The sequence below is a fragment of the Citrobacter sp. Cpo109 genome (assembly GCF_030332565.1).
In the GTDB taxonomy this organism is placed as follows: Bacteria; Pseudomonadota; Gammaproteobacteria; order Enterobacterales; family Enterobacteriaceae; genus Citrobacter; species Citrobacter portucalensis.
Genome location: NZ_JAOWHQ010000051.1, coordinates 57672 through 115342, shown reverse-complemented (window position 1 = coordinate 115342; position 57671 = coordinate 57672). Strand labels below are relative to the sequence as shown.

Annotated in this window: 47 protein-coding genes (2 of these 47 cut by a window edge); 16 read left to right on the top strand and 31 right to left on the bottom strand. The window is 53.4% G+C overall.

The genetic code is table 11. The features are described from left to right. On the bottom strand, nt 1-472 hold the 5' portion of the coding sequence (upp, locus tag OGY71_RS07095) for a uracil phosphoribosyltransferase (protein WP_003835110.1). It extends 155 nt beyond the left edge of the window; only the first 472 of its 627 coding nucleotides appear in the window; it begins with the start codon at nt 470-472; the stop codon falls past the left edge of the window. A 183-nt stretch (nt 473-655) separates the two neighbouring features. Next, nucleotides 656-2086 (bottom strand): 6-phospho-beta-glucosidase, encoded by a 1431-nt coding sequence (locus OGY71_RS07090; RefSeq protein ID WP_286613035.1) that lies wholly within the window; start codon nt 2084-2086, stop codon nt 656-658. Nucleotides 2087-2381: 295 nt separating this feature from the next. Between OGY71_RS07090 and purM the strand changes: the two genes are divergently transcribed. The 4 genes from purM to ppx all read left to right on the top strand — a co-directional run bounded on the left by purM (nt 2382) and on the right by ppx (nt 7884). Next, the gene (gene purM, locus OGY71_RS07085) at nt 2382-3419 is read left to right on the top strand and encodes a phosphoribosylformylglycinamidine cyclo-ligase (RefSeq protein WP_020996702.1); all 1038 of its coding nucleotides are present in this window, start codon (nt 2382-2384) and stop codon (nt 3417-3419) included. Further along, complete coding sequence (gene purN / locus OGY71_RS07080; protein ID WP_003835118.1) at nt 3416-4057, top strand: phosphoribosylglycinamide formyltransferase; 642 nt, start codon at nt 3416-3418, stop codon at nt 4055-4057. Before purM ends, purN begins: the two co-directional genes overlap by 4 nt. Before the next feature lie 214 nt (nt 4058-4271). Next, nucleotides 4272-6338 (top strand): polyphosphate kinase 1, encoded by a 2067-nt coding sequence (ppk1, locus tag OGY71_RS07075; RefSeq protein WP_032944192.1) that lies wholly within the window; start codon nt 4272-4274, stop codon nt 6336-6338. Between the two features lie 4 nt (nt 6339-6342). Beyond that, a complete protein-coding gene (gene ppx, locus OGY71_RS07070; protein WP_218667249.1) occupies nt 6343-7884 on the top strand; it encodes an exopolyphosphatase in 1542 nt (513 codons plus the stop codon). Here ppx and OGY71_RS07065 read toward each other — a convergent pair. Further along, the gene (locus tag OGY71_RS07065) at nt 7864-10134 is read right to left on the bottom strand and encodes a bifunctional diguanylate cyclase/phosphodiesterase (RefSeq protein WP_003835123.1); all 2271 of its coding nucleotides are present in this window, start codon (nt 10132-10134) and stop codon (nt 7864-7866) included. The two genes, ppx and OGY71_RS07065, sit on opposite strands and share 21 nt — an antisense overlap. A 350-nt stretch (nt 10135-10484) precedes the next feature. On the opposite strand from OGY71_RS07065, the gene OGY71_RS07060 reads away from it, so the two are divergent. Beyond that, nucleotides 10485-10688, top strand: coding sequence for a YfgG family protein (locus tag OGY71_RS07060; RefSeq protein WP_071692595.1), 204 nt, complete (start codon nt 10485-10487; stop codon nt 10686-10688). 358 nt (nt 10689-11046) lie between these two features. Beyond that, on the top strand, nt 11047-11925 hold the full coding sequence (gene mscS / locus OGY71_RS07055) for a small-conductance mechanosensitive channel MscS (RefSeq protein ID WP_257661761.1): 879 nt from the start codon (nt 11047-11049) through the stop codon (nt 11923-11925). A gap of 134 nt (nt 11926-12059) precedes the next feature. Here the strand turns inward: mscS and guaA are convergent, their stop codons facing one another. Continuing rightward, entirely contained in the window at nt 12060-13637 is a 1578-nt protein-coding gene (guaA, locus tag OGY71_RS07050; RefSeq protein WP_003835152.1) for a glutamine-hydrolyzing GMP synthase, read from the bottom strand. 63 nt (nt 13638-13700) lie between these two features. After that, entirely contained in the window at nt 13701-15167 is a 1467-nt protein-coding gene (gene guaB, locus OGY71_RS07045) for an IMP dehydrogenase (protein ID WP_003037756.1), read from the bottom strand. 160 nt (nt 15168-15327) lie between these two features. Between guaB and xseA the strand changes: the two genes are divergently transcribed. Beyond that, complete coding sequence (gene xseA, locus OGY71_RS07040) at nt 15328-16701, top strand: exodeoxyribonuclease VII large subunit (protein ID WP_286613033.1); 1374 nt, start codon at nt 15328-15330, stop codon at nt 16699-16701. On the opposite strand, the gene OGY71_RS07035 is transcribed toward xseA, so the two are convergent. The 13 genes from OGY71_RS07035 to OGY71_RS06975 form a co-directional block, all read right to left on the bottom strand. After that, on the bottom strand, nt 16698-16913 hold the full coding sequence (locus OGY71_RS07035; protein ID WP_003835160.1) for a zinc ribbon domain-containing protein: 216 nt from the start codon (nt 16911-16913) through the stop codon (nt 16698-16700). The genes xseA and OGY71_RS07035 overlap by 4 nt on opposite strands. Nucleotides 16914-16965: 52 nt before the next feature. Beyond that, on the bottom strand, nt 16966-18048 hold the full coding sequence (locus OGY71_RS07030; RefSeq protein ID WP_286613059.1) for a Gfo/Idh/MocA family oxidoreductase: 1083 nt from the start codon (nt 18046-18048) through the stop codon (nt 16966-16968). 63 nt (nt 18049-18111) lie between these two features. Further along, on the bottom strand, nt 18112-19653 hold the full coding sequence (locus tag OGY71_RS07025) for a peptide MFS transporter (RefSeq protein ID WP_003835166.1): 1542 nt from the start codon (nt 19651-19653) through the stop codon (nt 18112-18114). A 300-nt stretch (nt 19654-19953) separates the two neighbouring features. Further along, a complete protein-coding gene (gene der, locus OGY71_RS07020) occupies nt 19954-21426 on the bottom strand; it encodes a ribosome biogenesis GTPase Der (protein ID WP_063941707.1) in 1473 nt (490 codons plus the stop codon). Between the two features lie 117 nt (nt 21427-21543). Further along, nucleotides 21544-22722, bottom strand: coding sequence for an outer membrane protein assembly factor BamB (bamB, locus tag OGY71_RS07015; RefSeq protein WP_008785453.1), 1179 nt, complete (start codon nt 22720-22722; stop codon nt 21544-21546). Nucleotides 22723-22732: 10 nt separating this feature from the next. Further along, nucleotides 22733-23353, bottom strand: coding sequence for a YfgM family protein (locus OGY71_RS07010; protein WP_003835172.1), 621 nt, complete (start codon nt 23351-23353; stop codon nt 22733-22735). Nucleotides 23354-23366: 13 nt separating this feature from the next. Further along, nucleotides 23367-24641, bottom strand: coding sequence for a histidine--tRNA ligase (gene hisS / locus OGY71_RS07005; RefSeq protein ID WP_003835173.1), 1275 nt, complete (start codon nt 24639-24641; stop codon nt 23367-23369). A 110-nt stretch (nt 24642-24751) separates the two neighbouring features. After that, nucleotides 24752-25870, bottom strand: coding sequence for a flavodoxin-dependent (E)-4-hydroxy-3-methylbut-2-enyl-diphosphate synthase (gene ispG / locus OGY71_RS07000; RefSeq protein WP_003037720.1), 1119 nt, complete (start codon nt 25868-25870; stop codon nt 24752-24754). 26 nt (nt 25871-25896) lie between these two features. Further along, nucleotides 25897-26895, bottom strand: coding sequence for a cytoskeleton protein RodZ (gene rodZ, locus OGY71_RS06995; protein ID WP_032944208.1), 999 nt, complete (start codon nt 26893-26895; stop codon nt 25897-25899). Nucleotides 26896-27178: 283 nt separating this feature from the next. Continuing rightward, nucleotides 27179-28345 carry a dual-specificity RNA methyltransferase RlmN gene (gene rlmN, locus OGY71_RS06990; RefSeq protein ID WP_003037713.1) on the bottom strand — a complete coding sequence of 389 codons (1167 nt, stop codon included), beginning with the start codon at nt 28343-28345 and terminating at the stop codon, nt 27179-27181. A 251-nt stretch (nt 28346-28596) separates the two neighbouring features. After that, nucleotides 28597-29028: a nucleoside-diphosphate kinase gene (ndk, locus tag OGY71_RS06985; RefSeq protein ID WP_003037710.1), complete on the bottom strand. Its 432-nt coding sequence runs from the start codon at nt 29026-29028 to the stop codon at nt 28597-28599. 148 nt (nt 29029-29176) lie between these two features. Then, a complete protein-coding gene (pbpC, locus tag OGY71_RS06980; RefSeq protein WP_063941710.1) occupies nt 29177-31489 on the bottom strand; it encodes a peptidoglycan glycosyltransferase PbpC in 2313 nt (770 codons plus the stop codon). Beyond that, the gene (locus tag OGY71_RS06975; RefSeq protein ID WP_286613031.1) at nt 31490-36424 is read right to left on the bottom strand and encodes an alpha-2-macroglobulin family protein; all 4935 of its coding nucleotides are present in this window, start codon (nt 36422-36424) and stop codon (nt 31490-31492) included. Between the two features lie 206 nt (nt 36425-36630). On the opposite strand from OGY71_RS06975, the gene sseA reads away from it, so the two are divergent. Next, a complete protein-coding gene (sseA, locus tag OGY71_RS06970) occupies nt 36631-37476 on the top strand; it encodes a 3-mercaptopyruvate sulfurtransferase (RefSeq protein WP_063941712.1) in 846 nt (281 codons plus the stop codon). 43 nt (nt 37477-37519) lie between these two features. Here sseA and sseB read toward each other — a convergent pair whose 3' ends face one another. From sseB to trmJ, 11 genes are all read right to left on the bottom strand, one after another. Further along, a complete protein-coding gene (sseB, locus tag OGY71_RS06965; RefSeq protein WP_016157136.1) occupies nt 37520-38296 on the bottom strand; it encodes an enhanced serine sensitivity protein SseB in 777 nt (258 codons plus the stop codon). 70 nt (nt 38297-38366) lie between these two features. Next, a complete protein-coding gene (pepB, locus tag OGY71_RS06960; protein WP_008785461.1) occupies nt 38367-39650 on the bottom strand; it encodes an aminopeptidase PepB in 1284 nt (427 codons plus the stop codon). A 61-nt stretch (nt 39651-39711) separates the two neighbouring features. Beyond that, a complete protein-coding gene (iscX, locus tag OGY71_RS06955; RefSeq protein WP_200921306.1) occupies nt 39712-39912 on the bottom strand; it encodes a Fe-S cluster assembly protein IscX in 201 nt (66 codons plus the stop codon). 11 nt (nt 39913-39923) lie between these two features. Beyond that, complete coding sequence (gene fdx / locus OGY71_RS06950; RefSeq protein WP_003037690.1) at nt 39924-40259, bottom strand: ISC system 2Fe-2S type ferredoxin; 336 nt, start codon at nt 40257-40259, stop codon at nt 39924-39926. Between the two features lies 1 nt (nt 40260). Then, nucleotides 40261-42111, bottom strand: coding sequence for a Fe-S protein assembly chaperone HscA (gene hscA, locus OGY71_RS06945; RefSeq protein ID WP_003838439.1), 1851 nt, complete (start codon nt 42109-42111; stop codon nt 40261-40263). Nucleotides 42112-42126: 15 nt separating this feature from the next. Beyond that, the gene (gene hscB / locus OGY71_RS06940; RefSeq protein ID WP_003835201.1) at nt 42127-42642 is read right to left on the bottom strand and encodes a co-chaperone HscB; all 516 of its coding nucleotides are present in this window, start codon (nt 42640-42642) and stop codon (nt 42127-42129) included. Between the two features lie 108 nt (nt 42643-42750). Next, a complete protein-coding gene (iscA, locus tag OGY71_RS06935) occupies nt 42751-43074 on the bottom strand; it encodes an iron-sulfur cluster assembly protein IscA (protein WP_003835203.1) in 324 nt (107 codons plus the stop codon). 20 nt (nt 43075-43094) lie between these two features. Further along, nucleotides 43095-43481 (bottom strand): Fe-S cluster assembly scaffold IscU, encoded by a 387-nt coding sequence (iscU, locus tag OGY71_RS06930; protein ID WP_002913991.1) that lies wholly within the window; start codon nt 43479-43481, stop codon nt 43095-43097. 25 nt (nt 43482-43506) lie between these two features. Beyond that, nucleotides 43507-44721, bottom strand: a complete 1215-nt coding sequence (iscS, locus tag OGY71_RS06925) for a cysteine desulfurase (protein ID WP_003835233.1) — start codon at nt 44719-44721, stop codon at nt 43507-43509. 112 nt (nt 44722-44833) lie between these two features. Then, entirely contained in the window at nt 44834-45325 is a 492-nt protein-coding gene (gene iscR, locus OGY71_RS06920) for a Fe-S cluster assembly transcriptional regulator IscR (RefSeq protein WP_003037674.1), read from the bottom strand. Nucleotides 45326-45564: 239 nt separating this feature from the next. Beyond that, nucleotides 45565-46296 carry a tRNA (cytosine(32)/uridine(32)-2'-O)-methyltransferase TrmJ gene (gene trmJ, locus OGY71_RS06915; protein ID WP_063941714.1) on the bottom strand — a complete coding sequence of 244 codons (732 nt, stop codon included), beginning with the start codon at nt 46294-46296 and terminating at the stop codon, nt 45565-45567. Nucleotides 46297-46414: 118 nt separating this feature from the next. On the opposite strand from trmJ, the gene suhB reads away from it, so the two are divergent. Beyond that, nucleotides 46415-47218, top strand: coding sequence for an inositol-1-monophosphatase (gene suhB / locus OGY71_RS06910; protein ID WP_003835237.1), 804 nt, complete (start codon nt 46415-46417; stop codon nt 47216-47218). Nucleotides 47219-47321: 103 nt separating this feature from the next. Here the strand turns inward: suhB and OGY71_RS06905 are convergent, their stop codons facing one another. Next, on the bottom strand, nt 47322-48302 hold the full coding sequence (locus OGY71_RS06905) for a nickel/cobalt transporter (RefSeq protein ID WP_286613028.1): 981 nt from the start codon (nt 48300-48302) through the stop codon (nt 47322-47324). Beyond that, nucleotides 48293-48931, bottom strand: a complete 639-nt coding sequence (locus OGY71_RS06900; RefSeq protein WP_003835241.1) for a DUF1007 family protein — start codon at nt 48929-48931, stop codon at nt 48293-48295. The genes OGY71_RS06905 and OGY71_RS06900 overlap by 10 nt, the downstream gene beginning before the upstream one ends. Nucleotides 48932-49351: 420 nt before the next feature. Between OGY71_RS06900 and OGY71_RS06895 the strand changes: the two genes are divergently transcribed. The 7 genes from OGY71_RS06895 to csiE all read left to right on the top strand — a co-directional run. Further along, nucleotides 49352-50335 (top strand): autoinducer 2 ABC transporter substrate-binding protein, encoded by a 984-nt coding sequence (locus OGY71_RS06895; RefSeq protein WP_003037665.1) that lies wholly within the window; start codon nt 49352-49354, stop codon nt 50333-50335. Between the two features lie 103 nt (nt 50336-50438). Then, nucleotides 50439-51947: a sugar ABC transporter ATP-binding protein gene (locus OGY71_RS06890; RefSeq protein WP_286613026.1), complete on the top strand. Its 1509-nt coding sequence runs from the start codon at nt 50439-50441 to the stop codon at nt 51945-51947. After that, nucleotides 51940-52929, top strand: coding sequence for an ABC transporter permease (locus tag OGY71_RS06885; RefSeq protein WP_191222282.1), 990 nt, complete (start codon nt 51940-51942; stop codon nt 52927-52929). The genes OGY71_RS06890 and OGY71_RS06885 overlap by 8 nt, the downstream gene beginning before the upstream one ends. Nucleotide 52930: 1 nt before the next feature. Next, nucleotides 52931-53884 carry an ABC transporter permease gene (locus OGY71_RS06880; protein WP_286613024.1) on the top strand — a complete coding sequence of 318 codons (954 nt, stop codon included), beginning with the start codon at nt 52931-52933 and terminating at the stop codon, nt 53882-53884. A gap of 17 nt (nt 53885-53901) precedes the next feature. Then, nucleotides 53902-55539, top strand: a complete 1638-nt coding sequence (locus tag OGY71_RS06875; RefSeq protein ID WP_003835250.1) for an FGGY-family carbohydrate kinase — start codon at nt 53902-53904, stop codon at nt 55537-55539. After that, a complete protein-coding gene (locus tag OGY71_RS06870; protein ID WP_003835252.1) occupies nt 55536-56135 on the top strand; it encodes a KpsF/GutQ family sugar-phosphate isomerase in 600 nt (199 codons plus the stop codon). The genes OGY71_RS06875 and OGY71_RS06870 overlap by 4 nt, the downstream gene beginning before the upstream one ends. Nucleotides 56136-57018: 883 nt before the next feature. Beyond that, a protein-coding gene (gene csiE / locus OGY71_RS06865; RefSeq protein WP_003835255.1) for a stationary phase inducible protein CsiE crosses the window boundary here: on the top strand, nt 57019-57671 show its 5' portion. It continues 625 nt past the right edge of the window; the window shows 653 of its 1278 coding nt (coding positions 1-653); it begins with the start codon at nt 57019-57021; its stop codon lies off the right edge, out of view.

Genomic DNA, 57671 nt, shown 5'->3' with positions numbered 1-57671 from the left:
CCAGCACTTTAATGCTGGTGCAGCCTGCATTTTTCAGCAGATCGATAGTGGCGATAACAGAGCCGCCGGTTGCCAGCATTGGGTCAACGATCAGCGCCATACGCTCATCGATGTTAGAAACCAGCTTCTGGAAATACGGAACCGGCTCCAGCGTCTCTTCGTTACGGTACATACCAACAACGCTGATACGCGCGCTCGGAACGTTTTCCAGAACGCCTTCCATCATGCCCAGGCCCGCACGCAGGATAGGCACAACGGTGATTTTTTTGCCTTTAATTTGGTCAACTTCAACTGGACCGTTCCAGCCTTCAATGGTCACCTTTTCGGTTTCCAGACCAGCGGTTGCTTCATAAGTCAGCAGGCTGCCAACTTCCGAGGCGAGTTCACGAAAGCGTTTAGTGCTGATGTCGTTTTCACGCATCAGTCCCAGCTTGTGTTTGACGAGTGGGTGTTTGACTTCCACGATCTTCATACTCTTCTCCTTTCCTCAGACGAATGGCAACCACAAAAAAAATCGCCGGATTATACCGCTTTTCCTCTCTGGCGCAACACTGCATACGCTTGATATGGATCAACCAAAGTCATTTGCGTCTGAATGATGAGTATAAAACAAGCCCCGCACTGATGGCGGGGCTTGCTGTCAATACCATGAATTTTAAAGATATTCAGCATTGGTCTGGATGACTTTCTGATACCACGAAAAAGATTTTTTAGGCGAGCGCGTTAATGTCCCGCTACCATCATTATTTTTATCGACATAGATAAACCCGTAGCGTTTTTTCATCTCTCCCGTCCCGGCCGAGACTAAATCAATGCAGCCCCACGGGGTATATCCCATCAGATCCACGCCATCTTCCACCACCGCTTTTTTCATCTCACGTATGTGGGCGGCAAGGTAGTCGATACGATACTGGTCGTTAACTGTACCATCGTCCTCGCGCACGTCGATGGCGCCAAATCCATTCTCCACAATAAATAGTGGCAGCTGATAATGATCCCAGAACCAGTTCAGTGAATAACGCAGGCCAACCGGATCAATCTGCCAGCCCCAGTCCGATTTCTGCACGTACGGATTGGAAACCAGGCTTTTCGACTCATCGTAATCCAGTTGCGGGTTGTCCGCCGTAGCCTGGGTCGCGAAAGACATATAATAGCTAAAGCCGATGTAATCAACGCAGCCCTCGGTCAGCGCCTGACGGTCTTCCTCGGTGATATCCAGTTCAAAGCCACGACGGGCAAAGTAGTTGAGAAGATGCTGCGGGTATTTGCCGCGCACATGGACGTCGGTAAACCAGTAACGCCGGTGCATGGCATTCATCGCCATCATCATATCGTCTGGCGCGCAGGTCAGCGGATAGATAGGACACATGGCAATCATGCACCCTATCTGTAATTCCGGGTTAATCTCACGCGCGACCTTTACCGCCAGCGCGCTTGCCACCAGCTCATAGTGCGCCGCCTGGTACATGACCGGCTCGCGGTCTTCGCCGGGCTGGTATTTCAGACCTGAGTTAGTAAAGGGCGCGAAATCTTCGTGATAATTTGCCTGGTTGTTAATCTCATTAAACGTCATCCAGTACTTCACTTTGTGCTGGTAACGAGTGAATACCACCCTGGCAAAACGGACAAAGAAATCGATAAGCTTGCGGTTGCGCCAGCCGCCGTACTCCATCACCAGATGGTAGGGCATCTCAAAATGCGACAGCGTAATCACCGGCTCAATGCCATATTTCAGGCATTCGTTAAACAGGTCATCATAGAACTGTAGGCCAGCCTCATTGGGTTGTTCTTCATCGCCTAAGGGGAAAATACGTGTCCAGGCAATAGAGGTGCGAAAGCATTTAAACCCCATTTCGGCAAACAGCTTTATGTCGTCTTTATAGCGATGATAAAAATCGATGGCCTCGTGGTTAGGGTAATTTTTACCGGCAATCACACCGTCGGTAATTTCACGCGTCACACCATGCGCTCCCGCGGTCATGACATCAGCAACGCTGACGCCTTTTCCGCCCTCCTGCCAGCCACCTTCCAGTTGATGAGCCGCGACAGCACCACCCCACATGAATTCTGCTTTAAATCCTGACATACCCTTCCCCTATCGTGATGACTCTGCGCAAAACGCTGTTGATGAGGTCCGCAACAGAAAACAGAAACCGGTTTCAGTAAGATACTGTGCATTCGGCTAACAGGATTCAAGCACAAGACTGTACCCGGTTTCATTTTCGTGGCGCAGCTCAAACAAATAGATAAATGATTGTAAAATGCTGAAAAAACCAGCAGATAAAACTTGATGCAGAGCAGGCTCGCAAACGTTTGCTTTCCCTGTTAGAATTGCGCCGAATTTAACTTTTACTGCAAGTAAACATGTGGGGAAGCAGGCAGTGACCGATAAAACCTCTCTTAGCTACAAAGATGCCGGTGTTGATATTGATGCAGGTAATGCTCTGGTTGATCGAATCAAAGGCGTAGTAAAGAAAACGCGTCGTCCGGAAGTTATGGGTGGTCTGGGTGGCTTCGGTGCGCTGTGCGCATTGCCGCAAAAATATCGTGAACCGGTACTGGTTTCCGGCACTGATGGCGTTGGTACAAAACTGCGTCTGGCGATGGATCTGAAACGCCACGACACTATCGGCATTGACCTCGTCGCAATGTGCGTCAACGACCTCGTGGTTCAGGGCGCTGAGCCGCTGTTCTTCCTCGACTACTATGCGACCGGCAAACTGGATGTGGACACCGCAGCCAGCGTCATTAACGGGATTGCCGAAGGCTGCCTGCAGTCTGGCTGTGCGCTGGTCGGTGGGGAAACAGCTGAAATGCCGGGGATGTACCACGGCGAAGATTACGACGTGGCAGGTTTCTGCGTTGGCGTCGTCGAAAAATCAGAGATTATCGACGGTTCAAAAGTGGCTGACGGTGACGTACTGATTGCGCTCGGCTCCAGCGGCCCGCACTCCAACGGTTACTCTCTGGTGCGTAAAATTGTAGAAGTCAGCGGTTGTGACCCAGAAACCACCGAGCTTGAAGGCAAGCCGCTGGCCGATCACTTACTGGCCCCTACCCGCATTTACGTGAAATCCATTCTGGAACTGATCGAGAAGGTTGATGTGCACGCCATTGCCCACCTGACCGGCGGCGGCTTCTGGGAAAATATTCCGCGCGTTCTGCCGGACAACACGCAGGCAGTGATCGACGAATCTTCATGGCAGTGGCCAGCCGTCTTCAACTGGCTGCAAACGGCGGGTAACGTCAGCCAGCATGAGATGTATCGCACCTTTAACTGCGGTGTAGGTATGGTTATCGCCCTGCCAGCTCCGGAAGTGGACAAAGCCCTTGCTTTGCTCAATGAGAAAGGTGAAAACGCCTGGAAAATCGGTATCATCAAAGCATCTGATTCCGAACAGCGTGTGGTCATTGAATGAAAAACATTGTGGTGCTCATTTCCGGCAACGGAAGCAATTTGCAGGCGATAATCGACGCCTGCGAACAGAAAAAAATCAATGGCACCATACGTGCAGTATTCAGTAACAAGGCCGATGCGTTCGGCCTTGAACGCGCACGCGAAGCGAATATTCCGGCGCACTCGCTGGAAGCCGCCCAGTTTGCCAGTCGCGAAGCATTCGACCGCCAACTGATTCAAGAGATTGACGCCTATGCACCCGATGTCGTGGTGCTGGCCGGTTATATGCGCATCCTCAGCCCGGCGTTTGTCGCTCACTATGCTGAACGATTGCTGAATATCCACCCGTCTTTATTGCCAAAATATCCCGGCCTGCACACGCACCGTCAGGTTCTGGAAAACGGCGATGAAGAACATGGCACCTCCGTCCACTTCGTCACCGATGAACTGGACGGCGGACCGGTTATTCTCCAGGCCAAGGTTCCGGTATTTGAAGGCGACAGCGAAGATGATGTCACGGCACGAGTCCAGGCTCAGGAGCATACCATTTACCCACTGGTGGTAAGCTGGTTTACCGATGGTCGCCTGAAGATGCGTGATAACGCTGCATGGCTGGACGGCGTTCGTCTGCCGCCACAAGGCTACGCCGCCGACGAATAATAAAATTCAACCTGTAAGCCGGATCTCACCATCCGGTCTACAGGCATAACTACCTTTTCCGGTTAATACTACCGGTATTCATCTACGCTCCCCCTTTCTCTTTGCTATCAGACGGTTTATTGTCATATTTTTCTGGCACAGTTGGACATCTGAGAGCAATGCTCGCCATAATAAATCGGTAGTGTCCCGTGAATGAAACGGAGTAAAAGTGGTAATGGGTCAGGAAAAGCTATACATCGAGAAAGAACTCAGCTGGTTAGCGTTCAACGAACGTGTACTCCAGGAAGCTGCTGATAAGTCAAACCCGTTGATCGAACGGATGCGTTTCTTAGGCATCTATTCCAATAATCTCGACGAGTTTTATAAGGTTCGTTTTGCCGAACTGAAGCGCCGAATCATTATTAGCGAAGAACAGGGTTCAAACTCTCACTCCCGCCATTTGTTAGGCAAAATCCAGGCCCGCGTATTAAAAGCCGATCAGGAATTTGACGGCCTGTACAACGAGTTGCTGTTGGAAATGGCGCGCAATCAGATTTTCTTAATCAACGAACGCCAGTTGTCGGTCAATCAGCAAAGCTGGTTGCGTCATTACTTCAAGCAATATCTTCGCCAGCACATCACGCCGATCCTGATTAACCGCGAGACGGATTTAGTCCAGTTTTTAAAAGATGACTACACCTATCTGGCGGTAGAAATTATCCGTGGTGATACGATACGCTACGCGCTGCTGGAAATCCCTTCCGACAAGGTTCCCCGTTTTGTGAATCTGCCGCCGGAAACCCCGCGCCGTCGCAAACCGATGATCCTGCTGGACAACATCTTACGTTACTGCCTTGACGACATTTTCAAAGGGTTCTTTGACTACGACGCACTGAACGCCTATTCGATGAAAATGACCCGTGACGCCGAATACGATTTGGTGCATGAGATGGAATCGAGCCTGATGGAGCTGATGTCATCCAGCCTGAAACAGCGTCTGACCGCAGAACCTGTACGTTTTGTCTATCAGCGTGACATGCCCAATGCGCTGGTCGAAGTACTGCGTGAAAAACTGACGATTTCTCGCTACGACTCGATTGTTCCCGGCGGGCGTTACCATAACTTCAAAGACTTTATTAACTTCCCTAACGTTGGCAAAGCTAACCTGGTGAACAAACCGCTGCCGCGTCTGCGCCATATCTGGTTCGACAACGAGAAGTTTCGTAACGGCTTTGACGCCGTTCGTGAACGCGACGTGCTGCTGTATTACCCCTATCACACCTTTGAGCACGTTCTTGAACTGCTGCGCCAGGCCTCTTTCGACCCGAGCGTGCTGGCTATAAAGATCAACATCTACCGTGTGGCAAAAGATTCACGCATTATTGATTCAATGATCCATGCCGCGCACAACGGTAAGAAAGTCACCGTGGTGGTGGAATTGCAGGCCCGCTTCGATGAAGAAGCCAACATCCATTGGGCCAAGCGTCTAACCGAAGCAGGCGTTCACGTCATCTTCTCCGCGCCAGGCCTGAAAATTCACGCCAAACTGTTCCTTATCTCGCGTAAAGAAGGTGATGAAGTCGTGCGCTATGCGCATATCGGGACGGGGAACTTCAACGAAAAAACGGCACGCCTGTATACCGACTACTCATTGCTGACCGCAGATTCGCGCATTACCAACGAAGTGCGTCGGGTGTTTAACTTCATCGAGAATCCGTATCGCCCGGTGACGTTCGATTATCTGCTGGTTTCCCCGCAGAACTCACGCCGTCTGCTGTACGCAATGATCGACAAAGAAATCGCCAACGCGCAGCAAGGACTGCCTTCCGGCATTACGCTAAAACTGAATAACCTGGTCGATAAAGGTCTGGTTGACCGCCTCTATGCGGCCTCAAGTTCAGGCGTGCCGGTCAATTTGTTGATTCGCGGAATGTGCTCGCTCATCCCGAATCTGGAAGGTATCAGCGACAATATTCGCGTTATCAGCATCGTTGATCGCTATCTTGAACATGACCGGGTCTATATCTTCGAGAACGGGGGTGACAAGCAGGTGTATCTCTCCTCCGCTGACTGGATGACAAGAAACATCGACTATCGTATCGAAGTTGCCACACCGCTTCTTGACCCGCGCCTTAAGCAACGCGTGCTGGATATTATCGATATCCTGTTCAGCGACACGGTGAAAGCCCGCTTTATTGATAAAGAACTGAGTAATCGCTACGTACCGCGCGGAAACCGCCGTAAGGTTCAGTCACAATTGGCGATTTACGATTACATCAAATCACTCGAGCAACCTGACTAAAGATATGCCAATACACGACAAGACTCCACGACCGCAGGAATTTGCTGCGGTCGACCTTGGTTCAAACAGTTTCCATATGGTCATTGCCCGCGTGGTTGATGGCGCAATGCAAATTATTGGGCGACTGAAACAACGCGTACATCTGGCGGATGGTCTCGGCGAAGATAACAAGCTGAGCGAAGAGGCCATGGAGCGCGGGCTAAGCTGTTTATCACTGTTCGCCGAACGTTTGCAGGGGTTTCCTCCATCAAGCGTATGTATCGTGGGAACCCATACTTTGCGTCAGGCACTGAATGCGACTGATTTTCTCAAGCGAGCGGAAAAAGTCATCCCCTACCCAATTGAGATTATTTCCGGCAACGAAGAAGCCCGATTGATCTTTATGGGCGTTGAACATACGCAGCCGGAAAAAGGTCGCAAGCTGGTTATCGATATCGGCGGCGGCTCAACCGAATTAGTGATCGGCGAGGATTTCGAGCCTAAACTGGTCGAAAGCCGCCGCATGGGCTGCGTCAGTTTTGCTCAGATGTATTTCCCAGGCGGTGTAATTAACCGTGAAAATTTCCAGCGTGCCCGCATGGCGGCTGCGCAAAAGCTCGAAACCTTAACCTGGCAGTTTCGCATTCAGGGCTGGAACGTTGCGCTGGGCGCATCGGGCACCATTAAAGCAGCCCATGAAGTGCTGCTGGAGATGGGTGAAAAAGACGGTTTTATCACCCCCGAACGTCTGGACAAGCTGACATCTGAAGTGCTGAAGCACGCGTCATTTGATGCGCTCAGCTTGCCGGGGTTGTCAGAAGAAAGAAAAGCAGTGTTTGTACCCGGACTCGCGATTCTGTGCGGCGTTTTTGACGCGTTAGCTATTCGCGAACTTCGCCTTTCTGATGGTGCGTTACGTGAAGGCGTGCTGTACGAGATGGAAGGCCGTTTTCGCCACCAGGACGTTCGTAGCCGTACCGCCAGCAGCCTGGCAAACCAGTACAACATTGACAGCGAACAGGCCCGGCGCGTACTGGAAACGACGATGCAAATGTACGACCAGTGGTATACGCAGCAGCCAAAGCTGGCCAATCCCCAACTGGAAGCGTTACTGCGTTGGGCAGCAATGCTGCATGAGGTTGGGCTGAACATCAACCACAGCGGTCTGCATCGCCACTCTGCGTATATCTTACAAAACAGCGATCTACCTGGTTTCAATCAGGAACAACAGCTGATGATGGCAACATTAGTTCGTTATCATCGCAAAGCGATTAAGCTCGACGACTTGCCCCGCTTTACGCTGTTTAAGAAGAAACAGTTTCTGCCGTTAATTCAGCTGCTGCGCCTGGGCGTGCTATTGAATAATCAGCGTCAGGCGACCACCACGCCGCCGACTTTGACCCTGATAACCGACGACAGCCACTGGACCTTACGCTTCCCGCATGACTGGTTTAGCCAAAATGCGCTGGTGCTGCTCGATCTGGAGAAAGAGCAGCAATACTGGGAAGCCGTAACAGGCTGGCGACTCAAAATTGAAGAAGAGAGCTCACCCGATATCGCCGCATAAGATCTCAGCAGGTGTCAGTTCATCTGGCACCTGCTTTTCCAGAGTTTCATTCAACGGCAGTGGCTTACCAATCAGATACCCCTGCATGTAATCAATCCCCAGCGAAATCACCGCACTGCGTATTTCCTCGCTTTCGACGTACTCCGCAACCACCAGCATTCTTTTCATCCGCGCCAGATGGCAAATAGAGGCCACGATTTGGTAGTCGAGGCTGTTCGAAACAATATTGCGAATAAAGCTACCGTCAATTTTCAGGATATCGGCATTCACATTTTTCAGCCGCGCATAGCTGGCATATCCAGTACCAAAATCATCAATCGCAATCTGACAGCCCAGTGATTGCAGTTGCAGCAACGTTGCCTGTGCCTGTTCCGCATTGGTCAAGGCATTGCTTTCCGTCACTTCAAAGATAAGTTGCCATGCTTCAACCTTGTACTTATTCAGTAACTGATTGATGTCATTAGGAAGTCGCGCGCGACATACTGAGGTGGGTGATAAGTTGATAGCAAACCGGTGGGCGGGCATTTTTTCCCGATTCTGCGCCATAAATTTCAGCGTATTTTCAATCACCCACAGATCGATACGGGAGGACAAACCAAACTCATGGGCTACCGGCAAGAAGCTATCAGGGGCAATAGTTTCACCGTCATCCCCCTCAAGCCGCAGCAGGATTTCGTGATAAACGTCTCCACGCACACCAAAAATCGGCTGCGCCTTCAGGAAAAAGCGATTGTTCTCCAGCGCCTGCTGAATACGGTTCATCATCGCAACTTTATCTTTCAGGTCACGTTGCAGGTGCATCACACCACGCCGCTGCAAATTCTCTGGTGAATTGGTTGCCAGCGATAATTCGGCAATGGTACTTAACTCTCCCAGCAACAAATAGATATGGTTAACAGGAGAACGGACATAGCAAAAGCTGATCCCAACCTGCGGTTGCAAAGGCATACCGTCCCAGACAAAACGAAACTGCTTGATATGCCTGTCCAGTGCTTCAATGCGTTCCTGGTGTAGCTCAGTGTTAAAACGCAGGATTAGATCATTACCCGATAATTGATAGACATGCTCATCCTGTTCAAGCAACGGTGTTATCCACTGAGCCAGTTTTTGCTTGTACTGGATACGCAGCATAATGCCGTAATTTTTCACCAGCAGCTCCATGCCCGGAACCCCCAAAAAGCAAAGCACTGACCATGGCGAGTTTTTCAAATCCCGGTTCAAAGCGCGCAAATTCGGAATATGCACCATAGGGTCAAAGAAGGCCAGGCGATGGTTGCGCCGGGTAACAAAACGTTGACGCGTTGCCAGGACAGCAATGAAATTCACGATGAAGGAAAAAACCAGATAACTTGATGAGGTAATGGCAAGCTGCGTATCGTAACCCGAATACCATGGCATATAGCGCTGATAATAATGAATTGCGGTAATAAGTACGACCGCCCATATCAACGAAATAAATTTATAACCGTAACGCATTGCCCCCCACAGCATGACGGGAAGTAACAGTGACAATGTATAATTCGTGCTGAATATTGAGCTTTGTTCATTGAGCGGCATACACAACATTGCCATTAACACAGTCAATATAATCAACCAGACCGCAAACTCTGTTTTAGTCACTTTGGTATCAAACTGCTGTTTTAACTGAGAAAAATAGCCTCTCAGATGCAAGGGGTTGCGAATTGTTCGAATGATGAAATAACACAGCGGCACACCTACAAGATTCCCTGCGAGTATGGACTGATAGTTGATCAATGTGCCTGTATTGAAGGGCATAACGCCCACCATGCCAGATTTGCTTTCATAAACACCCACAAATGCGGCAAACTGAAAGAGTATCAGAAACAGCGTAGCCGGGCAGAAGACTTGCCAGAACATACGCTGAAACAACAGATGAGAGTCGCCGTGGGAAACGTTGTTTCGTCGGGGAGAAAATACTTTATATCCTCCCCAGCTAAGCACGATTGTAACTATAAAGTGCGAAATTATTGAAAGTGTTTCAAATAACCCGACCTGCGGATATTTGTACCAGATAATGGAAATGATAATACCTGGCAATGCCGCCCAGCCAAAAAAAAGCATCAGGCTAATCATCAGCGCTAACGGCAGGTAGAAAAGAATTACTGTCCCCGTACTAATATGGGCATAGGTAGTGGCAGTGCTCAATATAGGCAACAACAAAGAAGGTAAGATGAGAGGTAATGCCCACCATCTATCTCTAATACCAATATAATTTTTATTGAGTTTCATAGATGCTCAGTAGAATCCCGCACATCCTGTAGGGGGTATTCAGACAGGCATCCCACCTGACTTTAAAACGATAAAGTAAAATACATCACAATGATTCATCGATTTTAGTTGTCAGCAAAGTGTGATGCTTGATACATATCAAAAAACATGCCCCTCATTCATCAATTATTACTCTTTTCATTATTTTTTATCGTTAATACATTATTCATGCAAATAATAATATTAATTTCCATAACATAAGAAGATAAAACAACTGAAGCAATTTTACATAAGGAAGAATTGACCATTTCCTCTCAGTGTGCCTTAATGTGAGTATCGCCCTCAGTTGGGTACACTACAAGGAACCTTTTGTGAGCCAGGTTACCAGCCTACGCAAACGACACCGATTTAACAGTCGCATGATCCGGATCGTACTGCTTATCAGCTTTCTCTTCTTCTTCGGACGCTTCGTCTACTCCGCCATTGGTGCGTGGCATCACCACCAGGACAAAAAAGAATCTCAGCAGACTACTCAGCCGCAACAGACATCTTCTGCACAAATCGACGTACATTGATCGCTCGCGCCTGTGATACCCCCAGCATTAAGATTCCTTACCGGATGGCTAATCGCCTGACATTTAACCATCCGGTAAGGGATTTGAGTGATGAAACTTTACCCCCCCTCTCTCGCTTAATTATCAGATAATCGGCCGTATTTTTCGCACAAATGCACAATCTTTTCATCCCACTTCGCCGCACCATTCGCGCTGATTTTTACGTTCCGGTTTAGCGGACATAAAAAGACAAACAGTGCTCAAATAAACGCTAATTAATATCACCAGCAAATATCACTGACGCAAGCATTTATATTTCGCATGAAAATTAAATAGTTATTTGAATTGTTATCATTTTTAAATACTACAGGGTAATGCCATGAGTGGTTTTTTATTATTTCCAAAGATAAGAAGCGGTCTTGAGTGGGTCGCCGGGCACAGTGATGCGGTCATTCAATTCGGCTGGAATATCGTTGCCGCCGTTATCTTACTGTTTGTCGGTAAATTTATCGCTCGCCTGCTCTCTCGTGGGCTGGAAAAGTTACTGCTTAAACGTAAAGTCGACAGAACCATCATTCAGTTCTTCACCGCGCTGGTACGTTACATCACCCTCGCTTTTTTCGTCGTCGCTGCGTTGGGTCGCCTCGGCATTGAAACATCCTCCATTATTGCCGTCATCGGCGCCGCCGGACTGGCTATTGGTCTCGCGCTACAAGGATCGCTTTCCAACTTTGCCGCTGGCGTGCTGTTGGTTTCCCTGCGGCCTTTTCGCGCAGGGGAAGTAGTGCAGATTGGTGCAGTCACCGGAACAGTAGAAAAGGTGCACATCTTCTCCACCACCCTGCTCACCGCGGACAGCAAAGAAGTGGTGATTCCAAACGGTAAGATCATCGCTGACAACATCATTAACTATTCCCGTCATCCTTTTCGCCGTATCGATCTGGTGATTGGCGTGGGTTATCAGAGTCGGATTGCAGAGGTTAAGCAAGTTATTAATCACATTATCGAGCAGGACAGCCGTATCGATAAGCAACGTGGGGTAACCGTTCGCCTGGGCGAACTGGGCGCTTCAGCGTTGAATTTTTACGTGCGCGTATGGGTGCCCAACATCGAGTACTGGAACACCTATTACGATCTGCTGGAAAACATTAAAGAGGCGCTGGACGCCAACCATATTGACCTGCCCTATCCACAGATGGATGTGCGTATTCAGAATGTCGCACCTCAGCAGCAGCCTCAGCTGCAACTGGTCGATTAGCGTACTATCCGACAGAACATACGCCAGAAGTATTTACTGAAGTATTTGCTGAAATGCGTGCAATAAAAAAACCCTCTGTAAACAGAGGGTTTTTTACATATTACCGGTTCAAAAACCGCTAACGGAAAGGGATATTATTCCCACTCAATCGTAGCTGGCGGCTTACCGCTGATGTCATACACCACGCGGGAAATACCGTTCACTTCGTTGATAATGCGGTTAGAGACGCGGCCTAAGAAGTCATACGGCAGGTGCGCCCAGTGCGCGGTCATAAAGTCGATGGTTTCTACCGCACGCAGGGAAACAACCCAGTCGTACTTGCGGCCATCGCCCATCACACCAACGGAACGAACCGGCAGGAACACGGTGAACGCCTGGCTTACCTTGTTGTACAGGTCAGCTTTGTGCAGCTCTTCAATGAAGATAGCATCCGCGCGACGCAGCAGGTCACAGTACTCTTTCTTCACTTCGCCAAGCACACGTACGCCCAGCCCCGGTCCCGGGAACGGGTGACGGTACAGCATGTCGTACGGCAGGCCCAGCTCCAGACCAATCTTACGCACTTCGTCTTTGAACAGCTCACGCAGCGGCTCAACCAGACCCATCTTCATCTCTTTCGGCAAACCGCCCACGTTGTGGTGAGATTTGATAACGTGCGCTTTACCCGTGGCAGATGCCGCGGATTCGATCACGTCCGGGTAGATGGTGCCCTGCGCCAGCCACTTAACGTCTTCCAGCTTCAGCGCTTCTTCATCGAATACTTCCACGAATACGCGGCCGATGATTTTACGTTTAGCTTCTGGGTCGTTCTCGCCTTTCAGCGCGTCCAGGAAACGCTGCTCGCCTTCCACGTGAATGATGTTCAGGCCAAAGTGGTCGCCGAACATATCCATCACCTGCTGAGCTTCGTTGAGACGCAGCAGACCGTTGTCAACGAACACGCAGGTCAGGTTTTTGCCGATAGCACGGTGCAGCAGCATCGCGGTGACGGAGGAGTCAACGCCGCCGGACAGGCCGAGGATAACTTTATCATTGCCAACCTGCTCACGAATGCGGGCAACGGCGTCATCGATAATTTTTGCCGGCGTCCACAGCGCTTCACACTGGCAGATGTCGCGCACAAAACGCTCCAGCATGCGCATACCCTGACGGGTGTGGGTAACTTCCGGGTGGAACTGCACGCCGTAGAAGCGTTTTTCTTCGTGCGCCATAATAGCGAACGGGCAGCTGTCGGTGCTGGCAACGGTCACGAAACCTTCCGGAATGGCGGTCACTTTGTCGCCGTGGCTCATCCACACGTCCAGCAACGGTTTGCCGTCCGCGGTCAGGGAGTCTTCAATACCGCGGACAAGCGCGCTGTCGGTCTGAACTTCAACCTGCGCATAGCCGAATTCACGTTCGTTAGAACCTTCAACATGACCACCGAGCTGCATTGCCATGGTCTGCATGCCGTAGCACACGCCGAACACCGGCACGCCCGCATTGAAAACGTATTCCGGCGCACGCGGGCTGTTTTCTTCGGTGGTACTTTCCGGACCACCGGAAAGAATGATACCGCTTGGGTTGAATTCGCGAATTTGTGCTTCCGTAACATCCCATGCCCACAGTTCACAGTAGACGCCCAGTTCACGTACGCGACGTGCAACCAGTTGAGTGTACTGCGAGCCGAAATCGAGGATGAGAATGCGATGTTTATGAATATTGTCTGTCATTGACGCTAATTCCGAGGCAAGTGAAACAAATTCGCCCGGCATATAGCCGGGCGCGGAAACTTATCAGGAGCCCATGCGGTAGTTAGGGGACTCTTTGGTGATGGTCACATCGTGAACGTGACTTTCCTGAATACCCGCACCGCTGATGCGTACAAACTCTGCTTTCGTTCGCAGCGCGTCGATAGTACCACAGCCGGTCAGACCCATACAGGAGCGCAGGCCGCCCATCTGCTGGTGAATGATCTCTTTCAGGCGACCTTTATAGGCAACGCGACCTTCGATACCTTCCGGGACCAGTTTGTCAGCGGCGTTATCGCTCTGGAAGTAACGGTCAGAAGACCCTTTGGACATCGCGCCCAGAGAACCCATACCGCGGTAAGATTTGTAAGAACGGCCCTGGTACAGTTCGATTTCGCCCGGGGATTCTTCAGTACCCGCCAGCATGGAGCCAACCATCACTGCGGCAGCACCAGCAGCAATCGCTTTAGCGATGTCGCCGGAGAAACGAATACCGCCGTCGGCGATAACCGGAATACCGGTGCCTTCCAGCGCTTCAACGGCATCAGAAACGGCAGTGATCTGCGGAACACCGACGCCGGTCACGATACGGGTGGTACAGATGGAGCCAGGGCCGATACCCACTTTAACAGCGCTGCAGCCGGCTTCAGCCAGTGCGCGAGCACCTGCGCCCGTAGCAACGTTACCGCCGATGATCTGCAGGTCAGGATATTTAGCGCGAGTTTCACGGATACGCTGCAGAACGCCTTCAGAGTGGCCGTGAGAGGAGTCAATCAGCAGAACGTCTACGCCAGCGGCAACCAGCGCGTCAACACGCTCTTCGTTACCTGCGCCAGCACCTACCGCTGCACCAACGCGCAGACGACCATGCTCGTCTTTACAGGCGTTAGGTTTACGTTCTGCTTTCTGGAAATCTTTTACGGTGATCATGCCGAGCAGGTGGAAGCTGTCATCAACAACCAGCGCTTTCTCAACGCGTTTTTCGTGCATTTTAGCAAAGACGACATCGCGCGCTTCGCCTTCACGAACGGTCACCAGACGCTCTTTTGGCGTCATATATACGCTAACCGGCTGGTTCAGGTCTGTCACAAAACGCACATCACGGCCGGTGATGATGCCGACCAGTTCGTTATCTTCAGTCACCACCGGGTAGCCTGCAAAGCCGTTACGCTCGGTCAGTTCTTTCACTTCGCGCAGAGTAGTGGTTGGCAGTACGGTCTGAGGGTCAGTTACCACGCCAGATTCGTGTTTCTTCACGCGGCGAACTTCTTCAGCCTGGCGCTCGATGGACATGTTTTTGTGGATAAAACCGATGCCGCCTTCCTGGGCCAGGGCAATTGCCAGGCGCGCTTCCGTCACGGTGTCCATTGCTGCGGAGAGCATAGGAATGTTCAGGCGAATGGTTTTCGTCAACTGGGTGCTGAGGTCAGCAGTATTCGGCAGAACGGTAGAATGAGCGGGAACGAGGAGGACGTCGTCAAACGTCAGGGCTTCTTTTGCGATACGTAGCATGGGCAATATCTCACCTGGGAGGTTATTAAATATTGCCGCGGCATTATACAGAGCGTAACCGATTGCATCCACACTTTTTTGCAAAAAAACCTTGCGCTCCTCTGTGAGCATGTTACTTTCGACTGAATAACTTGCTGATTTAGAATTTGATCCCGCTCACATGTTATCCTCTCAGACCACCTCAATTTTTACCGTAAGCCGCCTAAATCAGACGGTTCGTTTGCTGCTTGAGCAGGAAATGGGACAAGTTTGGATCAGCGGTGAAATCTCGAATTTCACTCAGCCGTCCTCCGGTCACTGGTATTTCACGCTCAAAGATGACACCGCCCAGGTACGCTGCGCGATGTTTCGCAACAGCAATCGGCGGGTAACGTTCCGCCCACAGCACGGTCAGCAGGTCCTGGTACGCGCCAACATTACGTTGTACGAACCGCGTGGCGACTACCAGATAATTGTTGAGAGCATGCAGCCAGCTGGTGAAGGCTTGTTGCAGCAAAAATATGAGCAACTCAAAGCCAAACTGCAGGCTGAGGGGCTATTCGATCAGCAGTTCAAAAAATCACTACCCTCTCCGGCTCACTGCGTTGGGGTCATTACCTCGAAAACCGGGGCTGCGCTGCACGACATTCTCCACGTGCTGAAGCGTCGTGACCCATCCCTGCCCGTTATTATCTACCCGACCGCGGTCCAGGGCGACGATGCGCCAGGACAGATCGTTCGCGCCATTGAGCTGGCGAACGCGCGGAGCGAGTGCGATGTGCTTATCGTTGGGCGCGGCGGCGGTTCTCTGGAAGATTTGTGGAGTTTTAACGACGAACGCGTAGCGCGGGCAATCTTTGCAAGCCGCATCCCGGTGGTAAGCGCCGTCGGCCACGAAACAGATGTCACTATTGCCGATTTTATTGCAGATTTACGGGCGCCTACGCCATCAGCAGCGGCGGAAATTGTCAGCCGCAATCAACTGGAACTGCTGCGTCAAATTCAGCATGGCCAGCAGCGTCTGGAGATGGCGATGGACTACTACATCGCCAACCGTACTCGTCGCTTTACCCAGCTTCATCACCGTTTGCAACAGCAACATCCGCAACTGCGTCTGGCCCGTCAGCAGACCGTGCTGGAGCGACTGCGCCAGCGGATGAATTTCGCTCTTGAGAATAAAATTAAGCAGGCCAATCAGCGCCAACAGCGCGTAAGTCAACGCCTGAGCCAGCAAAACCCACAGCCGCAAATTTATCGGGCGCAAACCCGTATTCAGCAACTGGAGTACCGTCTGGCAGAGAATATCCGCGCGCGTTTAAGCGCACAGCGAGAACGCTTCGGTAATGTGGTGACGCATCTTGAAGCGGTGAGTCCTCTCTCGACGCTCGCTCGCGGCTATAGCGTCACTACCGCGACCGACGGCAGAGTGCTGAAGCAGACCAAACAGGTAAAAACCGGTGATGTGCTCACTACCCGCCTGTCAGACGGTTGGGTAGAGAGCGAAGTGAAAGGCGTAACGACGGCAAAGAAAACGCGTAAGAAAAAGCCAGATTAAACCGGCACAAACTCCACACGTTTCTTCGAAATCAGACCATGGCCATTCTGACAGAAGTAATCCACCGCTCCACAGGCTTTTAACACCTGGAGCGGCTGATGGCACTCCGGACAGCGCGCTTCTAACGGAATATCTTTTTTACAGTTTTCACAGTGTGCCACACCGTTTTGTGGTTCCAGTTCTGCGTGACAATCCGGGCAGGTCATCGACATGGTGACTCCTTTAAATGGCGTTCAATTCTGCGCTAATTTTACCATGATACGCTTAGTGTGAACCACGCAACTGTTGCTGTAGGATCAGTAATCGTTCGACCTCCTCCAGCCTGCGCTGCGTCGTGCGACTCACCTCCTGCGGGCTGCGCTCAAACAGACTTTGCGCCCCCAGAATATGTTCCGCCAGACAATGGGCATAAATCGTACCTGGCAGACACCAGCGTTGCACAACATCACCCTCAATCAATTCGAGCACATCGTCGGCACCCCGTCGGTCGTAGCTGATGGTACGCCCATCACGCAGATAAAGGCGCAGACCTTTTTGTCCGCCAGCGGGCCCCGCGTATTTATTCAGCCAGATATCCAGCGGTACACCGCTAATCAGCCCTTGCAGATGCGCCTCTCCTTCAGGCGTGGTCAGGTCACCCTGGATGATGTTATGTCCAAGACGGTCTTTAGCGCTCTTCACCTGCAGGGTCATGCTGTCATTACCACCCAGGTAACGCACCGTTTCACGCAGCATGGCCAGTACGTGTGCGCCAATGTCCAGAATCACACCGTCCGGGTGGCGAAGCTCACGCGTATCTGGCTCGCCAGTGGCAAAGTTGAGCGCGATCGGCTCTCCTGTAGCGTTAAATCCGCTCGGCTCCTGCAAAAAACCGTCGATTTTAACAACGTCTGAAAAGTGAGAGACAAGTGCCTGTTGTGGGTTATCGCCCTGCCACTGCGTACCGAGTTTTCCCAATGCCAGCTCCATTGCGCCATTGCGCGCCATCCAGTGGTCGAGCGCCAGCACACGGTCGGCAGCGTCGGGTTGCTCCAGCAGCGTTTTCAGTTTTTCAATTTGGGAAAGCGTGGCAACAATCGGTTTTTCAACCACGATTCGTGCGATGGGAGCGGCCAGCGCCTGTTCAAGCACATCGAGATGATGCAGGGATGCGGTGGTGATAAACAGGGTATCAAGCGGTGTTGCAAGAAGTTCAGCGAGCGATGCACAGCGTGTCACACCAGCGGGCTGTTTTGCGGGTTGCACGTCAAATCCCACACAGCACAGGGAATCACCGTAAAGTTTACGCAATGCGGGCAAGTATGCCGTTTCAACGACTGCGCCAAGCCCAACAAACCCTAACAGCATGTTCTCACCTCGTAAATGAATTGGCCGGGACATCACGTCTGCCCCGGCACAATCGAGGTGTTATCAGGCGCTAGTAGCCGGTTTAGTTTGCGTATTCTCCAGCATGCGACGGATCGGCACAATGAGGACGATCAGTACCGCGGCGCAGATAAGCAATGCAATCGAGCAGCGAGCGAAGAGATCCGGCAGCATATCCAGTTGGTCGGCCTTCACATGACCACCAATCAGACCTGCGGCCAGGTTACCCAGCGCGCTGGCGCAGAACCACAGGCCCATCATCTGCCCGCGCATTCTTTCCGGGGCCAGCAGCGTCATGGTCGCCAGACCGATCGGGCTCAGGCACAGCTCACCAAGTGTCAGCATCAGGATACTACCCACCAGCCAGAATGGGGAAACACCTGCACCACCGTTACTGAGAACGTTTTGCGCTGCCAGCATCATCAGACCAAAGCCTGCAGCGGCACAGAGAATACCGATAACGAACTTGGTGATGCTGCTCGGACGAATGTTCATGCTCGCCAGTTTCGGCCACGCCCAGCTGAATACTGGTGCCAGCAGAATGATAAACAGCGCGTTTATCGACTGGAACCAGACCGCCGGGATTTCAAAATCGCCGATCATACGGTTAGTGTAGTCGTTAGCGAACAGGTTGAACGAGGTTGGCTTCTGCTCAAACGCAGACCAGAAGAACGCGGCGGAAACCAGCAGGATAAAGCAGACCAGCAGTCTGGCGCGCTCTTTGCGATTCAGACCAGCAAAGACAAACAGGTAGATAAAATAGAGCGCGACAGAGGCGGCAATCACATACACCAGCATACTGGCAACCGCGACCGGATTTATCACAATCACGCCCTGCGCAATCAGCGTAACGATAACGGCTACGCCGACGGCCAGCGCCAGCAGCCACGCGCCCACACCGTTACGTTTCACTACCGGGCTGTTCCAGGTTGAGTCCAGACCCACTTCGCTGTCATAACGTTTCATCGATGGAACGGCAAACACGCGGAAGATGATCAACGCCACCAGCATCCCGATACCACCGATGCCAAAGCCCCAGTGCCAACCGTGGGATTTAATCAGCCAGCCGGAGATCAGCGGCGCGATAAACGACCCCATATTGATGCCCATATAGAACAGCGAGAAACCGCCGTCGCGACGCGCATCGCCTTTTTTATACAGCGTGCCAACCATCACTGAGATACAGGTCTTAAACAGACCGGAACCGAGCACGATAAACATCAGGCCGATAAAGAACAGGTTGTTCCCCATAATGGCCGAGAGCGCGATCGACAAGTGACCGAGCGCAATCAAAATGGAACCGTACCACACCGCTTTCTGTTGGCCGAGCCAGTTATCCGCCAGCCAGCCACCAGGCAGCGCGGCGAGATACATCGTACCGGCAAAGATACCCACAATCGCCGAGGCATTTTCACGCGCCAGCCCCATGCCGCCGTCATAAACGGTAGCAGCCATAAACAGGATCAGTAACGGGCGAATGCCGTAAAACGAAAAACGCTCCCACATCTCTGTGAAGAATAGCGAGCCGAGCGGATAAGGATGACCGAAGAAAGTTCGGCTTTCTTTTTGATTAACAGAGGATTGCATAATTCTCCCGAAAGTTATGTCGTCGTGCGTGTAAACACCGCGATGTACGCCAGCCAGTTACGTATCTGACCGATTTTTTACATGCGGCGAAAAGTTATTTAACCATTTGATAACCTAAGGCTAGTTTTGTCTAGTACCAGCCCCCGGACTTTAAGATGAAAACTCGACAAATGTCTACTTTCTTAGATTTAAACTTGGCAAAAAACGAATAGTGATTGACATCGCACGGGCTGAGGTTGGCGTTGGAATAACGAAAAAAAACCCGCGACAAGCGCGGGTTTTCATCTGCATCAGCAACGATCACTTGCTTTTTTTGATGTGCTTAATCAAGCGCTTACGCTTACGCATCTGAGTCGGCGTCAATGTATTACGTTTGTTCGCAAACGGGTTCTCCCCTTCTTTGAACTGAATACGGATCGGCGTCCCCATCACGTCCAAAGACTTGCGGAAATAGTTCATCAGATAGCGCTTGTAGGAATCCGGCAGGTCTTTGACCTGGTTGCCGTGAATCACCACGATTGGCGGGTTATAACCACCAGCGTGGGCATATTTCAGCTTCACACGACGACCACGCACCAGCGGCGGCTGATGATCTTCTACTGCCATGGTCATGATGCGCGTCAGCATCGCGGTGCTCACGCGACGTGTAGAGCTATCGTATGCTTCACGGACCGATTCAAACAGATTACCCACGCCGCTACCGTGCAGTGCAGAGATAAAGTGTACGCGCGCAAAATCAATAAAGCCCAGACGGAAGTCCAGCGTCTCTTTGACCTGCTCTTTTACTTCCTGCGTCAGGCCATCCCACTTGTTCACAACGATAACAAGTGAGCGCCCACTATTGAGAATAAAGCCCAGCAGCGACAGGTCCTGATCGGAAATCCCTTCACGCGCGTCAATCACCAGCATCACCACGTTGGCATCTTCAATTGCCTGCAGCGTTTTGATTACTGAGAATTTTTCTACCGCTTCGGTAATTTTGCCGCGCTTACGTACGCCCGCGGTATCGATGAGCACATATTCGCGTTCATCGCGCTGCATCGGAATATAAATACTGTCACGCGTGGTTCCCGGCATGTCGTAAACCACTACGCGGTCTTCGCCGAGAATACGGTTAGTAAGCGTGGACTTACCTACGTTCGGACGGCCGACGATTGCCAGTTTAATCGGCAAATCCTGCGGGTTGAAATCGTCTTCAGGCTCTTCTTCGCCGTTTTCTTTAGCTTCAAGCTGCGCCCAGTATTCTGCGTCTTCATCCACGTCTTCCTGAGGAGCAACGTCATCCATCCACGGCAGTAGAACATGCTCCAGCAGGCTGAGAACGCCACGACCATGTGACGCCGCGATAGGATAAATTTCACCCAGACCCAATGAGTAGAAATCAACAACCGCCTGGTCAGGATCGAGTCCGTCAGTTTTGTTGGCGACCAGGAACGTCGGTTTCTGGCGCGAACGCAGATGTTTAGCAATAGCTTCATCCGCAGGCATCAGGCCAGCACGCGCATCCACCATGAACAGCACAACGTCTGCTTCTTCGATAGCCAACAGCGACTGTTCCGCCATACGGGTTTCAACACCGTCTTCGGTGCCATCAATACCGCCGGTATCAATACAGATAAACTCACGGCCTTCAATTTCCGCACGACCGTACTTACGGTCACGAGTCAGACCCGGGAAATCCGCAACCAGCGCATCTCGGGTGCGAGTTAGACGGTTAAATAACGTGGATTTGCCAACGTTAGGGCGCCCGACAAGCGCGACCACAGGTACCATGTTTAAAGCCTCATTTAAAAAATCATCAGACAACGGGCACATTTTTGCGCCGTTGTTAAAAACAGTAAAACGGCCCCTGCACCAGGAGCCGTTTTTCAAAGCGAGCGGCCGGGACGATTAACGCGTAATGGAGTACAGCGTACCGTCTTTCGCCTGGATCAGCAGTTTACCATCAGCAGAGACCGGCTCGGTCAGGAAACCTGAGCTGTCGACTTTCTGCTGGGCAACAAAACGACCATCGTCAACGTTAATCCAGTGCAGGTAGCCTTCGCTATCACCGACGACCAGATTGCCATTATACAATACCGGGGACGTCAGCAGACGGTGCAGCAGATCGCTTTGCGTCCACAGCGTCACGCCGCCATCGGTGGTCAGCGCCAGTACGCGGTCATTCTGGTCAACCAGGTAGATACGGTTACCGTCGACGATGAAATCATTCACCGAGCCTAGTTCGCGTTTCCACATAATTTGACCGCTGCGCAGATCCAGCGCCGTCAGGTTACCATTATAAGCCAGCGCGTAAACAACGCCATTGACGATAACCGGCGTGGTATCAACGTCGCTCAGACGATCGATTTCCGTTGGGCCTGTCGCCTGAGAGATACGCTGCTGCCAAATCATCTGGCCTTGCTGCATCAGCACGGCGCTCACGCGACCGTTATCACCGCCGACAATAGCTGCGCCAAAGGCAGTTGCCGGAGCGGATTCACCACGCAGAGACAGGGAAGGCATGTCGAGGTTAACGGTCCATTTGATGGCGCCATCAGCTTCGTTTAATGCCTGCAACTGGCCGTTGCTGGTGTGGATCAGTACTACGCCATCGCTCACAACAGGACGAGACAGCGCTTCACCGGCGACTTTCGTCTGCCATGCGGTGGTGCCGTCGCTGGTATTCAACGCATAAACCTGTGCTTTTTCGCTGCCAATGTAAACATGTCCGCCAGACACGGTTACACCGCCAGAAAGCTGTGCAGATGCACGGGAGAACCAGCCGTCTTTCTCACCCAGATTCACAGACCAGACTTCTTTACCGTCGCCTGCGTTCAATGCTTTCACTACACCAGCGCGATCGGCTGCATAGACAACGTTATCCGCCAGCGCAGGGTGAAGATTGGAATAGAAATCACCAATACCGTTACCTACGGAGGTGCTCCATTCCGTAGACGGAGTAAACTGGTTTTCAACCACCGGTAATGGGGACATCTTAACGACATCTTCTTCGCCACTAAACAGTGAACAGCCGCTCAATAGGGTAACGGAAAGCAGCCCTGGCAGAAGTAATTTACGCAATTGCATCGGGTCCCTCTCAGATGGACAAATTATTGATTTTCATCTGCATCATTTCGCTCAGAGCAGGAGAGGCATCGCTTTTCACACCCGCTTCCCATGCGCTACGCGCACCTTGTTTGTCGCCTTTGCTCAGCAACGCTTCACCGCGCAGATCGGCAACAATGGCCGTCCACCCTTCACCTTTAATAGTGTCGAGCGTTTTCAGCGCGGTATCAGCCTGTTTAAGCTGAACCTGAACACGAGCCAGACGCAGGTTAATCACCGCTTTGAGATTTTCATCGCTGGTTGCAGCCAAGCCCTGTTGCAGCTGACTTGCAGCTTTCTCAAGTTCATTTTGGTCAACAAACTGCTGCGCAAGTTCCAGTGAAGCCAGCGCGCCGTAGGTATTTTTATTCTCTGCAGCAAATTTCTCAGCGGCAGGAATGCTGTCCGGTTTACCCGCGCTAACCGCAGTCACCGTATTTTGATACGCCAGAGAAGCAGAGCGTGCGGACTCCGTCTGATGGCTGGTCCAGTAACGCCAACCAACCAGCGCGCCAACCCCTAAAATGATCCCAACAGCCAGCGCCTTGCCGTTTTCAGCAAAGAAGCGTTTTACCGCATCAACCTGGTCGTGTTCGTTCTCGTAAATTTCCACGCTGTCCTTCTCCTTAGCCCAGTAAAGTGCGCAAATGCGCGGCAACGCTATCCTGCGCTACTGCCGTTTGCTCACCAGAGCGCAAATCCTTCACTACAACAGTACCGTCAGCCACTTCGGACTCGCCCAGTACCAGTGCAACGCGGGCGCCCCACTTATCGGCACGGGCAAACTGTTTCTTAAAGTTGCCGCCACCGTGGTTTGTCATCAGTTTCACACCAGGAACTTCATCGCGCAGACGTTCTGCAAGCGTCATTGCCGCCGACTGCGTGTCCGCCCCTGAAGCAACCAGGTATATATCGACAACAGGATCTGCGTTAAATTCCGGATTAACTGCCTGAACTAACAAAACAAGTCGTTCCAGACCCATAGCAAAGCCCACGGCAGGCGTTGCACGACCGCCAAGTTGCTCTACCAGACCGTCGTAACGACCACCGGCACACACGGTGCCCTGAGAGCCCAGGCTGCTGGTGACCCACTCAAATACGGTGCGGTTGTAGTAATCAAGACCACGAACCAGACGCTGATTGACGGTATAGGCAATGCCTGCGGATTCCAGCAGTTTGCACAAGCCCGCGAAGTGCTCGCGAGAGTCGTCATCAAGATAGTCGCCCAGTGCAGGCGCGTCGTTGAGCAGCGCCTGTACTTCCGGGTTTTTGGAGTCGAGAACGCGCAGCGGATTGGTGTACATACGACGCTTGCAGTCTTCGTCCAGTTTCTCTTTGTGCAGTTCCAGGTAGGCGACCAGCGCATCACGGTAGTTAGCGCGGGCTTCAAGCGAACCGATTGAGTTCAGCTCAAGGCTAACATGCTGAGAAATACCCAGCGCGCGCCACCAGCGAGCGGTCAGCATAATCAGCTCCGCATCGATGTCCGGGCCTTGCAGGCCAAATACTTCGACACCCAGCTGATGGAATTGACGATAGCGTCCTTTCTGCGGACGTTCGTGGCGGAACATCGGCCCGATATACCACAGACGCTGTTCCTGATTGTACAGGAGACCATGTTCGATGCCGGCGCGTACGCAGCCCGCAGTCCCTTCAGGACGCAACGTCAGGCTGTCGCCATTACGGTCCTCAAAGGTATACATCTCTTTTTCAACCACGTCGGTAACTTCACCGATCGCGCGTTTGAATAACGGGGTCTGCTCTACAATCGGCAAGCGGATTTCACTGTAACCGTAGCTACCGAGCACGTTTTTGAGAGTGCCTTCAATGCGCTGCCAGATGGCGGTTTCGCCAGGCAGATAATCGTTCATGCCGCGAATGGCTTGAATGTTTTTTGCCACGTTTATTCTCTTTATGAATATAAAAATGAACCCTCAGCGCTAACCCGAACAATGCGGGCGCCATGCGGGTTCAATCATACACGGGAAGCACGCCGCTTCCCATCACGTTGTTATTTTTCAAGCTGCTGCACGTCGATACGACGCGCTTCGTCCAGAATACTCGCTTTAGCGCGGATGCGGGCTTCAAGCTGCGTAATCATGTCGTCGTTATCGAGTCTGTCCTTACGCACGCCGTCTTCATACAGGCCGCTTTTCTTGTTACCGCCCGTCACGCCCAGCGTAGAAACCAGCGCTTCACCAGGACCGTTTACCACGCAGCCGATGATCGAAACGTCCATTGGCGTAATGATATCTTCCAGGCGTTGCTCCAGCGCGTTAACCGTACCAATAACGTCAAACTCCTGACGCGAACAGGTTGGGCAAGCGATGAAGTTGATCCCGCGCGCGCGAATGCGCAGCGATTTCAGGATATCGAAACCCACTTTGATCTCTTCCACCGGATCGGCTGCCAGAGAAACACGCAGCGTATCGCCGATCCCTTCAGATAACAGCAGGCCAAGGCCGATCGCGGACTTCACCGAACCACTACGCAGGCCACCGGCTTCGGTGATCCCCAGATGCAGCGGTTGATCGATCTGTTTCGCCAGCAGGCGATAGGATTCTACGGCGAGGAAAACGTCAGACGCTTTGACACTGACTTTGAATTGATCGAAGTTCAGACGATCGAGGTGATCCACGTGGCGCATAGCGGATTCCAGCAGCGCCTGCGGCGTCGGTTCACCGTATTTTTCCTGCAGATCTTTTTCCAGCGAGCCGGCGTTGACGCCGATACGGATAGGAATATTTTTATCACGAGCGCAATCCACCACCATGCGAATACGCTCTTCACTGCCGATATTACCTGGGTTAATACGCAAGCAATCAACACCGTATTCCGCTACCTTCAGCGCGATACGATAGTCGAAGTGAATATCGGCAACCAGCGGGACGTTAACCTGCTGTTTGATAAGCTTGAACGCTTCTGCGGCATCCATTGTCGGTACAGAGACACGAACAATGTCTGCACCTACGCGTTCCAGCGCTTTAATCTGATTAACCGTCGCTTCCACATCCGTGGTACGCGTATTAGTCATAGACTGTACGGCGATGGGCGCACCATCGCCGATCGGCACGTTCCCAACGTAAATGCGTGTCGATTTTCTACGTTGAATTGGAGCCTGGTTATGCATTAAAAAATCTCCCGCATTGCCGTCTGTTACTGAGCCGGTGATTGTTCGGCATTAACGGTCAGACGCGCAACCTGGTTAGTTCTGATAAAACGACTCAGATCGACAGGTTTACCCTGGAACTGAATCTGCACTGCCGCCGGGGCGCCAATTTTCAGTTTGTACGGCGCTTGACCGGTCAGGTTTAGATTGCCGTCTTTACGCTGCATCCCGCTGAACAGTTTTTTACCGGTCGCATCGGTTACTTCCAGCCAGCAATCGGCGGTAAAGTTCATCACCAGCGCGTTAGGATCGGCTGCAGGTGTAGTCACACCTGCCTGATCGGTCGGCAGAGGAGCCGCTGTAGCTGGCGCTGTTGGCGCTGCGGTTGCGGTATCGACGTTAGCCTGAGATGGGGCAACAACGGCGTTCTGTTGCGCATCAGCGGCGGGTGCCGGGGTCGCAGCAACGTCTGGCGTTGGCGCTGCGTCCGCCACCGCACCATCGTCAGGAGCCGGAGGGGTATCCTGCCCTGCTGCTGCGCTGGTATCTAACGGTACGTTCTGCGCACCCTCTTTACCGGCATTCAGCTCAGCAGAGGATTGATCGGCCATGGTGGTGATCTCTTCCTGCTGCGCTTTATGGTTCTGCCACCACCAGGCGCCTGTCAGTCCGACAACGACAAACAGCACCAGCCAGGTAAAGGTCATTAACCAGCCGTCACGTTTCTTACGACGCTTACCGAGCGAAAAGCTCTGCATCGGTGCGACCTTAGCTGGTCGAATCGGAGCCTGTTTTTCCAGCCCTGGCAACAGTTCTTCTTCAGGAATATGCACCAGACGCGCATAAGAACGGATATACCCGCGCAGGAATGTTGAAGCAAGATCGGCTGGCGCCTTATCTTCTTCAATATCGCGTACCGTGGAGACCTTCAGGCAAAGTCGCTCCGCGACTGCCTGCTGGCTGAATCCGAGTTGTTCACGGGCATTGCGCAGACGAACGCCGGTGGATAGTGTTTCATTTTTGTCGTGCGTGGCTTCAGTATTCATTCGCTACAGCTGCGTAAATTTGGGTTCTGATGCCGGCGAGCCACAATGCTCACCCACACCGCGAAACATCTGGTCAGTTAACCTTCGTCAGACAGTATAAAACGGTCAGACTATCAATGACAAAACGGCGTAAACCTGAGGGCTAAACACTTGTTACGCCGTTACATACTGCCTTAAAGTCGACAAAAACGCACCGTTATTATTGACCTGACGACGACAACAAAAAACCTCATATGGCTTACGTTGCACTACGGTACAGGAATTATACCGTAGTGCGCCAACATCAAACGGTCTTAATGTCGATAGCGTCGCCCTGCATACGCTTACGCAGAGTACGCTTGGTACGGTCGATAACGTCGCCCGCCAGCTGACCGCAGGCTGCATCGATGTCATCACCACGTGTTTTACGTACGATGGTAGTGAAACCATAGCTCATCAACACTTTGGAGAAACGATCGATACGGCTGTTAGAACTACGGCCATACGGCGCGCCCGGGAACGGGTTCCACGGGATCAGGTTGATCTTACACGGCGTATCTTTCAGCAGTTCTGCCAGCTGATGCGCGTGTTCAGTGCCATCATTGATGTGATCTAACATCACATACTCAATGGTTACACGACCCTGGTTAGCGTTGGACTTCTCCAGATAACGACGAACCGCGCCAAGGAATGTTTCGATATTGTACTTTTTGTTGATAGGTACAATTTCGTCACGAATTTCATCGTTCGGCGCATGCAGAGAAATCGCCAGCGCGACGTCAATCATATCACCCAGCTTATCCAGCGCAGGGACAACGCCTGAGGTGGAGAGCGTGACGCGACGCTTGGACAGCCCAAAACCGAAGTCATCGAGCATGATTTCCATCGCCGGAACCACGTTGGTCAGGTTGAGCAACGGCTCGCCCATCCCCATCATCACCACGTTGGTAATAGGACGCACGCCCGTAGCCTTCACCGCACCAACGATCTTCGCCGCGCGCCAGACCTGACCAATGATCTCCGATACCCGTAGGTTACGGTTAAAGCCCTGTTGCGCCGTAGAGCAGAATTTACACTCTAATGCGCACCCGACCTGTGAAGAAACACACAGGGTCGCACGATCGTCTTCCGGGATATACACCGTTTCAACGCGCTGATCGCCAACCGCGATAGCCCATTTGATCGTACCGTCAGAAGAACGCTGCTCTTCCACCACTTCCGGGGCGCGAATTTCAGCCACTTCTTTCAGCTTGTTACGCAGCACCTTGTTGATGTCAGTCATGTCATCAAAGTTGTCGCTGCAATAGTGGTACATCCACTTCATGACCTGATCGGCACGAAACGGTTTTTCGCCCATCTCTTTGAAGAATTCGCGCATTTGCTGACGGTTCAGATCCAGCAGGTTAATTTTTCCATTTTTATTTGGAACCGCAGGAATGACGACTTCAGAGGTGTTAACTAATTCAGACATAATTTTTTCCGGCCTCGTTGTTACACGTTGTGGCCCGTGGAGGGTTAAAAAGAAACGCCCCGGCAAGCAATCTGCTCTTCCGGGGCGTTGCATTGTACAAAGTCTGGCGCAGGGATGCCACGTTTGCACGAAGCATTAGTGAAAATAATATGTAAAGGAAGATCGTAGGCCTGATAAGACGCATTAGCGTCGCCACCAGGCAAAGCAGAGCCGGATGCGCAAACGCTTATCCGGCCTACAGGACGAGCTTATTAGCGCGTACGCGGGCAAACCTCGCCTTCACCAAAGAAATAGGCGATTTCGCGCGCCGCTGACTCAACGGAGTCGGAACCGTGAGTACCGTTCTCGGTGAAGCTGTCAGCATAGTCTGCACGCAGAGTACCGGCCAGCGCATTCGCCGGGTTGGTTGCGCCCAGCAGATCGCGATGACGCTGTACGGCATTTTCGCTTTCCAGAACAGAAACAACGATCGGACCGGAGGTCATAAATTCAACCAGACCGTCAAAGAACGGTTTGCCATCGTGCTCAGCATAGAAGCCACGTGCCTGCTCAACGGTCAGGTGCAGCATTTTAGTGCCGACAATTTTGAACCCTGCTGCTTCAAAGCGCGCAAAGATGCTCCCAATAACGTTTTTTGCCACCGCGTTTGGTTTGATGATGGAAAAAGTACGTTCAATAGCCATGATAACCTCTGTAATGTGTTCTGTTGTTGTCTATATAGATGTACGACCTGGCGCGGATTATAAAGAGCATCCCGGCAATTGACTATTGATGAAGGTAACATTTCTTTAAAATAAGATGAATTTTAGCAACAAACAGTCACCAACTGGTCTACTGCATCGAAAATCTCACCGTCGCTACCTGACCAGCGTCATCCATCACCAGCAGTTGATAATCCCCTTTAGTCGCCAGCCGTAGCGTAAGACGACGTCCACGTTCTTCCAGCCTTTCACCGTTAAGAAACCACCAGCGTTCACCGCTCCCACCACTGGTTTGCACCGGCAATGAGGCTTGAGCAGAACCGGGTAAACGCTTCACAATCGCGCCATCACGAATACCTGTCAACTGCAACGGCTGTGAAGCGTCTTGTCCCAGCGGCGGACACGTGGCAGAAACTGGCGGTAATCTCGCCCCACGGCGTTCTGATTCCGGTAGCCATGGCTCCAGCGGCAACGGCCAGACGATTAACGTTTGCTCGTGCGTCTGCGGGCAATCCGCCGCCACACGTTTGCCTTCATCATCCAGCCAGACAGGAAAACGAATGCCATTAACCCCTTCCTGCTCGGGCAATAATAACGTTGGCGGCTGACTGCCATCCAGTAACCAGGTTGCCAGACGGCGACGGCAGTTGCTGTCTCCAGGGGCAAGGGATTGCCCGCCCGGCCAGCACACCACACCGCGACTCACGGATTCAGGGCGTGGATCTTCCGGCTGATTTGTCCCGCGAGAGAGCAAAAGATTGTTGACCTGAGTGAGCAGCGGCACGGCGCTGGCAAATCCAAACTGGCCCACCACCGGCGTTCCGTCTGGTCTGCCAGTCCAGATACCGATCACATAACGGGCGTTAACGCCAATCGCCCAGGCATCGCGATAGCCATAGCTGGTGCCCGTTTTCCACGCCAGCGGAACCACTCTACTCAGCGCGTTATCCGGCAGCGGTTGCGCTTCGTCGGCCATAATACGGCGAATAATCCACGCCGCGCCCGCCGACATCAACGGGCGTTCAAGCAGTGGGTCACCCGGCTGCAGACGCAGTTTTCCCGCTTTTCCCTGGCGGGCAAAGGCGCTGTACGCTGCGGCCATATCTTCCAGCCTTGCCCCCGCGCCACCTAAAATCAGCGACAGATTTGGCGCAGCCCCTGCGGGCAGATACAGCGGTAAGCCGACGTTACGTAACGATGCGGCAAAGCGCTTCGGACCATAGGCTTCGAGCACCTGCACGGCGGGTAAATTCAACGACCTTACCAGCGCTTCGCTCATGCTCACCGGGCCATGAAAACCGCTGTCAAAATTCCCCGGTCGATAGTCCCCAGTTCGCCGCGGGACATCCTGCAACAACGAAGCGGGATGAATGAGTCCGTCATCCAGCGCCAGACCGTAAACAAACGGCTTCAGCACCGAGCCTGGCGAACGGATCGCATTCACCATATCCACATGACCAAAGCGGGAGTCGTCATTCATATCTACCGACCCCACCCAACCACGCACGCTCATATCGGTGTGATCGACCACAATCATTGCCAGCGAACTGCGTGCAGGTAAGCGCCCCTTCCAGTTCTGCGCCAGCTCTTCCAGTTGACGCTGCAATCCGGCATCAAGGGTAGTCACGATTTTATCGCTCCGGCTTTTTCCCAGCATCATGCGCGAGAATAACGGCGCTAACTGCGGCATTTGCCTGGGCGCCAGCCAGACTGGCTCTTCACGCGACTCCTGTACCTGTCTGGCAGGCCAAATGCCCTGGGTCGCCATACGTTCGAGCACTTTATTACGCGCCGCTTCAGCACGGTCCGGCCAACGGTCCGGGCGCAGGCGACTCGGTGCCTGTGGCAAAACAGCCAGCAGCGCGGCATCGGAGTAACTCAATTGCGCGGGTGATTTACCAAGATAGGCCCAGCTTGCCGCCCCCACACCCTGCAGCGTACCGCCAAACGGCGCACGGTTGAGATACAGTGTCAGGATGTCGCGTTTGGAGAGATGCCATTCCAGCTGCAATGCGCGCCAGAGCTGGCGAAACTTGCCGCCAAAGGTTCGCGGATGAGGATCGAGTAATCGTGCGACCTGCATGGTGAGCGTACTGCCGCCCGAAACCACGCGCCCAGAGGAGAGGTCCTGCCATGCTGCGCGCAGTACTGAAAACGGATTGACGCCGGGATGCTTCCAGAACCAGCGGTCTTCGTAGTTAATTAGCGCCTCAAGGTAGCGGGGCGACACCTCATCAATCGTTACCGGATACCGCCAGATACCTTCGGCATCGGCAAAGCGCCAGAGTGGCGTACCATCATGTGCCACCACGACCCGCGCAGGATCGACTTCGTGCAAGGGCAGCGGCCAGATTTTATCTGCCGCCCAAACTGCCGCCACAATCAATAGCGCAACGGCTGCCAGCCAGAGCCAGCAGCCGCGTTTACCCAACCCGCGCATCATTTACGGTCTGACAATCAAAAGTCCCTCTGTCGCACCGGTCGCGCGCCACTGCGGAACATACATTGATTCCACCTGTGGGACGGGAACCTGGTAGGTCCCCGGCGTCACCGCTCGCGCCAGATACACCAGCGTAACCGGTTGTCCTTCATTGACCGCCACCGCAGCGACAAAGCGATCGTCACGGAACTCAACGTGCTGGATATCTGCCTGCTGCATCTGATTAAGCAGATTCGCCACTTCGCTGCCGCTATCCTGCAGGCTGGCGCTGCCGTTGGCCAGATTCTGGTTTTCCAGTTCCAGTCCTGCTGGCAGTAAGTCAACCACCAGTGCATCCGGCACGTTCTGGCTGGCTTTCACCTCCAGCCAGACCAGCACCAGCTCGCCGCTGCGCAGCGAATCCAGCGATTTGCTGTTTCCGTCGAGCCCCAGGATTTGACGCTCAATATGCAGAACGTTGTTGGCAGGCGTCGGTGAGGTTTGCGGATAACCGCTCACATCCAGACGCAGCCACAGCGGTAGATTACCGGTATTGGTGACGCTCAGCGTAGACAGCGCATCGGCATCCAGATTACGCGTCTGTGATTTCTCCCCGGCTAACGGTTGCTCCGAGAATGACGTTTGCGCCTGCCATGTGCCTGGCAAGTCCTGTAACGTACGCGCGGCAAGGAACAACGCATTATTTTCCTGAGTCGAGAGCCAGCGCTGCCCAAAGGCCTGTTCTGACAACGTGTTCAGCAGCGTATTCTGCACGTCAGGTTTGAGCTTGTTCTCTTCGAGCAAGGCCAGCATCAACGCGTTATCCCGCAACGCACTGCCGTAATCCGCCATCCACTGTTGCGTATCGCGGCGCGGCGTATTCAGCGCTAGCGTCAACGCCTGTTCACTGCGGTTAGCATCGCCCATATTTTTCAGCGCGATTCCCAGTTGTAACAGCGGTAAACCAGAGGCCGCTTGCGCACGACGCTCCCAGATCTCACGCAATGCGCCGAGCGGGGCTTTTTGCTGACGCGCCAGAACCAACGCGGCGTATGCTTGTACGGCAAACCGGCTTGCTGAAGAGTCGTCGGTATAGCGAATCGACAACATTCCTGGATCCTGCAAATAGCGCAGCAGCCGCTCGTTGCCACGGTTAATGACTTCTACCGGGACGCTGTAGCCCTGTTCATTTGCCCGAACGAGGAAATCCATGACATACGCGGTCAGCCAGTACTCTTCCGACCCGTTTTTATCCCACAGCGCGAAACCGCCGTTATCACGCTGCATCTGCACTAAACGAGAAATCCCAATATCGACTGCCGCACGGCGTTTTTCATCGCTGTCGCCCACAATACCTAACGCCTTCAATTGCGCAGCATTGGTGTATAAGGATGGAAACAACCCGCTCGCCGTTTGCTCCAGGCAACCGTAAGGGTAAGCCTTCAGTTCGCGGATATAACGCGCCAGATTTAGCGGCGGCTTACCGCTGAACAGCAGTTGTCCCTGCATCGTTGCAGGGGAGAAATTGGTCAGTTCTTCGCCCGGAAGCTGCCAGGTTGCGCCCGGCTGAAGTGCGACACCGTTATTAACGGTTTGCGCCGGGAACGCCGGACGCACGCCAATCTTCCACTGTTTATGCTGAACTGGCAGCGTTTCACCCGGTAAAGTCAGACCGCTAATTTCTGCCTGAATTTCGCCATCGCCAAACCCCTCCCGCGCACGCACCGGAATAAACAACGTAGTCCGTACGCCTGGTGCCAGATTTACCGGAGCAGGATCTTGCCCCATCAGCTCCAGTAAGCTATTGGACGCGAGCTTAATATTCAGCGTTTGCGGTTTGTCAGTCAGGTTAGTCACGTCCAGCGTCAGGCGCGAGGTATCGCCTTCCGCCAGAAAACGCGGCATATTCAGTTCAGCAATTACCGGCGCGGCAACAATCACCTTGCTTTCACTGCTGCCAAAGTCATCCGCCGTCCAGGCCTGTGCCATTACCCGTAGCTCGCCGTTGAAATCACCAATCGGTAGCGTCACCGTACCTTCGCCCTGCTCGTTGAGCGTAACCGGCAGCGCCTGTTGCGCCACGATATTGACGTGATTAACCGGTGGCTTACCGCCGCGTTTTAATTCATCGCCATCTCCACCAAAGCGCAGCGCCGCCAGCCGCCCTTGCCCTTCGATCACCTGGCCGTAAATATCATAAATATCCGCGCCATAGCGTTTTTGCCCGAAAAACGCCTGCCACGGATCTGGCGTGGCGTAATCGGTAATGTTCAACACTCCGCTATCAACAGCAGAGACCAGCACGTTAACCTGTTTTGGTACGTCGCCATTTTTGACGCTGGCTTTAATCTTGACGGTCAACGGCTGGTTTGGCCGTATTTTCGCCGGGTTTTCCAGCGCCAGCGCCAGACGACGGTTTTCATCACCTAACGGCAAATGCAGTAAACCGACCGCCCGTTTTGGCGTGGCCGAACGGGACTTGTCGCCAGGACGAACCACCAGCGCACTGAGATACAAATCGTGGCGATTCCAGGTTTTATCGATTGGGATGGAGATATCGAGACCATCCGCCGGTACGTCTATTTCTTGCCACCACAGCGGGCCTTCGCTGGATTCCACCATCGCATAACCTTTGCCAGCAGCGGGAGCGGCAACGTGCAGCTTCATGGTATCGCCAGGACGATAGCTGGGTTTGTCCAGTTTCAGAGTCACGCGATCGGGACGCACAGCCCCACTGCCGTCGCTGTTATCCTGCCAGCTATAACCTGCCCAGAAGCGTACGCTGCTCACCGCATCATTCGGGGCTTTCACTTCCAGACGATAGGCACCCCACTCAACCGGGAAGCTGACTTTACCGGTTTCATCGGCCTTAAGATCCAGAGCCTGCTCACCTTCAACCAGATCCTTTTGATCGAACTGAGATTGCCAGCCCTCGCCTTCAGACCAGTTCCAGTAGTAATCCCGGCGCTCGCGGATCAAACGCACCTGCAAACCGGACACCGCTTTTTTCTCGCCCTGCGCATCGGCATAAACAATGTCGAAAGCGGCGTTGCTGTTTTCATCAACGATAGGCTGATTCAAAGTGGTATCAGTGCGGTAGTCATAGACGGCTTTTGCCGCAAACTGCGGACGAATACCCGGCAGCGTGTCCGCAGGCCAGATGGCTTGTTCAGCCCGACGCGTCACCGGGCGGCCACCAGATTCCAGCAGGCTGGCTTGCAGGATCACCTGTAACGGAGAATGCGTCTCCTGCCATTGGCTGTTGGTGGTCACTTCGCCGCGACCGTGTTCATCCAGCGTAAGCTGAACTTCATCGAGGCTGCGGGACAGGTTTTCTTCGGCAATATTACCAAATTGGAACCCCGGCAATGCCTGCACCGCTTCGCGCAGCGGGCGCAGGAAAAGCTGTCCTTGCAGAGCATTGCCGTTAGCGGGCGCGCCGTACAGGTAGTAGCCCACTACCGAGAACTTCACTTCATCAGCCGGAGCTACCGGAATCTTATTGGCGGAGAGATTGAGCGCCATCCGCTCAGGCATAAAATCTTCGACGTGGAAATCCCACATCCGTGAGTGGTTGTCGCCCGTATTAGCACGAATATGCCACATACCGGTTGGCGCGTTAGTGTCCAGCGGCCAGCTAAAGCGGTACAGACCGTTCTCCGGCTGGCTAACCACCGAACGTAACACTTGCCCGTCGGGCTTTACGACCTCCAGCTTCACCGGCTGGTCGGGCAACGTTTTGCCGTCGCTGTCACGCAGTAATCCGTTGAGGATCACCGTTTCGCCAGGACGATAGAGGTCACGGGGAGCAAACATAAAGAACTGTTTGCTGTATCCCGGTGCACCGGCAATATCAAATTCAGCCAGATCCAACGCCGGGAGTTTCAAATCCAGCAGCGTGGTTTGCCCGTCTTTGCGGGCCAGCAATAAAGCCGCGTCTTTATCAGTCTCCAGTTTGACATGACCCTGCGCGTCGCTGGTAGCCTGCGCCAGCGTCTGTCCTTTTTCGTTGAGTAACGTGACCTCAATACCCTGCTGCGCAGCGCCATTTTCCAGACTCTGTGTAAAGACATCCAGTTGATTATGGTAACGGTGCGCAGACACACCAATATCGCTGAGCGTGAACAGCGTAGCGGCATTACTGTAGTTGTATTGTCCAGCCTGATTCATCACCGCGATGTAAACACCTGCTTGCTGCAACGGCTTGATATCGCTCAACGGCAGCAGCAGCTTCTCACGGGTGTTACGCGCAGGATTGAGATCAAAGCGTCCGGTATACACCAGTTCCGCCATTTTCAGCAGATTGTCAGATTCCCAGTTCGTCAACGAATTGCGGTATTCCCACTGGCTGACAAATGCGCCGAGCGATTCAGGCTTCACGCGAAAGAAGTTCACATCCACGCTGTTAACGTTGAGGGCCATTACCGGCAGGCCTTCAATTACTTTTCCCGGCAGCAGCGAGCCGCGACTGGCAAACCCTACGCTTGGCTGTACATCGCGGGTGGTAATGTTTTTTTCATAATCAATAGCGAACGTCGCTTTATTCAGCGCCAGCAAATCACGCTCAATGGTCACCACCAGTTCCCGGTTAGGTTCCAGATGGCGTAAGCGCAGCTCTTTCAGATTTGGCGCCAGCTCCCAGGCACCATCCACTTTGCCGCTTTTTTTATCAACAACGTGCACGACGCGGGAAAAATCTTGTTCTGGATCGAGGGGAATGGAGAAGGTCAAAACGAGCGTTGCCGCACCGTCGAGCTGGACCTCTGAGGCATCCAGCAGCGTCAGCGACTTGCCCTGGCTTTGCTGCACCAGCTTTTGTAATTGAGCTTTATCTTTTGCTGGCGCAGTCTGTGGCGCAGGCGCATCAGGTTTCGCAGCCGTCGGTGATTTTTCATTATTATTATCGCACCCGACCAGTGCCAGCATCAGCATGCAGGCCGCTACGCGTAAATGTTTCATTTTTCATCCCTGGCCGTAGTGGCCCGTTAGCTACGTAGAACAACTATTATGCGTCAGATTTCCGGCTGTGGAAGTCAGTAACTGAACAACGTTGTCTTAATTTAAGTGATTAATGTGGATTCACCTGACAAATCAGCCTGTTTTACTTGTCGCTTTACGGTAAACATCCGACAATTTGCCAAAACCTGGTAAAAATGGAGATGCCTATGACCACCGCCTTCTTTGTCGCTGCCGACTGGCTTGCCGAACACATTGACGACCCGGAAATACAAATTCTTGATGCCCGGATGGCACCTCCAGGACAGGAAGATCGCGATGTTGGCGAGGAGTATCGTGAGGGCCATATTCCTGGCGCAGTATTTTTTGATATTGAAGCGCTTTCCGATCATACCTCACCGCTACCGCATATGATGCCACGCCCCGAAGCCTTTGCCGTTGCGATGCGCGAGCTGGGCGTTGATCAGGATAAGCATCTGGTTATCTACGATGACGGTAATCTGTTTTCCGCGCCACGCGCATGGTGGATGCTGCGGACATTTGGCGTCGAAAATGTCTCCATTCTGGCAGGCGGTCTGGCAGGCTGGAAGCGCGATGAGCTAATGCTCAAGGAAGGCGATGAGGATTTACCTGAAGGTGAATTTAACGTGGCCTTTACGCCTGACGCAGTAGTGCGCGTTACCGATGTACTGCTGGCCAGTCATGAAAAAACGGCGCAGATCGTCGATGCCCGTCCGGCTGCGCGTTTTAATGGCGAAGTTGACGAGCCGCGTCCTGGTCTGAAACGTGGTCATGTGCCGGGTGCGCTTAACGTACCGTGGACAGAACTGGTTCGTGACGGCGAACTGAAAACCACCGATGAGCTGGATGCTATTTTCTTCAGCCACGGCGTGAGCTTTGACCGCCCTATTATCGCCAGCTGCGGCTCCGGCGTAACGGCTGCCGTCGTGGTGCTGGCACTTGCCACGCTGGGCGTTTCTGACGTCGCATTGTATGACGGCGCATGGAGCGAATGGGGAGCACGCAACGATTTACCGGTAGAACCGCAATTATAAAGCTGGAAAAGCCGGATAGCGCTTCGCTTATCCGGCCTACAATTTAGATAATCCGGTTCTGTTTAAAGTCGCGCAGGAAACCGCCCCAGCGGCGTTCGTAGAACGGTGCGATATGCTCAGTGATAAAGTGGCTCACGCCCTTCTCACCCTTCTTCACCTGGCAGATATCAATAGGTTCATCGCCCGGCAGCGTATCGGTCGCGACGCTGCCAGCAGCGTGGATGATCTCTTCAATATCCCCTTCTGCTTCAATACCAATCAGCAGATTCGGCTGGGCTTCCGCGCTTTCTTTGATTGAGCAGAGAAACGCGCGTTTTACCGGCTTAATGGTTTTAAACAGCGTAGTCAGCGAGTCAATCATTTGCGCCGGAGGTTCAGCGACTTCAGAGAGGATCAGCGATTCACCGCCTTCCAGTACTTCCTGGGTGCTGAGCGGATTCCCCTCTTCCCCCATCAGCAGGCTGATTTCACGCGGCATAAACTCTTTGCCGGTCGGCAGTTTCGCGTTGAGAAACAGCGTTTCGCCGAGCGTCATTTCAAACAACGTACGCACCGGCATAACGACAAATGCTTGCTCATCTTCCACCGCCTGCTGCAGGGCTTCCAGAGAGGTGAAGAACGGGATCACGGTCGTGCCGTCTTCTTTTTCCCAGTGCTGCAGGTCGAGAGCGCTGTCTTCAACCACCGCCTCGCCTTCTGCGGCAGTACCCGGCACCCAGACTGTGGATTCCAGTAAAGTACGGAAAAATGCCGGACGATGCGCAGGCTCTGTTGCCGCTTGCTCCAGCAACGTTTCTAATTCGTTTTTTGTTTCGGACATAAGTATCACAAATTGGATGAATACATGTAGGCCGGATAAGCGTAGCGCCATCCGGCAATACAGTAATTAATTATGCGGTCAGCAGATTCGCAATCGTGCGCACACCCAGACCGGTTGCGCCCGCAGACCACTGTTCAACCGGCGCTTTGCGATAGGTTGCGGAGCAGTCGATGTGCAGCCAGCCCTGCTGGTAGTTTTCCACGAAATGGGACAGGAAGCCCGCCGCGGTGCTTGCACCAGCCGGGTAAGCCGCGCTGCCGGTGTTATTCAGTTCGGCAAAGTTAGACGGCAACTGACTACGATGGAACTCTGCCAGCGGCAGACGCCAGAACGGTTCGTTTTCTTGCGCCGCACTTGCCAGCAGGCGGGCAGCCAGCTGATCATCAAAGCTAAACAGCGCGTGGTAATCATTGCCCAGCGCGGTTTTCGCCGCGCCGGTCAGCGTGGCAGCATCAATAATCAGCTCCGGTTTCTGCGCGCTGGCATCGATCAGGCCATCGGCCAGCACCAGACGTCCTTCGGCATCGGTATTCATCACTTCAACTTTTTTACCGTTGCGATAGTGAATGATATCGCCGAGCTTAAAGGCGTTGCCGCTAATCAGGTTATCCGCGCAACACAGATACAGCTTCACGCGCTTGTTCAGACCACGGGTGATGGCAAATGCCAACGCGCCGGTGACCGTTGCCGCACCGCCCATGTCGGACTTCATTGAGTCCATAAATGCGCTTTGCTTGATGCTGTAACCACCGGAATCAAAAGTAATTCCCTTACCAACCAGGCAGGCATAAACCGGGGCTTCTTTGTCGCCTGTTGGGTTGTAGTCCAGCGCCAGCAGCACCGGCGGACGTTCAGAGCCGCGACCCACGGTATGCAGACCCATGTAGTTCTGCTCGCGCAGATCTTCACCTTTGGTGATGCGGTAAGAGACGTTATCGCACGCGACGGAGCACAGCAGATCAACAGCGCGCTGCGCCAGCTGTTCAGGGCCCAGCTCTTCTGCCGGGGCGTTAATGGTATCGCGCACCCAGTCAATAATCTTCAGACGGCTATCCAGCTCTTTGCGCTGCGCTTCGTCCAGAGCGGCCCACTCAACTTTGCGGGTGCCTTTTGGTCCCTTGTAGCCCTGCCAGAACGCCCAGCTACGTTCGGTATCCCAACCTTCACCATCCAGTTGAACGTGTTTAATACCCAGGCCGTCGATTTTACGCGCGGCACGCTGGATAAGGCCGAGGTCATCTTTTCCGTTCAGGTGCAGGGTAATGCCGTCATTATTAATGCTGTATGTCGCCTTTTCACCCCAGCGGGCATCGGCGGGTTGCGTGGAAAGCGTAATTTTCATGGCTTCTGTCATTTTATTTATCCTTATTTTCGCGCATACAGGAAAACGGGCCACCCGTGGGCAGCCCGTTGACTTATTCGGCTTCGTCCAGCCAGACCAGCAAAATGGCCTCAAGGATTTTTTCGTTCGATGCCTGAGGATCATCATCGAACTTTTCCAGGTCACAGATCCACTGGTGCAGATCGGTGAAACGAACGGTCTTGGGATCGAGATCGGGGAAAGCGTCATACAGCGCCTCGCCGATTTCGCGGCTATCGGTCCACTTCAGTCCCATACTACCCTCTGTTAATGCTCACGCGCATGATTGATTGTGTAACGTGGGATTTCGACCACTAAATCGTCCTCGGTTACCCGCGCCTGACAGCTTAAACGGCTCTCCGGCTCCAGTCCCCAGGCTTTATCCAGCATGTCGTCTTCTTCTTCTGTGCTTTCCGGCAAAGAATCAAAACCTTCACGCACGATGCAGTGGCAGGTAGTGCAGGCACAGGATTTTTCACAGGCGTGTTCAATCTCGATCCCGTTACGCAGGGCAACGTCGAGAATGGTTTCGCCGGTCTCAGCTTCCAGAACTGCGCCATCGGGACAGAGATCCTGATGAGGCAAAATAACAATCTTTGGCATATTAAACCTCGTCCACGGAATGGCCTTTCAGCGCGCTACGGACGGATTTGTCCATGCGGCGAGCGGCGAATTCCTGGGTTTGTTTGTCTACGTTTTTAATGGCTTGTTCTATCGCGTCAACATCGTCACCCTGTGCAACCTCGCTCAAGTGCGCGGCGGCGGTGTCGATAGCCTGACGTTCTGCGGCGCTTAACAGCGCGGCATCAGCGTTCAGCGCACCGGATAAACTCTCCAGTACGCGTGCCGCTTCGACTTTCTGTTCTGCCAGCATACGGGCTTTTACGTCCTGCTCGGCAAAACTCATCGAATCCTGAATCATGGAGGCGATTTCACTGTCGGTCAGACCGTAGGACGGTTTAACCTGGATTGAGGACTCAACGCCGGTGGATTTCTCCATGGCGGTGACGCTCAGCAGCCCATCGGCATCCACCTGGAAGGTCACGCGGATATGCGCGCCGCCTGCTGGCAATGCCGGGATGCCGCGCAGCGCAAAACGCGCCAGGGAACGGCAGTCCTGCACCAGTTCACGCTCGCCTTGCATCACGTGAATGGACATCGCGGTCTGGCCATCTTTAAAGGTGGTAAAGTCCTGCGCGCGCGCCACTGGGATAGTGGTGTTACGCGGGATCACTTTCTCCACCAGACCGCCCATGGTTTCCAGTCCCAGAGACAGCGGGATAACGTCCAGCAGCAGCATTTCGCTGTCCGGCTTATTCCCGACCAGAATATCCGCCTGAATTGCCGCACCGATAGCGACCACTTTGTCCGGGTCAATAGAGGTCAGCGGCGTGCGGCCAAAAAATTCACCGACGCGTTCACGTACCAGAGGCACGCGCGTTGAACCGCCAACCATCACAACTTCCAGCACATCTTGCGGCTCCACGCCCGCATCTTTCAGCGCGCGACGGCAGGCCAGCAGCGTACGCTTGACCAGTGCGGAAATGAGTTCATTAAAGGTTTCACGGGTGATTTCACCCTGCCATCCAGCCACGTTAACCGTTACAGAATCAGCGTCGCTAAGTGCGATTTTCGCTGCAATCGCGGCATCCAGCAGTTCACGCTGTACGCGGTTATCGCTGCGATCGGCCACGCCCGCCTGCTCGCGAATGTAATCGGCCAGCAGATGGTCAAAATCATCGCCGCCGAGCGCGGAATCACCGCCGGTCGCCAGCACTTCAAACACGCCACGGCTCAGGCGCAGAATAGAAATATCAAACGTACCGCCGCCAAGATCGTAGACTGCGATCACGCCTTCCTGACCGGAGTCCAGACCATACGCGATCGCCGCTGCGGTCGGTTCGTTCAGCAGACGCAATACGTGCAGGCCCGCCAGACGCGCGGCGTCTTTGGTCCCCTGACGCTGTGCATCGTCAAAGTAAGCCGGAACGGTGATTACCACGCCGTCCAGTTCGCCGGACAGCGATTCGGTAGCCCGCGCGGCCAGCGCTTTCAGAATATCAGCGGAGACGCGCACCGGATTAAGCAAACCGGCAGCGGTTTCAATCATCGGTAGACCGTTTTCGCTCGCCTGGAACGTATATGGCAGATGCGGGTAACGCGCCTGGATATCCGCCAGAGAGCGGCCCATCATGCGTTTTACCGAGCTGACGGTGTTTGCCGTATCCAACGCTGCATTGGCGCGGGCATCGTAACCGACAGAGTAGCCCTGCTGCTGATAGTGAACCACTGACGGCAACAGGTGGCGACCTTCATGGTCTGCCAGCGTTTCGGCCTGGCCGCTGCGTACGGTCGCAACCAGGGAGTTGGTAGTGCCTAAATCGATACCTACCGCCAGACGACGCTGGTGCGGCGCGGCGCTCAGACCAGGCTCACTAATTTGTAATAAGGCCATTTTCGCTTCCGGAAATTAAAAATCGAGCAGTTTTTCTTCGAGTTGTTCTGCACTGCTTCGCAGTTTATCGAGAAAACGCAGCTTACGCACGGTATCTGCCGCTGCGTCCCACGTCTCGCTATCCAGCTGTTCCACCATCAGTTGATGGCGAACGTTATACATTTCGCTGACGCGTTTCATAAACGCATCTAAACGTTGACTGTCTTTTGCCTGTTCAATCTCGTCCAGCTCTTCACGCAGCTCAAGTTGCTCCATCAGGAACGCGGTATCGCGCACCGTGTGCTGCTCGCTGCGGATATCAAAACCGTGTAAAGACAATAAGTATTCGGCGCGCATCAAAGGATGACGCAGCGTTTGCCAGGCCTGGTTGATAGTGGCGGACTGCGAAACCGCAGCAAGTTGTTCCGCCTGGGAACCGCTGGCGAATTTATCAGGATGATACTGACGTTGTAGATCCTGAAAACGTAGGCTCAGCGCCTGAGTATCGAGCTGATAACGGGCCGGTAAGCCAAAGAGGGTGAAGTAGTCCATAACATTCTCAGGGCATCGATTCTCTGTTGTTCGATGAGGCAAAACCAGAGAGTCAGGTAAAACAAACCCCACGCGCAGGCGACCACGGTGGGGTTATCAGTAAGCGCGTTACACGTGGAAGCTTTCGCCGCATCCACATTCGTCTTTCACGTTCGGGTTAGTGAACTTAAACCCTTCGTTCAGACCTTCTTTGACGAAGTCTAACTGCGTACCGTCGAGGAATTGCAGGCTCTTACCGTCGATCACGACTTTTACGCCTTTGTCTTCAAACACGGTATCTTCAGCCGCCGGCTCGTCAACAAATTCCAGTACATAGGCCATACCTGAGCAGCCGGAGGTTCTCACGCCCAGACGCAGACCAAACCCTTTACCGCGGTTTGCCAGGAAGGTATTTACACGCGCTGCTGCACTGTCGCTTAAGGTAATCGACATAATAAAACCTCAACTCTTAATTATTTTGCTTCACGTTTGCTTTTGTAATCCGCAATCGCGGCTTTAATCGCGTCTTCAGCCAGAATAGAGCAGTGAATTTTCACCGGTGGCAGTTCAAGCTCGTCGGCGATATCGGTGTTTTTAATCGCCTGTGCTTCGTCCAGAGATTTCCCTTTTACCCATTCGGTAACCAGAGAGCTGGAAGCAATAGCGGAACCGCAGCCGTAAGTCTTGAAACGCGCGTCTTCAATGATACCCTCATTGTTGACTTTGATCTGCAACTTCATCACGTCGCCACAGGCCGGTGCACCCACCATGCCGCTGCCCACGTTCTCGTCGCTGTTGTCAAAAGAGCCCACGTTACGTGGATTCTCGTAATGATCGATTACTTTTTCGCTGTAAGCCATGCTGAATTCTCCTTATCGGTACCGATTAGTGATGTGACCATTCAATGCTGTTCAGATCCACGCCCTGTTTGAACATTTCCCACAGCGGAGAAAGGTCGCGCAGGCGGCCGATGGAGTTGCGAACCAGATTGATGGCGTAGTCAATCTCTTCTTCGGTAGTGAAACGACCTAAAGAGAAACGAATTGAGCTGTGTGCCAGCTCGTCGGTCATCCCCAGCGCGCGCAGCACGTAGGATGGCTCCAGGCTTGCAGAAGTACATGCAGAACCGGAGGATACAGCCAGGTCTTTCAGCGCCATAATCAGCGACTCGCCTTCAACAAAGTTGAAGCTGACGTTGAGAATGTTTGGTGCGCCCTGCTCGAGGTCACCGTTGAGGTACACCTCTTCCATATCTTTCACGCCATTCCACAGACGGTTACGCAGACTGCGCAGGCGCGCCATCTCGGTTTCCATCTCTTCTTTAGCGATACGGTAAGCTTCACCCATACCGACGATCTGGTGCACAGGCAGCGTACCGGAACGCATACCGCGCTCGTGACCGCCGCCGTGCATCTGCGCTTCAATACGAATACGCGGTTTACGACGAACGTACAGCGCGCCGATACCTTTCGGACCATAGATTTTGTGGCCGGAGAAGGACATCAGGTCAACTTTCAGTTGGCTCAGATCGATAGGCAGTTTGCCCACGCTCTGGGTCGCATCAACGTGATAGATGATGCCGCGAGCACGGCACATTTCACCGATAGTCGCGATATCCTGCACCACGCCGATTTCGTTGTTCACATGCATGATGGACACGAGGATGGTGTCGTCACGCATTGCCGCTTCAAGTTCTTTCAGGTCGATAATGCCGTTACGCTGCGGGGCGAGGTAGGTAACTTCGAACCCTTCGCGCTCCAGCTGACGACAGGTATCCAGCACGGCTTTGTGTTCGGTTTTGCTGGTGATGATGTGCTTGCCTTTTTTCTGATAAAAGTTGGCTGCACCTTTAATCGCCAGGTTATCGGATTCAGTCGCACCGGAAGTAAATACGATTTCACGCGGGTCAGCGCCCACGAGGTCGGCAATCTGGTTACGGGCGATATCTACCGCCTCTTCAGCCTGCCAGCCAAAACGGTGTGAACGAGACGCTGGGTTACCAAAGTTTCCGTCCAGGGTCAGACACTGCATCATTTTCTCGGCAACACGCGGGTCCACCGGCGTGGTTGCGGAGTAATCGAGATAGATCGGTAATTTCATTGCTCTATAAACTCCGTACATCGCTTCAATGCAAGGAATCAGGCAACCGGCTGGATGTACGACCGAGTTAACGGGGTGTGTAGCACCCCGGCCTGATTCTAAAATACTTTTATTATGCGCGTAACTTAACGTCGATCGCGTCTTGAGCACGATTAGTGCGTGGAGCGTCATGGGTATGCTGGCGACCAGACACATCCAGGACTTCCTGATTATTTACCAGTTCGCCCAACGTAATGTTGTTGAGGAAACCGGTCAGACGATCGCTCAGATCGCGCCACAGCGCGTGGGTCAGGCATTTATCGCCGCCCTGACAACCGCCTTTGCCCTGGCAACGGGTCGCATCTACAGACTCGTCAACAGCGCTAATCACTTCACCTACTGCGATGCTGCCGGCATCTTTACCCAGCAGATACCCGCCGCCTGGTCCACGTACGCTGGAAACCAGACCGTTTTTACGCAAACGGGAAAACAGCTGCTCCAGATATGACAGGGAAATTCCCTGACGTTCAGAAATATCAGCCAACGGTACCGGGCCCGTTTCGGAGTTGAGCGCAACGTCCAACATTGCGGTCACGGCATAACGCCCTTTTGATGTCAGTCTCATGTCTTACTTAGCCTCAAACTCGCCCCTGCCCGGGGTTTTTTATTGTAAAATGGGGGTATTGCATAGCAGGGGCAAGTCTGACATTCCCGACTAAATCAGTCAACTATTTACTTGACTAATTTAGTCAGGTATTTAACCTTCAGTGCCATTTTCACTTGCCGGATGCGCTTCGCTTATCCGGCCTACGAATCGTGCGGCCTGTAGACCGGATAAGCGAAGCGCATCCGGCATTAGTACAGTTACTTGCTTTTATTCTGCTGCTCGATTGAAGCTAAAATCCCGCGCAGGATGTTCAACTCCTGGCTTTCTGGACGCGCACGGGTAAACAGACGGCGCAGCTTATTCATCACCTGCCCCGGGTGCCCTTCACGGATAAACCCGGTTGACAGCAGCGTTTGCTCCAGATGACCGTAAAAACGCTCTAAATCATCAACCAGCGGATACTCTGCTTCTTCGTAATCTACGGTCTTGTCGCTTTCCTGCGTCGCCAGCCAGGCCATGCGCACTTCATAAGAGATGACCTGCACTGCCATCGCCAGGTTGAGCGAACTGTATTCCGGGTTCGCGGCAATGGCGACGTGATAATGGCACTTCTGCAGCTCTTCGTTGGTCAAACCAACACGTTCACGACCAAAGACCAGCGCCACCGGCGAGCTCGTCGCTTCAGAGACACTTTTTAAACCGCATTCACGCGGATCCAGCATCGGCCACGGCAGCGTGCGGGAACGAGCACTGGTGCCTACCACCAGGCTACAGCCCGCCAGCGCTTCATCGAGCGTATCGACGATCTGCGCGCTGCCGATCACATCACTGGCACCCGCTGCCAGGGCGATGGCCTGGGAGTCCGGTTTAACCAGTGGATTTACCAGCCACAGATTGGTTAAACCCATGGTTTTCATTGCGCGGGCTACAGAGCCCATGTTGCCAGTGTGAGAGGTTTCCACCAGCACGATTCGAATATTTTGCAGCATTGTATTTCTTCGGCTAAAGATTATTCGGGCATATTATCATAAAACGAAGACATATTCCGAACTCGCTGCTATACTCTGCGCCGTTTTCCCGTTCTTTAACATCCAGTGAGAGAGACCGATGCATCCGATGCTGACCATCGCCGTGCGCGCAGCGCGCAAGGCGGGTAATGTAATTGCCAAACACTACGAAACCCCAGACTCTGTAGAAACCAGCCAGAAAGGCAGCAATGATTTCGTGACTAACGTCGATAAAGCCGCCGAAGCGATTATTATCGAAACGATTCGCAAATCTTACCCACAGCACACCATCATCACCGAAGAAAGCGGTGAACATGTTGGTGAAGATTTGGATGTTCAATGGGTTATCGATCCACTGGATGGCACCACCAACTTCGTAAAACGTCTGCCGCACTTCGCGGTATCCATCGCAGTACGCATCAAAGGCCGTACTGAAGTCGCCGTTGTTTACGATCCAATGCGTAACGAACTGTTCACCGCAACCCGTGGCCAGGGTGCACAGCTGAACGGCTACCGTCTGCGTGGCAGCACCGCCCGCGATCTGGATGGCACCATCATCGCCACCGGTTTCCCGTTCAAAGCCAAACAGCACGCCGCTTCTTACATGAAAATTCTTGGCAACATGTTTACCGAATGCGCGGACTTCCGCCGCACCGGTTCTGCTGCGCTGGATCTGGCCTACGTTGCCGCAGCCCGAGTTGACGGGTATTTCGAAATTGGCCTGCGCCCGTGGGATTTCGCCGCAGGTGAGCTGATTGCCCGTGAAGCTGGCGCACTGGTTTGCGACTTTACCGGTGGTCATAACTACATGGCGACCGGCAACATCGTTGCAGGTAACCCGCGCGTAGTGAAAGCCATGCTGGCTAACATGCGTGACGAACTGAGCGATGCGCTGAAGCGCTAATCGTTGATGCCGGATGGCGGCTAGCGCCTTATCCGGCCTACCAGGGAAGTTCCCCGTAGGCCTGATAAGCGAAGCGCCATCAGGCATTCATCCTACAACAGTGCTAAAACGGTCTTATCCCTCGCCCTACCGGCACCGCACTCATCCACATCACTACCGCAGCAGCGATCAGCACCGCACCACCGGCTAATGCCAGCGTCGTCCAGCCAATTTGTCGCCACAATACCGGCGCTTTATGCCCGCTAAGTTTCACCGCCAGCGAGCGGAAACTGTGTACCAGCAGAGCCAGTGACGTAATCGTCAAAGAGGTTCCTGCCGCCATCGCCAGCGCCGACGCCATACCCCAGCTAAACACGCCAACCACTTTGCTGAACAGTAAAACCATAATGGCCCCCGAGCACGGGCGCATCCCCATAGACAGCACGATCATCAGCCGGGCGCGCCAGTCATCCCCGCTTCGCAACTGTTCAGGATCGGGCAAATGCTGATGCCCGCAGCCGCAACCCTCGTGATGCACATGATGCGGCGTGAAGGCAGTGAATTTTGGACGGCGCAGCAGCTGGCGCAATTTCTTCAGCGCACGGACGCACAATAAAACACCCAACACGCCAACCAGAGCATAACTCCCTTTCTCCAGCCAGAAACTATTCATATGTAGCTGTCGTGCAGGCAACTGCAAGATGGTAAGCACCACAACCACCAGTCCGATAGCGACCAGCCCCTGTAATAAAGATGAGGCTAGCGTCAGGCCAATACTCGACTTCAGCTTCGAGGGGTGCGTTGCCAGCCAGGTGGTAATGACGACTTTTCCATGTCCCGGCCCCAGCGCATGCAGAACGCCGTAGAGAAAACTAAACAGCAGCAGCGATCCCCCGGCCTGGGTCGGACTGGCGGCAACCGCTTTCAGCAATCCACTCATCTGTTGGTTAACATCGCGCTGCCAGACGACACTTTTCATCATCACCTGTGGCCAGGCCTGCCATAACCACAGTATGCCGCCTGCCGCCAGCAGCAAAAAGACCGCCAGCGGCCATAGCGTCAGCCAGCGACGTCTGGCTGCGCGTTGTTGATAAACTACTGACATTGCAGCGTCACCGTCTGTGCAAATTGTTTACCCAACTCCATATCCTCCGGCGGGGCGTCTTCTTTATCCAGCGACTGCGCAAAGCTCAGAGTTTGTTCATTCGGCGTCGGCGTATGTACTGAAATACGGCATTTCTGGCTTATGGCCTGCCCCAGCCTGACGTCGCTGTCTTTGTCATAGCTCATATCAACGTAGTAGGTCGGGTCGAAGGTTGAAAGGGTATATTTTTGACCACTCAGCGGCTGAGCTTCGGCCAGAGGTAGAACGAACGTCAGCACCGCCTGATGTTCCTCACGCTCCATGCCATATTCCGTCGGTCTGTTTTTAAACTTTACCTTTTTCCCGTCGTGCCACACTTCGGTGAAATAGTGCTGCCCGAGAACGTTGGCCATCACTTCCGCCGCCAGTTTCTTCCAGATCTCATCACCAGGTTTGGCATTTCCCGCATCGTAAAGCAGATCCGCCGAGGTAATTTCATCCATCGTCCAGCGCATTTTCAGCGCGACGAACTGGTCATTCTCGCTCACTATCTCAGTTTTCAGATGGATAAAGCTGTGGGGATGCGCGCCTGCGCCAAAGGACAGGACAGCGAGAAACAACGTGATAATGATACGTTTAACGCCTTGCATGAGTTCTCCACGATGAAAATCTACACCGCCACAAATAATGATGCCGGGTTTGGCGAAAGTGTGCTGAGGATACCATTGAACGAAAAAATATTGAGCACCCTTTTCCGGTATCGATTCAGTTCTCAATTTCGATAATTTCTTCTTCAGGAAATTCCGCCCAAACACCTTTTCAGCGTCATAACTTAAGTCAAATGATAATAAAATGTTAATTTATAGTTTCATTTTAATATTTAATTAACACTAAATTTGAGCAGTTGAATGTAAAATCATGCAAATTTAACCAATTGCTAACTATTTTATTTCCATAAATTCACAATAATGGGCGTATATCACATTTATCAAACTTATGATTCATTCCCTCTTCCATTCATTGTTAACTTCACGCCGTGACATGTCCTGCCCCCTACGAAAGGTACAACTATGAAATTCAAACTCGCATTACTCAGTGCAACCCTGGTTTCTGCATGCATGTTGTCCGGCACGTCCTTTGCGGCGGAAAAATATGAAATTGCTGTGGTTGCCAAAGTCACCGGGATCCCATGGTTTAACCGGATGGAAACCGGCGTAAATGAAGCAGCAAAAAAACTGGATGTGAATGCTTACCAGACCGGGCCTTCAACGCCGGACCCGGCGCAGCAGGTGAAAGTGATTGAGGATCTGATCGCCAAAAACGTTAATGCGATCATCGTGGTGCCGAATGATGCCAAGGTCCTTGAGCCGGTACTGAAAAAAGCGCGCGATAAAGGCATCGTGGTGCTGACGCACGAATCCCCGGATGAGCAAATTGGCCAGTGGGATATCGAAACCATCGACAGTGAAAAATACGCCCAGGCCAACGTCGATGAGTTAGCGAAAAATATGGGCGGCAAAGGCGGGTATGCCATCTATGTTGGTTCGCTGACGGTCCCACTACATAACGCGTGGGCGGATTATGCAATTAAGTACCAGAAAGAAAAATATCCGGAAATGTTCGAGGTCACTTCACGTCTGCCGGTCGCGGAAAGCATCGATAAATCCTACGCCACAACGCTGGATCTGATGAAAACCTACCCACAGATGAAGGGCATTATCGGCTTCGGCTCACTGGGTCCAATTGGTGCGGGTCAGGCTGTGCAGAAAAAACGCGCCAAAGATAAGATCGCCGTTGTCGGGATCGCCATGCCAGCGCAGGCAGCACCTTACCTGATGCGCGGTGATATCAAAAAAGCGCTGCTGTGGGATCCAAAAGACGCGGGCTACGCGCTGGTCACCGTTGCCGATCAGCTGTTGCAGGGCAAAGAAGTGAACGCCGATCTGAGTATCGATGGTTTAGGGAAAGCCGATATCGACACGGAGAAGAAAGTGATCCGCTTTAACAAGATCCTCGAAGTCACCAAAGACAACGCACAATCACTTGGTTTCTAAGGCTTTAGCCAACACCAGGGAACCTTAACGCCGACCGTCTGGTCGGCGCTATCAACCAAACTAACACTCAGCGTCCCCCCGGACGCGCGCAGGGGTATTGTCCATGGCAGACACCACCGCATTTATCACTCTTGAGAATATCAGCAAACAATTCCCGGGCGTGCTGGCGCTGGATAACGTGAATTTGACGCTAAGAAAAGGCGAAGTTCACTGTCTGGCGGGTCAAAACGGCTGTGGTAAAAGTACCATTATTAAAGTGATCTCCGGGGTTTATCATCCGGAAAAAGGCGCGCAGATTTTACTCGACGGAAAATTGTTCCATCATCTGACGCCGCAGCTCTCTTCCCATTATGGCATTCAGGTTATTTATCAGGACCTGTCGTTGTTCCCCAACTTTAGCGTCGCAGAAAATATCGCGGTCAACCGCTATCTGCCGGGTGGCGATATCTGGGTGCGTCGCGGTGCCATGAAGCAGCAGGCGCTGGCAGCCATGAAACGTATTGGGGTGAATATCGATCCCGATAAAAAAGTTGAAAAACTCTCAATTGCGGATCGACAGCTGGTCGCCATTTGCCGGGCGATTGCCGCCGACGCGCGTCTGGTGATTATGGACGAGCCCACCGCCTCGCTAACCCGCCAGGAGGTTAATGGCCTGCTGCGAGTAGTTAATGAACTGAAAGCGGCCGGAATTTGCGTCGTGTTTGTCAGCCATCGTCTGGATGAGGTGATGGAAGTGGCTGACCGCATCAGCGTAATGCGCGACGGTAAACTGGTGGGCACATACCCTGCCAGCGAACTCGACAGCCACGAGCTGGCCTTCCTGATGACCGGACAACGCTTCCACTACAGCCCGTTGCCGGAAAGGCCCGCGATTGAGCAAGAGCCGCTGCTTGAGCTGCGCAATCTCAGCCGCAGAGGTAAATACCAGAACATTAATCTGTCGCTGCACGGCGGCGAGATCGTCTCCATTGTTGGTCTGCTGGGTGCCGGGCGCACTGAGCTTTGTCTGAGCCTGTTTGGTATGACGCACCCGGAAAGCGGCGAGATTCGCATTAACGGTCAGCCGGTTACTCTGCGCAATAACCATGACGCCATCCAACACGGGATCGGCTATGTCTCAGAAGATCGCCTGACGCAGGGGCTGATCATGGAGCAGTCGATCTATGACAACACCATCGTCACGGTGTTTGATCTACTGCACACCGGTAGCGGCCTGCTCGATCATCGTAAAGCGCAAAAGCTGGTCGCCGATTTAATCCGCGAACTGAATATCAAAGTGTCCGATCCGCACCTGCCGGTCAAAACCCTTTCCGGCGGTAATGCCCAGCGTATCGCCATTGCCAAATGGGTGGCGACCAATCCCCGCATCCTGATCCTCGACTCGCCTACCGTCGGCGTGGATATCGCCAACAAAGAGGGTATTTACCAGATAGCCCGCGATTTGGCTGAACAAGGTATGGCGGTGCTGATGATTTGCGATGAAATCCCGGAAGCGTATTACAACAGCCACCGTGTGCTGGTAATGCGTCGCGGCAAGCTGGTGGCGGAATTTAATCCTCATCAATGCCGTGAAGAGGAGATTGCTGAAGTGGTCGAGGTAATCAATGAATAAGATGCATCTCTCCCGTTTAATCGGGCAACATGAGTTCTGGCTGGGCCTGCTGGTTGTAGCCCTTGCCGTTGGGCTGAGCATCAGCACCGACGAGTTCTTGTCTTTGGGGAACCTGACGGATGTGGCCACCAGCTACGCGATTCTCGGCATCCTGGCCTGTGGGCTGTTTGTAGTGCTGATTTCCGGCGGGATCGACATCTCATTTCCGGCGATGACCGCGATAGCCCAGTATGCAATGGCCAGTTGGGTTATCGGTCACGGCGGCAACTTCGCGCTGGCGTTAATCATTGCCATTGCGGTAGGCCTGCTGCTGGGGCTGATCAACGGTTTTCTGGTCTACTGGCTGCGCGTCCCGGCAATCATCATTACCATCGCGACGCTGAACGTCTACTACGGCCTGCTGGTTTACGCCACCAAAGGCACCTGGCTGTATGGCTTCCCGGACTGGTTTATGAACGGCATTAACTGGTTCTCGTTCACCGCGGCGGATGGCTACGACTACGGTTTGACCCTGCCCCTGCTGTGCCTGGCGGCGGTGATCATCTTTACCGCCGTGCTGATGAACTATACCCGTCTTGGCCGTCAGGTTTACGCCATGGGCGGCAACCGCGACGCGGCCTCGCGCCTTGGGCTGAATCTGCTGAAGCTGCATTTTTACGTCTATGGCTACATGGGCATTCTGGCAGGCATTGCCGCCGTGGTTCAGGCACAAATCACCCAGTCAGTTGCGCCCAATTCGCTGCTAGGCTTTGAGTTGACGGTGCTGGCAGCAGTAGTACTCGGCGGAACCAGCATGAGCGGCGGGCGCGGTACGTTGACCGGAACCCTGCTCGGCGTGGTTCTGCTGGCCTTCTTACAAAATGGCCTGACGCTGCTCAGTGTCTCCTCTTACTGGCACACCGTGTTCAGCGGCGCCATTATCCTGGTCAGCATTAGCGCCACGGCCTGGAACGAAAAACGCAAACTGGCAAGGGAGCTTTGAGATGAAAACAATCGCCAGATTTTTACCCGGTGATGCCATCATTCGTCTGCAATGCGTGATTATTGTGGTCGTCGCCCTGGTCTTCTCGGCCCTGCTCGGCAGCCGTTTCTTTAGCGTCGCTAACTTCCAGTCGATTGGCTCACAGCTACCAATCCTCGGCATGCTGGCCCTCGGGATGGGCATGACCATGCTGACCGGCGGCATTAACTTGTCGATTATTGCCGGGGCGAACGCCTGCTCGCTGGTGATGGCGGCGATTATCGTCACCCATCCGGATAACCCGCTGTTTCTGGTGCTGGCGCTGCTGGCAGGCGCTGCCGTGGCGGTGGCTATCGGCACGCTCAACGGTGCGCTGATTGCCTGGGTCGGGGTCTCGCCTATTCTCGCCACGCTCGGCACGATGACGCTTATCTCCGGGCTGAATATTCTGCTTTCCAACGGGACGGTGATTTCCGGTTTCCCGACCGCCATTCAATATCTCGGCAACGCCACGATTGCCGGTGTTCCGGTGGCGCTACTGCTCTTTTTCCTGGTGGCAATCCTGCTGTGGGTACTGCTGGAACACACCACGCTTGGGCGCAGCCTGTATCTCGTTGGTTCCAATGAACAGGCTACCCGCTACAGCGGCGTGAATACCGTGAGGGTACAAATTTCGGTGTACGTGATTTCTGCCCTGCTCGGCTGGGTCGCCGCCATTTTGATGATGGCGAAATTCAACTCAGCTAAAGCCGGATACGGTGAATCCTACCTGCTGGTCACCATCCTTGCCTCCGTCCTCGGCGGTATCAACCCGGATGGCGGCTTCGGGCGCATTATCGGCCTGGTGCTGGCACTGATTGTGCTGCAAATGCTGGAAAGCGGCCTTAACTTGCTGGGGGTCAGCAGCTATCTGACGATGGCGCTGTGGGGCTCGGTGCTGATCCTCTTTATCGCATTACAGAATCGTAAAGCCTGATTTCAGGAGAAAAAATTATGGCAAGTTACTTTATTGGTGTGGATGTCGGAACCGGAAGCGCCCGTGCTGGCGTGTTTGATCTCAACGGCAGAATGGTCGGTCAGGCCAGTCGGGCCATCGAGATTTACCGCCCGCAGGCCGATTTTGTTGAGCAGTCTTCCGATAACATCTGGCAGGCGGTGTGTAACGCGGTTCGCGATGCGATTAACCAGTCGGATATCAACCCTATCCAGGTGAAAGGTCTCGGCTTTGACGCGACCTGTTCACTGGTGGTGCTGGACAAAGAAGGTAAACCGCTGACCATCAGCCCGTCCGGGCGCAGCGAACAGAACATCATTGTGTGGATGGATCACCGTGCCATTACTCAGGCCGAGCGCATCAACGCCCTGCATCATCGGGTGCTGGACTACGTTGGCGGCATTATCTCCCCGGAAATGCAGACGCCAAAACTGCTGTGGCTGAAGCAGCATATGCCCAATACATGGGCTAATGCGGGCTACTATTTTGACCTGCCCGATTTCCTGACCTGGCGCGCAACGGGCGATGACACGCGCTCATTGTGTTCGACGGTGTGTAAATGGACCTATATGGGCCATGAAGACAAATGGGATGCCAGCTATTTTCGCCAGATTGGGCTGGAAGATTTGCTGGAGCATGATGCCGCCAAAATTGGTCGCTACGTGAAAACCATGGGCGAACCGCTCGGTCACGGGCTGTCTGCGCGCGCCGCCAGCGAAATGGGGCTGATTCCGGGGACAGCTGTCAGCGTCTCGATCATCGATGCCCACGCCGGTACCCTCGGCACGCTCGGGGCAAGCGGTGTTTCCGGCGAGGTGGCGGATTTTGACCGTCGTATCGCGCTGATTGGCGGCACCTCTACCGGACACATGGCAATTTCCAAAGAGCCACGTTTTATCGGCGGCGTCTGGGGTCCTTACTACTCAGCCGTACTGCCAGAATACTGGCTTAACGAAGGTGGGCAGTCGGCAACCGGGGCGTTAATCGACCACGTTATTCAGTCGCATCCTTGCTACGAAACCCTGCTGGCGCAGGCTAAATCTCAGGGGCAAACCATTTACGAAGTGCTGAATGCGCTGTTGCGTAAAATGGCCGGTGAGCCGGAAGATATCGCGTTTTTAACCCGCGACATGCACATCCTGCCCTATTTCCACGGCAACCGCTCGCCGCGCGCTAACCCAACGCTCACGGGCGCAATCACCGGACTGAAGCTGTCACGTACACCGGAAGATATGGCGCTACAGTACCTTGCGACCATCCAGGCCATTGCGCTGGGAACCCGCCATATCATTGAAACGATGAATCAAAGCGGCTACACCATCGATACGATAATGGCCAGCGGCGGCGGGACGAAAAACCCGATCTTCGTTCAGGAACATGCCAACGCCACCGGCTGCGCCATGCTGCTGCCTGAAGAGAGCGAGGCCATGCTGCTGGGTGGCGCCATGATGGGAACTATCGCCGCGGGCGTATTCGAAACCTTCCCGGAAGCGATGTCGGCGATGAGTCGGATTGGTAAAACGGTTACCCCGCAAACAAATCGCATTAAGCAGTACTACGATCGCAAATATCGGGTATTCCACGAGATGTATCAGGATCATATGAAATATCGCCAGTTGATGCAGGAGGAAGCATGAGTAACTCCTGGTCTCAGGCTACCGGCGTATTTCAGCTCTATAGCGATGCCCTGGCGGGTCTGGGGCAGCATCTGACTGAACCGCTCTGGCAGTCGCTAATGGCGGAGCTGCGCGGTTGCCGGGGCAAAATCGTTGTCACTGGCGTCGGTACCTCCGGCATTGCGGCGCGTAAAGTGGCGCATATGCTTGCGTGCGTGGAACGCCCGGCGATCTACCTCAACGCGACGGATGCGGCGCATGGCGATCTCGGTTTTTTACGCGACAACGACCTGGTGATTATGCTGTCGCGTGGGGGGAATTCGGACGAACTCACCCGGCTGTTGCCCGGGCTGAATGCGCGAAATGTGCCGATTCTGAGCGTGACTGAAAACGCCGATTCAGCCATTGCTAAAGCGTCGAGACTGGTGATTTCCACCGGCGTCCAGCGTGAGGCCGACCCGCTGAACATGTTGGCTACCACCTCAATTTTACTGGTGCTGGCTATCTTTGACGCCGCCTGTGCCTGCCTGATGAGCGAAAGCGGTTACTCAAAGGAGACGCTGTTGTCTGTGCATCCAGGTGGTGATGTGGGATTAACGCTGAGCCGTGGTAAGTAACGCCAGACAGCTGTTTCGGAGGTAATGAATCTGTTGCCTCCGGTATATTGCTACGTTCACCTTATGTTTTTCACTTCTCTGAAACGATACTGCCTGTGAACGTGTTAAGGGTACTATCGCCGTACCCTTAACAATCCCGGCTCCCCGCGGGAAAATTGTTGCTACGCAATACCCTCCGCTTATTCCTCCAGGCTACCGGGCCGGGCGCGAGGTAGCGTCCTTGCAAAGCGCGCCCTGAGCCAGCATCCATGCTGGCTCTCCCGGCCTTACGGAAACACGTCGGCAATTTTCAGCCGGACCAGCCCACACCTGACCATCTGCGTTTTTTGTTTAAACAGCAAAACGGGTTTCACTGGAAGTCAGAGCGTTGAAGCGATGACCCCGGTCCGGCTGAAAATCGATGAGTCGTTGACGGCTGACCGGGTCTGCCCGCATGGATGCGGGCAGAGGGGACGGCCTGCAGGGACGCAGGCTCGTCCCCGACCCGACAGGCAGACGGCATAAGACGAATGAATCGCATCGCGACGATTTTCCCGCCGGGAGCCTGGGATGCAAGGGAGGCGGCGGTGAGCCTCCCTTGCACGTTCACGGGTATCTCTGATTCAGAGAAGTGATAACGCTGGGGTGAACGGAACCCCATAGCGGAATAAAATATTCTCCATCATGTTTAACATGACATGCAGTACATCTCTGGCATATCTAAACAAAAGATAAAACAGTGAAAAAGCGGATTAACGCGCTGCGTTCCACTACCGCTATCTGTTCCGCACGTTAAAAATTCTGTGACGCTCTCCAGCATTCCTGGTGGAAAGCATTCCATTCTCAAAATCTATGAGCAAACTTTAGCTATTCTTATCAAACATACTCACGGGAGATCCTACAGATGATGTCAACGCTTGCCCCACCATCTGTACTTTCCGCTCCCCAGCGCCGTTGCCAGGTGCTGCTGACGCTTTTCCTGCCGGGGCAAATCGCGACTACACAAACCTTCAGCAGCCTCAACGGCGTCGATGATGCCACGGTTCAGGAAGATATTATTGGCGCAGGACTCGAAATCCAGCGCTATCACCGGCTCGCGATAGCCACCGCGCAGAATGGTGGCTATACGATCGAAGGAACCCCGCTAAATCAACGTCTGTGTCTGTTGCAGTGGCTGCGCCGTGGCCTGCGGATTTGCCCTGCCTTTATCGCTCAGCAGTTTACCCCGGCGTTAAAAGCAGAACTTAAACAAAGGGGGATCGCACGTACGCTGTATGACGACACCAATCTGCATGCGCTCATTAATCTGTGTTCCCGGCGCTTGCAGAAACCGTTTGAGTGTCGTGACATCCAGTTCCTGCGTCTGTATTTACAGTATTGCCTGCTACAGCACCACGCGGGGATCACCCCGGAGTTTAACCCACTCCAGCAACGCTGGGCGCAATCCTGCGCGGAATATCCGCTCGCAGAGGAAATTGGCCGTCACTGGCAGCGCCACGTCATGCAGAGTGCACCACTGGGCGAATCGCTGTTTATGGCGTTGCTGTTCTCAATGCT

Excerpts from the sequence above, each read along its gene's own strand:
- OGY71_RS07090 (WP_286613035.1), bottom strand. The coding sequence starts at position 2,086 with ATGTCAGGATTTAAAGCAGAATTCATGTGGGGTGGTGCTGTCGCGGCT.
- purN (WP_003835118.1), top strand. The coding sequence starts at position 3,416 with ATGAAAAACATTGTGGTGCTCATTTCCGGCAACGGAAGCAATTTGCAG.
- ppk1 (WP_032944192.1), top strand. The coding sequence starts at position 4,272 with ATGGGTCAGGAAAAGCTATACATCGAGAAAGAACTCAGCTGGTTAGCG.
- ppx (WP_218667249.1), top strand. The coding sequence starts at position 6,343 with ATGCCAATACACGACAAGACTCCACGACCGCAGGAATTTGCTGCGGTC.
- OGY71_RS07065 (WP_003835123.1), bottom strand. The coding sequence starts at position 10,134 with ATGAAACTCAATAAAAATTATATTGGTATTAGAGATAGATGGTGGGCA.
- mscS (WP_257661761.1), top strand. The coding sequence starts at position 11,047 with ATGAGTGGTTTTTTATTATTTCCAAAGATAAGAAGCGGTCTTGAGTGG.
- guaA (WP_003835152.1), bottom strand. The coding sequence starts at position 13,637 with ATGACAGACAATATTCATAAACATCGCATTCTCATCCTCGATTTCGGC.
- guaB (WP_003037756.1), bottom strand. The coding sequence starts at position 15,167 with ATGCTACGTATCGCAAAAGAAGCCCTGACGTTTGACGACGTCCTCCTC.
- xseA (WP_286613033.1), top strand. The coding sequence starts at position 15,328 with ATGTTATCCTCTCAGACCACCTCAATTTTTACCGTAAGCCGCCTAAAT.
- OGY71_RS07035 (WP_003835160.1), bottom strand. The coding sequence starts at position 16,913 with ATGTCGATGACCTGCCCGGATTGTCACGCAGAACTGGAACCACAAAAC.
- OGY71_RS07030 (WP_286613059.1), bottom strand. The coding sequence starts at position 18,048 with ATGCTGTTAGGGTTTGTTGGGCTTGGCGCAGTCGTTGAAACGGCATAC.
- OGY71_RS07025 (WP_003835166.1), bottom strand. The coding sequence starts at position 19,653 with ATGCAATCCTCTGTTAATCAAAAAGAAAGCCGAACTTTCTTCGGTCAT.
- der (WP_063941707.1), bottom strand. The coding sequence starts at position 21,426 with ATGGTACCTGTGGTCGCGCTTGTCGGGCGCCCTAACGTTGGCAAATCC.
- bamB (WP_008785453.1), bottom strand. The coding sequence starts at position 22,722 with ATGCAATTGCGTAAATTACTTCTGCCAGGGCTGCTTTCCGTTACCCTA.
- ispG (WP_003037720.1), bottom strand. The coding sequence starts at position 25,870 with ATGCATAACCAGGCTCCAATTCAACGTAGAAAATCGACACGCATTTAC.
- rodZ (WP_032944208.1), bottom strand. The coding sequence starts at position 26,895 with ATGAATACTGAAGCCACGCACGACAAAAATGAAACACTATCCACCGGC.
- rlmN (WP_003037713.1), bottom strand. The coding sequence starts at position 28,345 with ATGTCTGAATTAGTTAACACCTCTGAAGTCGTCATTCCTGCGGTTCCA.
- ndk (WP_003037710.1), bottom strand. The coding sequence starts at position 29,028 with ATGGCTATTGAACGTACTTTTTCCATCATCAAACCAAACGCGGTGGCA.
- pbpC (WP_063941710.1), bottom strand. The coding sequence starts at position 31,489 with ATGATGCGCGGGTTGGGTAAACGCGGCTGCTGGCTCTGGCTGGCAGCC.
- OGY71_RS06975 (WP_286613031.1), bottom strand. The coding sequence starts at position 36,424 with ATGAAACATTTACGCGTAGCGGCCTGCATGCTGATGCTGGCACTGGTC.
- sseA (WP_063941712.1), top strand. The coding sequence starts at position 36,631 with ATGACCACCGCCTTCTTTGTCGCTGCCGACTGGCTTGCCGAACACATT.
- sseB (WP_016157136.1), bottom strand. The coding sequence starts at position 38,296 with ATGTCCGAAACAAAAAACGAATTAGAAACGTTGCTGGAGCAAGCGGCA.
- pepB (WP_008785461.1), bottom strand. The coding sequence starts at position 39,650 with ATGACAGAAGCCATGAAAATTACGCTTTCCACGCAACCCGCCGATGCC.
- iscX (WP_200921306.1), bottom strand. The coding sequence starts at position 39,912 with ATGGGACTGAAGTGGACCGATAGCCGCGAAATCGGCGAGGCGCTGTAT.
- fdx (WP_003037690.1), bottom strand. The coding sequence starts at position 40,259 with ATGCCAAAGATTGTTATTTTGCCTCATCAGGATCTCTGTCCCGATGGC.
- hscA (WP_003838439.1), bottom strand. The coding sequence starts at position 42,111 with ATGGCCTTATTACAAATTAGTGAGCCTGGTCTGAGCGCCGCGCCGCAC.
- hscB (WP_003835201.1), bottom strand. The coding sequence starts at position 42,642 with ATGGACTACTTCACCCTCTTTGGCTTACCGGCCCGTTATCAGCTCGAT.
- iscA (WP_003835203.1), bottom strand. The coding sequence starts at position 43,074 with ATGTCGATTACCTTAAGCGACAGTGCAGCAGCGCGTGTAAATACCTTC.
- iscU (WP_002913991.1), bottom strand. The coding sequence starts at position 43,481 with ATGGCTTACAGCGAAAAAGTAATCGATCATTACGAGAATCCACGTAAC.
- iscS (WP_003835233.1), bottom strand. The coding sequence starts at position 44,721 with ATGAAATTACCGATCTATCTCGATTACTCCGCAACCACGCCGGTGGAC.
- iscR (WP_003037674.1), bottom strand. The coding sequence starts at position 45,325 with ATGAGACTGACATCAAAAGGGCGTTATGCCGTGACCGCAATGTTGGAC.
- trmJ (WP_063941714.1), bottom strand. The coding sequence starts at position 46,296 with ATGCTGCAAAATATTCGAATCGTGCTGGTGGAAACCTCTCACACTGGC.
- suhB (WP_003835237.1), top strand. The coding sequence starts at position 46,415 with ATGCATCCGATGCTGACCATCGCCGTGCGCGCAGCGCGCAAGGCGGGT.
- OGY71_RS06905 (WP_286613028.1), bottom strand. The coding sequence starts at position 48,302 with ATGTCAGTAGTTTATCAACAACGCGCAGCCAGACGTCGCTGGCTGACG.
- OGY71_RS06900 (WP_003835241.1), bottom strand. The coding sequence starts at position 48,931 with ATGCAAGGCGTTAAACGTATCATTATCACGTTGTTTCTCGCTGTCCTG.
- OGY71_RS06895 (WP_003037665.1), top strand. The coding sequence starts at position 49,352 with ATGAAATTCAAACTCGCATTACTCAGTGCAACCCTGGTTTCTGCATGC.
- OGY71_RS06890 (WP_286613026.1), top strand. The coding sequence starts at position 50,439 with ATGGCAGACACCACCGCATTTATCACTCTTGAGAATATCAGCAAACAA.
- OGY71_RS06885 (WP_191222282.1), top strand. The coding sequence starts at position 51,940 with ATGAATAAGATGCATCTCTCCCGTTTAATCGGGCAACATGAGTTCTGG.
- OGY71_RS06880 (WP_286613024.1), top strand. The coding sequence starts at position 52,931 with ATGAAAACAATCGCCAGATTTTTACCCGGTGATGCCATCATTCGTCTG.
- OGY71_RS06875 (WP_003835250.1), top strand. The coding sequence starts at position 53,902 with ATGGCAAGTTACTTTATTGGTGTGGATGTCGGAACCGGAAGCGCCCGT.
- OGY71_RS06870 (WP_003835252.1), top strand. The coding sequence starts at position 55,536 with ATGAGTAACTCCTGGTCTCAGGCTACCGGCGTATTTCAGCTCTATAGC.